Origin of the sequence: Pseudomonas sp. R4-35-07, assembly GCF_003852235.1 — a bacterium.
GTDB lineage: Bacteria > Pseudomonadota > Gammaproteobacteria > Pseudomonadales > Pseudomonadaceae > Aquipseudomonas.
In genome coordinates, this window is sequence record NZ_CP027732.1 from 5717202 (window position 1) to 5774576 (window position 57375).

The 57375-nt window shown below is 61.2% G+C and carries 49 protein-coding genes (2 of these 49 running past the window's edge); 26 read left to right on the top strand and 23 right to left on the bottom strand.

From position 1 onward, the window contains the following. The 7 genes from tssF to C4J89_RS26335 all read left to right on the top strand — a co-directional run. A protein-coding gene (gene tssF, locus C4J89_RS26305; RefSeq protein WP_124415927.1) for a type VI secretion system baseplate subunit TssF crosses the window boundary here: on the top strand, positions 1-556 show its 3' end. Its footprint begins 1304 nt before the window's first position; the window shows 556 of its 1860 coding nt (coding positions 1305-1860); its start codon lies beyond the left edge, outside the window; the stop codon is at positions 554-556. Then, the gene (gene tssG, locus C4J89_RS26310; RefSeq protein ID WP_124415928.1) at positions 520-1563 is read left to right on the top strand and encodes a type VI secretion system baseplate subunit TssG; all 1044 of its coding nucleotides are present in this window, start codon (positions 520-522) and stop codon (positions 1561-1563) included. Before tssF ends, tssG begins: the two co-directional genes overlap by 37 nt. Next, positions 1556-4210: a type VI secretion system ATPase TssH gene (gene tssH, locus C4J89_RS26315; RefSeq protein WP_124365005.1), complete on the top strand. Its 2655-nt coding sequence runs from the start codon at positions 1556-1558 to the stop codon at positions 4208-4210. Before tssG ends, tssH begins: the two co-directional genes overlap by 8 nt. 157 nt (positions 4211-4367) lie before the next feature. Continuing rightward, positions 4368-6311, top strand: a complete 1944-nt coding sequence (locus C4J89_RS26320; protein ID WP_124415929.1) for a type VI secretion system Vgr family protein — start codon at positions 4368-4370, stop codon at positions 6309-6311. A gap of 15 nt (positions 6312-6326) precedes the next feature. Further along, on the top strand, positions 6327-6761 hold the full coding sequence (locus C4J89_RS26325; protein WP_124415930.1) for a DcrB-related protein: 435 nt from the start codon (positions 6327-6329) through the stop codon (positions 6759-6761). Between the two features lie 12 nt (positions 6762-6773). Next, positions 6774-11138 carry an RHS repeat-associated core domain-containing protein gene (locus tag C4J89_RS26330; RefSeq protein ID WP_256681764.1) on the top strand — a complete coding sequence of 1455 codons (4365 nt, stop codon included), beginning with the start codon at positions 6774-6776 and terminating at the stop codon, positions 11136-11138. A 13-nt stretch (positions 11139-11151) separates the two neighbouring features. Further along, positions 11152-11814 carry a hypothetical protein gene (locus tag C4J89_RS26335; protein ID WP_124415931.1) on the top strand — a complete coding sequence of 221 codons (663 nt, stop codon included), beginning with the start codon at positions 11152-11154 and terminating at the stop codon, positions 11812-11814. A 95-nt stretch (positions 11815-11909) separates the two neighbouring features. On the opposite strand, the gene C4J89_RS26340 is transcribed toward C4J89_RS26335, so the two are convergent. From C4J89_RS26340 to C4J89_RS26350, 3 genes are all read right to left on the bottom strand, one after another. Beyond that, on the bottom strand, positions 11910-12185 hold the full coding sequence (locus tag C4J89_RS26340) for an HU family DNA-binding protein (RefSeq protein ID WP_003195589.1): 276 nt from the start codon (positions 12183-12185) through the stop codon (positions 11910-11912). 190 nt (positions 12186-12375) lie between these two features. Next, the gene (locus C4J89_RS26345; protein ID WP_124415932.1) at positions 12376-13524 is read right to left on the bottom strand and encodes an NAD(P)/FAD-dependent oxidoreductase; all 1149 of its coding nucleotides are present in this window, start codon (positions 13522-13524) and stop codon (positions 12376-12378) included. Positions 13525-13560: 36 nt separating this feature from the next. After that, positions 13561-13728, bottom strand: coding sequence for a rubredoxin (locus tag C4J89_RS26350; protein WP_095093029.1), 168 nt, complete (start codon positions 13726-13728; stop codon positions 13561-13563). A 195-nt stretch (positions 13729-13923) separates the two neighbouring features. Here C4J89_RS26350 and C4J89_RS26355 point away from each other — a divergent pair, with 195 nt between their 5' ends. Both C4J89_RS26355 and ubiA read left to right on the top strand, forming a co-directional pair. Next, positions 13924-14487, top strand: a complete 564-nt coding sequence (locus tag C4J89_RS26355; RefSeq protein WP_124415933.1) for a chorismate lyase — start codon at positions 13924-13926, stop codon at positions 14485-14487. Further along, positions 14487-15377 (top strand): 4-hydroxybenzoate octaprenyltransferase, encoded by an 891-nt coding sequence (ubiA, locus tag C4J89_RS26360; RefSeq protein WP_124415934.1) that lies wholly within the window; start codon positions 14487-14489, stop codon positions 15375-15377. Before C4J89_RS26355 ends, ubiA begins: the two co-directional genes overlap by 1 nt. 118 nt (positions 15378-15495) lie before the next feature. On the opposite strand, the gene C4J89_RS26365 is transcribed toward ubiA, so the two are convergent. After that, positions 15496-15873 carry a hypothetical protein gene (locus C4J89_RS26365; protein ID WP_124415935.1) on the bottom strand — a complete coding sequence of 126 codons (378 nt, stop codon included), beginning with the start codon at positions 15871-15873 and terminating at the stop codon, positions 15496-15498. A gap of 154 nt (positions 15874-16027) precedes the next feature. Between C4J89_RS26365 and phoB the strand changes: the two genes are divergently transcribed. The 3 genes from phoB to C4J89_RS26380 all read left to right on the top strand — a co-directional run bounded on the left by phoB (position 16028) and on the right by C4J89_RS26380 (position 19749). Continuing rightward, positions 16028-16717 carry a phosphate regulon transcriptional regulator PhoB gene (gene phoB / locus C4J89_RS26370; RefSeq protein ID WP_003195617.1) on the top strand — a complete coding sequence of 230 codons (690 nt, stop codon included), beginning with the start codon at positions 16028-16030 and terminating at the stop codon, positions 16715-16717. A gap of 102 nt (positions 16718-16819) precedes the next feature. Further along, on the top strand, positions 16820-18142 hold the full coding sequence (gene phoR, locus C4J89_RS26375) for a phosphate regulon sensor histidine kinase PhoR (protein WP_124365014.1): 1323 nt from the start codon (positions 16820-16822) through the stop codon (positions 18140-18142). A gap of 266 nt (positions 18143-18408) precedes the next feature. Further along, positions 18409-19749, top strand: coding sequence for a hemolysin family protein (locus C4J89_RS26380; RefSeq protein ID WP_124365015.1), 1341 nt, complete (start codon positions 18409-18411; stop codon positions 19747-19749). A gap of 133 nt (positions 19750-19882) precedes the next feature. Here C4J89_RS26380 and C4J89_RS26385 read toward each other — a convergent pair whose 3' ends face one another. The 6 genes from C4J89_RS26385 to C4J89_RS26410 form a co-directional block, all read right to left on the bottom strand. Then, positions 19883-20785 carry a response regulator gene (locus C4J89_RS26385; RefSeq protein WP_124365016.1) on the bottom strand — a complete coding sequence of 301 codons (903 nt, stop codon included), beginning with the start codon at positions 20783-20785 and terminating at the stop codon, positions 19883-19885. 166 nt (positions 20786-20951) lie between these two features. Next, positions 20952-21713: a phosphate signaling complex protein PhoU gene (phoU, locus tag C4J89_RS26390; protein WP_065953276.1), complete on the bottom strand. Its 762-nt coding sequence runs from the start codon at positions 21711-21713 to the stop codon at positions 20952-20954. Between the two features lie 113 nt (positions 21714-21826). Beyond that, the gene (pstB, locus tag C4J89_RS26395; RefSeq protein WP_048723523.1) at positions 21827-22660 is read right to left on the bottom strand and encodes a phosphate ABC transporter ATP-binding protein PstB; all 834 of its coding nucleotides are present in this window, start codon (positions 22658-22660) and stop codon (positions 21827-21829) included. A gap of 93 nt (positions 22661-22753) precedes the next feature. Further along, on the bottom strand, positions 22754-24424 hold the full coding sequence (pstA, locus tag C4J89_RS26400) for a phosphate ABC transporter permease PstA (RefSeq protein ID WP_124415936.1): 1671 nt from the start codon (positions 24422-24424) through the stop codon (positions 22754-22756). Between the two features lie 15 nt (positions 24425-24439). Then, positions 24440-26473, bottom strand: a complete 2034-nt coding sequence (locus tag C4J89_RS26405) for an ABC transporter permease subunit (protein WP_164487627.1) — start codon at positions 26471-26473, stop codon at positions 24440-24442. A 421-nt stretch (positions 26474-26894) separates the two neighbouring features. Further along, entirely contained in the window at positions 26895-27881 is a 987-nt protein-coding gene (locus C4J89_RS26410) for a phosphate ABC transporter substrate-binding protein PstS (RefSeq protein ID WP_124365019.1), read from the bottom strand. 372 nt (positions 27882-28253) lie between these two features. Here C4J89_RS26410 and C4J89_RS26415 point away from each other — a divergent pair, with 372 nt between their 5' ends. Together C4J89_RS26415 and C4J89_RS26420 are read left to right on the top strand one after the other, a co-directional pair. Beyond that, the gene (locus tag C4J89_RS26415) at positions 28254-29312 is read left to right on the top strand and encodes a helix-turn-helix domain-containing protein (protein WP_124415938.1); all 1059 of its coding nucleotides are present in this window, start codon (positions 28254-28256) and stop codon (positions 29310-29312) included. Further along, positions 29309-29800 (top strand): type II toxin-antitoxin system VapC family toxin, encoded by a 492-nt coding sequence (locus tag C4J89_RS26420; RefSeq protein ID WP_124415939.1) that lies wholly within the window; start codon positions 29309-29311, stop codon positions 29798-29800. Before C4J89_RS26415 ends, C4J89_RS26420 begins: the two co-directional genes overlap by 4 nt. Positions 29801-29850: 50 nt before the next feature. Here the strand turns inward: C4J89_RS26420 and C4J89_RS26425 are convergent, their stop codons facing one another. Next, positions 29851-31140 (bottom strand): MFS transporter, encoded by a 1290-nt coding sequence (locus C4J89_RS26425; protein WP_124415940.1) that lies wholly within the window; start codon positions 31138-31140, stop codon positions 29851-29853. A 405-nt stretch (positions 31141-31545) separates the two neighbouring features. Between C4J89_RS26425 and C4J89_RS26430 the strand changes: the two genes are divergently transcribed. Together C4J89_RS26430 and C4J89_RS26435 are read left to right on the top strand one after the other, a co-directional pair. Then, positions 31546-31950: an acyl-CoA thioesterase gene (locus tag C4J89_RS26430; protein WP_003176975.1), complete on the top strand. Its 405-nt coding sequence runs from the start codon at positions 31546-31548 to the stop codon at positions 31948-31950. A 58-nt stretch (positions 31951-32008) separates the two neighbouring features. Continuing rightward, positions 32009-32908, top strand: coding sequence for a D-hexose-6-phosphate mutarotase (locus C4J89_RS26435; RefSeq protein ID WP_124415941.1), 900 nt, complete (start codon positions 32009-32011; stop codon positions 32906-32908). A 118-nt stretch (positions 32909-33026) separates the two neighbouring features. Here the strand turns inward: C4J89_RS26435 and C4J89_RS26440 are convergent, their stop codons facing one another. The 5 genes from C4J89_RS26440 to C4J89_RS26460 all read right to left on the bottom strand — a co-directional run bounded on the left by C4J89_RS26440 (position 33027) and on the right by C4J89_RS26460 (position 36821). After that, a complete protein-coding gene (locus C4J89_RS26440; protein WP_124365022.1) occupies positions 33027-33563 on the bottom strand; it encodes a DUF3299 domain-containing protein in 537 nt (178 codons plus the stop codon). Between the two features lie 77 nt (positions 33564-33640). After that, positions 33641-33886 carry a GlsB/YeaQ/YmgE family stress response membrane protein gene (locus C4J89_RS26445; RefSeq protein ID WP_003231726.1) on the bottom strand — a complete coding sequence of 82 codons (246 nt, stop codon included), beginning with the start codon at positions 33884-33886 and terminating at the stop codon, positions 33641-33643. A gap of 105 nt (positions 33887-33991) precedes the next feature. Further along, positions 33992-35077 carry a 5-(carboxyamino)imidazole ribonucleotide synthase gene (locus tag C4J89_RS26450; protein WP_124365023.1) on the bottom strand — a complete coding sequence of 362 codons (1086 nt, stop codon included), beginning with the start codon at positions 35075-35077 and terminating at the stop codon, positions 33992-33994. A gap of 11 nt (positions 35078-35088) precedes the next feature. Next, positions 35089-35580 carry a 5-(carboxyamino)imidazole ribonucleotide mutase gene (purE, locus tag C4J89_RS26455; RefSeq protein WP_003195648.1) on the bottom strand — a complete coding sequence of 164 codons (492 nt, stop codon included), beginning with the start codon at positions 35578-35580 and terminating at the stop codon, positions 35089-35091. Between the two features lie 332 nt (positions 35581-35912). Continuing rightward, complete coding sequence (locus C4J89_RS26460) at positions 35913-36821, bottom strand: LysR substrate-binding domain-containing protein (protein WP_057726084.1); 909 nt, start codon at positions 36819-36821, stop codon at positions 35913-35915. A 181-nt stretch (positions 36822-37002) separates the two neighbouring features. On the opposite strand from C4J89_RS26460, the gene aspA reads away from it, so the two are divergent. The 3 genes from aspA (at position 37003) to C4J89_RS26475 (ending at position 41329) form a co-directional block, all read left to right on the top strand. Then, complete coding sequence (aspA, locus tag C4J89_RS26465; protein WP_124368861.1) at positions 37003-38427, top strand: aspartate ammonia-lyase; 1425 nt, start codon at positions 37003-37005, stop codon at positions 38425-38427. Positions 38428-38818: 391 nt separating this feature from the next. Beyond that, positions 38819-40270, top strand: a complete 1452-nt coding sequence (locus tag C4J89_RS26470) for a sodium:alanine symporter family protein (protein WP_124415942.1) — start codon at positions 38819-38821, stop codon at positions 40268-40270. Positions 40271-40339: 69 nt separating this feature from the next. Next, positions 40340-41329, top strand: coding sequence for an asparaginase (locus C4J89_RS26475; RefSeq protein ID WP_256658902.1), 990 nt, complete (start codon positions 40340-40342; stop codon positions 41327-41329). 128 nt (positions 41330-41457) lie between these two features. On the opposite strand, the gene C4J89_RS26480 is transcribed toward C4J89_RS26475, so the two are convergent. Next, a complete protein-coding gene (locus tag C4J89_RS26480) occupies positions 41458-43008 on the bottom strand; it encodes a PLP-dependent aminotransferase family protein (protein ID WP_124415943.1) in 1551 nt (516 codons plus the stop codon). Positions 43009-43098: 90 nt separating this feature from the next. Between C4J89_RS26480 and C4J89_RS26485 the strand changes: the two genes are divergently transcribed. Genes C4J89_RS26485 through C4J89_RS26495 form a run of 3 tightly spaced genes read left to right on the top strand, consistent with a single transcriptional unit; the run spans position 43099 to position 44862 of the window. Further along, positions 43099-43737: an FMN-binding negative transcriptional regulator gene (locus tag C4J89_RS26485; protein WP_124415944.1), complete on the top strand. Its 639-nt coding sequence runs from the start codon at positions 43099-43101 to the stop codon at positions 43735-43737. Further along, a complete protein-coding gene (locus C4J89_RS26490) occupies positions 43734-44180 on the top strand; it encodes a GNAT family N-acetyltransferase (protein ID WP_124365028.1) in 447 nt (148 codons plus the stop codon). Before C4J89_RS26485 ends, C4J89_RS26490 begins: the two co-directional genes overlap by 4 nt. A 10-nt stretch (positions 44181-44190) precedes the next feature. Continuing rightward, a complete protein-coding gene (locus C4J89_RS26495) occupies positions 44191-44862 on the top strand; it encodes a GNAT family N-acetyltransferase (protein ID WP_124415945.1) in 672 nt (223 codons plus the stop codon). 155 nt (positions 44863-45017) lie between these two features. Here C4J89_RS26495 and C4J89_RS26500 read toward each other — a convergent pair whose 3' ends face one another. Next, entirely contained in the window at positions 45018-45926 is a 909-nt protein-coding gene (locus C4J89_RS26500) for a homocysteine S-methyltransferase family protein (RefSeq protein ID WP_124415946.1), read from the bottom strand. Positions 45927-46038: 112 nt separating this feature from the next. On the opposite strand from C4J89_RS26500, the gene C4J89_RS26505 reads away from it, so the two are divergent. The 3 genes from C4J89_RS26505 (at position 46039) to C4J89_RS26515 (ending at position 49157) form a co-directional block, all read left to right on the top strand. Continuing rightward, on the top strand, positions 46039-46860 hold the full coding sequence (locus C4J89_RS26505; RefSeq protein WP_124415947.1) for an ABC transporter substrate-binding protein: 822 nt from the start codon (positions 46039-46041) through the stop codon (positions 46858-46860). After that, the gene (locus C4J89_RS26510) at positions 46857-47687 is read left to right on the top strand and encodes an amino acid ABC transporter permease (RefSeq protein WP_124415948.1); all 831 of its coding nucleotides are present in this window, start codon (positions 46857-46859) and stop codon (positions 47685-47687) included. Before C4J89_RS26505 ends, C4J89_RS26510 begins: the two co-directional genes overlap by 4 nt. 159 nt (positions 47688-47846) lie before the next feature. Next, positions 47847-49157 (top strand): autotransporter domain-containing protein, encoded by a 1311-nt coding sequence (locus C4J89_RS26515; RefSeq protein WP_124415949.1) that lies wholly within the window; start codon positions 47847-47849, stop codon positions 49155-49157. A gap of 80 nt (positions 49158-49237) precedes the next feature. On the opposite strand, the gene oadA is transcribed toward C4J89_RS26515, so the two are convergent. Continuing rightward, positions 49238-51046, bottom strand: a complete 1809-nt coding sequence (gene oadA, locus C4J89_RS26520; protein ID WP_124365034.1) for a sodium-extruding oxaloacetate decarboxylase subunit alpha — start codon at positions 51044-51046, stop codon at positions 49238-49240. Between the two features lie 11 nt (positions 51047-51057). Further along, positions 51058-52473, bottom strand: a complete 1416-nt coding sequence (locus C4J89_RS26525; protein WP_003195732.1) for an acetyl-CoA carboxylase biotin carboxylase subunit — start codon at positions 52471-52473, stop codon at positions 51058-51060. A 195-nt stretch (positions 52474-52668) separates the two neighbouring features. On the opposite strand from C4J89_RS26525, the gene C4J89_RS26530 reads away from it, so the two are divergent. Further along, positions 52669-53643: a LysR family transcriptional regulator gene (locus C4J89_RS26530; protein WP_124415950.1), complete on the top strand. Its 975-nt coding sequence runs from the start codon at positions 52669-52671 to the stop codon at positions 53641-53643. Here C4J89_RS26530 and C4J89_RS26535 read toward each other — a convergent pair. The 3 genes from C4J89_RS26535 to C4J89_RS26545 all read right to left on the bottom strand — a co-directional run. Further along, positions 53573-53770, bottom strand: coding sequence for a PA3496 family putative envelope integrity protein (locus C4J89_RS26535; RefSeq protein ID WP_124415951.1), 198 nt, complete (start codon positions 53768-53770; stop codon positions 53573-53575). The two genes, C4J89_RS26530 and C4J89_RS26535, sit on opposite strands and share 71 nt — an antisense overlap. Positions 53771-53979: 209 nt before the next feature. Next, positions 53980-54846, bottom strand: a complete 867-nt coding sequence (hexR, locus tag C4J89_RS26540; RefSeq protein WP_003177007.1) for a transcriptional regulator HexR — start codon at positions 54844-54846, stop codon at positions 53980-53982. A 162-nt stretch (positions 54847-55008) separates the two neighbouring features. Then, positions 55009-57375, bottom strand: partial view of an EAL domain-containing protein gene (locus C4J89_RS26545; RefSeq protein ID WP_124415952.1) — the 3' portion only. The gene runs 507 nt beyond the window's last position; the window shows 2367 of its 2874 coding nt (coding positions 508-2874); the start codon falls outside the window, past its right edge — the gene reads right to left on this strand; the stop codon is at positions 55009-55011.

Consider the following 57375-nt stretch of genomic DNA (forward strand, 5'->3'; position numbering starts at 1 on the left):
GACCGCACTGTGCACCAACCGCGACCTGCCGCTGTTCATGAGCGTGGGCAACGGCAAGACCGATTTCACCCTGGCCGACAGCGCCCCAGTGCTCTCGGTGCGGTGCGTCGCAGGTCCCAGCCGCCCGCGCCCCAGCCATGCCCACGATGCCAAGGCCTGGCGGCTGATCAGCCAGTTGTCGCTCAACTACCTTTCCTTAAGCGAACAGGGCCAGGGCGCCGGTGCCTTGCGTGAGCTGTTGCGCCTGTACGGCGACAGCAACGACGCCGCCCTGCAATTGCAGATCGAAGGCTTGCGCGACGTCAGCAGCAAGGCGGTGACCCGACGCCTGCCAATGCCGGGCCCGATTGTGTTTGGCCGCGGGTTAGAGATCACCCTGGAATTCGATGAAAACGCGTTTCGCGGCACCGGCGTGTTCCTGCTTGGTGCGGTGCTGGAACGCTTCCTGGCACGCTACGTGTCGATCAACAGTTTTACCGAGACGGTGATCCGTACCACCGAACGCGGCGAGATCATGCGATGGAAAGCCAAGCCCGGACGTCGTCCGACCCTGTGAGTACCCTGGACGCGATGCACCAGGAGCCCTGGGAATATGACTTCTTCCAGGCGCTGCGGCGTATCGAGTGCGAATCGCCGGACCTGCCGCGCCTGGGCCATTCTCTGCGCCTGGCGGATGACCCGCTGCGCCTGGGCCAACGGGCCGATTGCACCTTCGCCCCGGCCACACTGGCCTCGGTCGACCCCGGCGGTGACGGCAAGCCGGCGCGGCTGGAGCAGTTCTTCTTCGGCCTCGGCGGCCCCAACGGCCCGCTGCCGCTGCATATCACCGAGTACGTGCGCGAGCGCCAGCGCAACAATGCCGACAGCACCAGCAAACAGTTCCTGGATGTGTTCCACCATCGCCTGCTGACCCTGTTCTACCGGGCCTGGGCCGAGGCACGCCCGACGGTCAGCCATGACCGCCCGGATGATGACTACTGGTCCGCACGCCTCGCCGCCTTGAGTGGCCGAGGCATGCCGAGCTTGCTCAACCAGGGCTTGATCCCCGACACGGCGAAGCTGCATTACAGCGGCCACCTGTCGGCGCAGACCCGTTACCCGGATGGCTTGAAGGCCATCCTCAGCGAGTACTTCAGCTTGCCGGTGGAAATCGAAGAATACGTCGGCCAGTGGCTGGAATTGCCCGAACTCAGCCGCGTCGGCGTCAGCGCCAACCGGCTCGGCGTGGATTTTTGCCTGGGCAGCCATGTGTGGGACCGCCAGCACAAATTCCGCATTCGCCTCGGGCCGCTGAAACTCGACGATTACATGGGCATGCTGCCCGGCCACCAGCCGTTCAACGAGCTGGTGGCGTGGGTCGCCGAGTACCTGGGCCATGAACTGGACTGGGACTTGAACCTGGTTCTGCAACAACCCGAAGTCCCGGCGCTGCAACTCAACGGCCAGTTCCGCCTGGGCTTCAACACCTGGCTCGGCCAACCTGCGCATGACGCCAACGACCTAATCCTGGCACGGCATTACGCCGATCACGCCACCACCTCAAGGAATCCAGAGCATGGGTGAAATCAGTCGCGCCGCACTGTTCGGCAAACTCAACAGCGTGGCCTACAAGGCCATCGAAGCCGCCACCGTGTTCTGCAAACTGCGGGGCAACCCGTATGTGGAACTGGCCCACTGGTTTCACCAGTTGCTGCAACTGCAGGATTCGGACCTGCACCGCATCATCCGCCAGTTCAACGTGGAGCCGGCGCGCCTGGCCCGCGACCTCACCGAAGCCCTGGACCGCCTGCCGCGTGGCTCGACCTCGATCACTGACCTGTCGTCCCATGTGGAAGAAGCCGTGGAGCGCGGTTGGGTGTACGGCAGCCTGATGTTCGGCGAAAGCCAGGTGCGCACCGGTTACCTGGTGCTGGGCATCCTGAAAACCCCGAGCCTGCGCCATGCGTTGCTGGGCTTATCGGCCGAGTTCGACAAGATCAAGCCCGAGGCCTTGAGCGAGCGTTTTGATGAATACGTCGGCGACTCGCCTGAGAATGCCCTCGGCGCCAGCGATGGTTTCAATGCCGGTGTTCCCGGCGAAGCCAGCGGCGCCATGGCCCCCAGCGCGATGGGCAAGCAGGAAGCGCTCAAGCGGTTTACCGTCGACCTGACCGAACAGGCGCGCAGCGGCAAGCTCGACCCGATCGTGGGGCGCGATGAAGAGATTCGCCAACTGGTGGATATCCTCATGCGTCGGCGCCAGAACAACCCGATCCTCACCGGTGAAGCCGGGGTGGGCAAGACAGCCGTGGTCGAAGGTTTCGCCCTGCGCATCGTCGCCGGCGATGTACCGCCGGCGCTCAAGGACGTGGAACTGCGCAGCCTCGACGTGGGCTTGCTGCAAGCCGGCGCGAGCATGAAAGGCGAGTTCGAACAGCGCCTGCGCCAAGTCATCGAAGACGTGCAGGCCTCGGCCAAGCCAATCATCCTGTTTATCGACGAGGCTCACACCCTGGTCGGTGCCGGTGGCGCGGCCGGCACGGGCGATGCGGCCAACCTGCTCAAGCCTGCCTTGGCCCGTGGCACCTTGCGTACCGTGGCCGCCACGACCTGGGCCGAGTACAAGAAGCACATCGAAAAAGACCCGGCCCTGACCCGCCGCTTCCAGGTGGTGCAAGTTGCCGAGCCGTCGGAAGACAAAGCGCTGCTGATGATGCGCGGCGTGGCCTCGACCATGGAGAAACACCATCAGGTGCAGATTCTCGATGAAGCCCTGGAAGCCTCGGTGAAGCTGTCCCACCGCTACATCCCCGCGCGCCAGTTGCCAGACAAATCCGTGAGCCTGCTGGACACTGCCTGCGCCCGCGTCGCCATCAGCCTGCACGCGGTGCCTGCCGAAGTGGACGACAGCCGTCGCCGTATCGAAGCGCTGGAAACCGAACTGCAAATCATCGCCCGGGAACATGCGATCGGCATTGCGATTGGCGCGCGTCAAACCAACAGCGAAGCGCTGCTGACGGCCGAGCGTGAGCGCCTGGCCAGCCTGGAAAGCCGTTGGGCCGACGAGAAAGCCTTGGTGGATGAGCTGCTCGCCACCCGCGCAACGCTGCGTGAAAAAATCGGCGAAGTCGACAGCGGCAACGACGAATTGCGCGCCCAACTGGTGGACCTGCAACAGCGCCTCAGCGCCCTGCAAGGCGAAACCCCGTTGATCCTGCCCACCGTGGATTACCAGGCCGTGGCCTCGGTGGTCGCCGACTGGACCGGTATTCCGGTGGGCCGCATGGCGCGCAACGAACTGGAAACCGTACTCAACCTCGACCAGCACCTCAAGAAACGCATCATCGGCCAGGACCACGCCCTGCAGATGATCGCCAAGCGCATCCAGACCTCCCGCGCCGGCCTCGACAACCCGAGCAAGCCGATTGGCGTGTTCATGCTGGCAGGCACCTCGGGTGTGGGCAAGACCGAAACCGCCCTGGCCCTGGCCGAAGCCATGTACGGCGGCGAGCAGAATGTGATCACCATCAACATGAGCGAATTCCAGGAAGCCCACACGGTTTCCACCCTCAAAGGTGCGCCACCGGGCTATATCGGCTATGGCGAAGGCGGCGTGCTGACTGAAGCGGTGCGGCGCAAACCCTACAGCGTGGTGCTGCTGGACGAGGTGGAAAAAGCCCACCCGGATGTGCATGAAATCTTCTTCCAGGTGTTCGACAAGGGCGTGATGGAAGACGGCGAAGGCCGGGTGATCGACTTCAAGAACACCTTGATCCTGCTGACCACCAATGCCGGTACCGAGCTGATTTCCCGCGTCTGCAAAGACCCGGCGAACATCCCCGAGCCCGAGGAAATCGCCAAGGCCCTGCGCCAGCCGCTGCTGGAGATTTTCCCACCCGCGCTGCTCGGCCGCCTGGTAACCATTCCCTATTACCCGCTGAGCGACGAGATGCTCAAGGCGATCACTCGCCTGCAACTGAACCGCATCAAGAAGCGCGTGGAGAATACCCACAAGGTCGCCTTCGACTACGACGACGCGGTGGTCGACCTGATCGTCTCACGCTGCACCGAAACCGAAAGCGGCGGGCGCATGATCGACACCATCCTGACCAACAGCCTGCTGCCGGACATGAGCCGTGAATTCCTCACGCGCATGCTCGAAGGCAAGGCGCTGGCGGGGGTGCGCATCAGCAGCCGGGATAATGAATTGCACTACGACTTCAGCGATTGATCTGACGAAATACTGCTCAAAATGTGGGAGGGGGCTTGCCCCCGATGGCGGTGGGTCAGCCAGAAATTTCTAACCTGATACACCGCTATCGGGGGCAAGCCCCCTCCCACATTTGGATTCGGTTTTGTCAGTCATTACGCAATTTACGGGTTAACCGATGCTATTCAACCAAGCCTCACGCCTGGCCAAAATCACCAGCCCTCTCGGGCCGGATGTGCTGCTGCTCAATGAAATGGGTGGCGGTGAAGAGTTAGGAAGGCTGTTCAACTATGAGCTGCAACTGACGTCCCTGGACGCCAACATCGACCTCAACCAGTTGCTGGGCAAGCCAATGAGTGTCGGCCTGCAACTGGCCGACGGTGGCGAGCGGCACTTTCACGGCATCGTCGCGCGCTGCAGCCAGAACATCGATCAGGGCCAGTTCGCCAGTTACCAGGTGACGCTGCGCCCCTGGCTGTGGCTGCTCAGCCGCACCTCCGACTGCCGGATTTTTCAGAACCTGAGCATCCCGCAGATCATCAAGCAGGTGTTCCGCGACCTGGGTTTTTCCGACTTCGAAGATGCCCTGAGCCGGCCGTATCGCGAGTGGGAATACTGCGTGCAGTACCGCGAGACCAGCTTCGATTTTGTCAGCCGCCTGATGGAACAGGAAGGCATCTACTACTTCTTCCGCCACGAGCAGGACCGTCACGTGCTGGTGCTGGCCGACGCCTACGGCGCCCACACCACGGTGCCCGGCTACGCGTCGATCCCGTATTACCCCAAGGACGAGCAGCAGCGCGAACGCGACCATATGCATAACTGGCACCTGGCGCAGGAAGTGCAGCCGGGTTCGCTGGAGCTCAACGACTACGATTTCCAGCGCCCCAGCGCCAGCATCGACGTGCGCTCAGCCATGCCGCGCCCGCACACCGCCGGCGACTATCCGCTGTACGACTATCCCGGCACCTACGTGCAGAGCGCCGACGGCGAACACTACGCGCGCACCCGCATCGAAGCCCTGCAAACCCTGCATGAACAGATCGAGTTCGCCGGTAATGCCCGTGGCCTGGGTTCGGGCCACTTGTTCAGCCTCACCGGCTTCAGCCGCCAGGACCAGAACCGCGAATACCTGATCGTCGGCTGTCGCTACTACATCGTTCAGGAAAGCCTGGAAAGCGGCGGCGGCGCAGGCGGCGCGCAGTTCGAAAGCAGCCTCACCTGCATCGACGCCCAGCAGAGCTTTCGCCCGTTGGCCAGCACCCACCGCCCCGTCGTCAAAGGCCCGCAGACCGCGCTGGTGGTGGGCCCCAAGGGCGAGGAAATCTGGACCGACCAATACGGCCGCGTGAAGGTGCACTTCTACTGGGACCGCCACGACCAGTCCAACGAGAACAGCTCGTGCTGGATCCGCGTATCGCAATCCTGGGCCGGCAAGAACTGGGGCTCGATGCAGATCCCACGGATCGGCCAGGAAGTGATCGTCAGCTTCCTCGAAGGCGACCCGGACCGACCGATCATCACCGGGCGCGTGTACAACGCTGAGCAAACCGTACCTTACGACCTGCCGGAAAACGCCACCCAGAGCGGCATGAAAAGCCGCTCCAGCAAAGGCGGCACGCCGGCCAACTTCAATGAAATCCGCATGGAGGACAAGAAGGGGCTGGAGCAGCTGTACATCCATGCCGAGCGTAACCAGGACATTGTGGTGGAGGTGGATGAGAGCCATTCGGTGGGGCATGACCGGAATAAGAGTATTGGGCATGACGAGGTGGTGACCATCGGCAACGACCGTGTACGCGCAGTCAAGCACGACGACATGCTCATGGTGGGGTTCAGCAAGACAGACGCCATCAGTAAAAGCTACCTGATCGAAGTGGGCGAAAACCTGCGTTTGGTCTGTGGCAAAAGCGTGCTGGAGCTCAATGCCAGCGGGCAGATCAACCTCACTGGTGTTCAGATCAATGTGTACTCCGAAGGCAGCTCTGAAATTAATACAGGGGGCAAACTGCACCTGAATATTGGCGGTAAAGGCGGTACAACCCCCATGGGCCAAGGGGTCAAGGGCGACATCGACGCTGCCGTCAATTCCATGTTCCCCAAGCCGTCTTCCGGCCAATAACGAGAACTGTGTTTAATGACTTATCGACTCAATGAATTTCAATTCACCCTGCCCAGCGATGAGGTTCAGGATGCTTCCATCAATATTCTGAAGTTTGCCGCCCTGGGTACGTCATTGATCGTCAGCCGCAGCCTTCTCAGCGATGGCGAAACACTGCAGAGCAACTTCGAGGAACAACTGACCAAGCTGCAGAAACAAGTGCAAGACCTGCGCTACCAACCCGCCCAGGCCGTGCGAGTGGGCGCAGCGCAGGATATCGACGCCATCGAAGTGCATAACCAGTTCAGCAAAGGTGCCGAGCGCATACATCAGTATCAGTTGGCGCTAGTGATACCGGGTACCCGGCAAATGCTTGCTCTGAGCTATGTCAAAGCCCAGCCCCTGGGCGACGCTGAAAATGCGCACTGGGCGACTATCAAACAAACCCTGTTGCTGAATCCGCAGCCTTGAAGCCTCTCCTCCATGTCTGACGCACTCTGGGCGGCACGTCTCGGCGACGGCCTGCTGCACACCTCTGCGATGGCCGACATTCTGGGCGGTGTACTGGAAGTCGCAGCCAACATAGCGATTACTGCGGTCGCGACAGCCGCCGTGGTGGCGGCGACCGGTATTACCGTCGTCACCGGCGGGCTGGGCTGCTTTGTGCTGGGCGCAGTGGTGGGCATCATCGTCGGCATCGGCATGAGCAAGACGGGGGCGGACAAGGGACTGACAAAGGTCTGTGACTGGCTAGGCAATGCCCTGTTTCCGCCGGTCGTGATGGCGACTATTGCCACCGGCTCACATAACACCTTCACCAACGGCATACCCGCTGCGCGTGCCGCAGGCGCAATCGGCCCGGTCAGCCCGCAACCTGCCGAAGGCGGCACTCCCGAGGAAGCCAGCTACCTGGACATGGCCAAGGGCTTTTTCTCGCAGATGTGGCGCCCTACCGTGGCGGTGCCTGCGCCGGGTGCTGTTCCCAAACCGCTGGACATCGTGATTTGCACCAAGCATCCACCCATGCCACCTCAGTTCATTGCCGAAGGCTCCAGCAAGGTCACGATTAATGGCCAGCCGGCCGCCCGCAGCGGTGACCGAAGTACCTGCGACGCATCGATTGTCGAGTCGGGGATGATCTCCAGCAACGTGCGTATTGGCGGTAGCCCGGTGGTGGTCCGCGAGATCCGCAGTGGCAAGACGCCCGGTGTCGGGCTGGCGGTGACCGCACTGTTGATGCTGCGCGGTGGCGGCTCGAAGTTCTTCAGCAAGCTGCCGTGTATGGTGGTAGGCGGACTGGTTTCGTGGGGTACCAGCCAGGTGACCAATGCCATTACCTCGGCAGTGGTCGGTTCGCCCAATCCGGTGCATAGCTCAACCGGCGCTAAAATCCTCGATGGTGAAGACGACCTGGACTTCGCTCTTCCAGGCCTGCTGCCGATCGAATGGCAACGCTACTACAGCAGCCGGGATGAGCGCCGCAACGGTTTGTTCGGTGCCGGCTGGAGCGTGATCTACGAGGTGTTTGCCGCGATCCAGGCACACCCTGACGGCGGGGAGCGGCTGATCTATACCGACGAACAGGCACGACAAATCGACATGGGCGTCATCCCATTGGGAGGCGCCGTGTTCAGTGCCGGCGAAGGCTTGAGCGTGCGGCGCAACACCAATGGTCAACTGCTGATCGAAAGCGTCGACGGCCTCTATCGGCTGTTCGAGCCAACCCCGGGCGCGCCCTTTCACCTGCGCCTCAGTCAGTTGGGGGATCGTAATGACAACCGTATTTTTCTCGACTACGACAGCCAGGGTCGTCTGAGCCGACTGCGAGATACTTTCGACCAGGTGCGCATCGAACTGGGCTACAGCCAGCAATGGCCTGCCCGGGTGGAGCACATCGAGCGGCTATACCCCGATCACAGTCGAGAGCCTCTTGTCAGTTACCGCTACGACGCCCGCAGCGATCTGGCCGAAGTTCGCGATAACGCCACCAACGTGCAACGCCGTTTCGCCTACGACAGCGGCCAACGCATGATCGAGCACCAGCTGCCTACCGGGCTGCGCTGCTATTACCAATGGGACTGCGTGGACGGTAGCGAATGGCGCGTCGTGCGGCACTGGACTGACGAAGGTGACGAGTACCGGTTCGACTACGACCTGCCGAGCGGCGTCACACGCATAACTGACGGCTTGCAACGGGTCAGCACACGGCGCTGGAACCCGCAGTACCAGATAACCGAGTACACCGACAACCTGGGGAAAACCTGGCAATTTGAATGGAATGACGAGCGTCAGTTGCTCAGTGCGACTGACCCGCAAGGCGGCAAATGGCAGTTCGGCTACGACGATTCCGGCAACCTGTGCAGCACCCAGGATCCGTTGGGGCGCATCGAGTCAACGTTGTGGCTGGAGCATTGGTCGCTGCCGCTGGTGGAGACCGATGCGGCAGGCCACGCATGGCAATATCAGTACGACCAGCGGGGCAATTGCGTCAGTGAAATCGACCCGTTGGGGCATGTCACACGGTATCGCTACGATACGTTTGGACAGGTGGTGGAGATCATCGACGCCACGGGTAAAAGCAAAACCCTGCGCTGGAATGAAACCGGACAGTTAATCCAGCATATCGATTGTTCTGGGTACCCCACAGCATTCGAGTACGACCGCCAAGGTCATTTGCAGGTCGTCATTGACGCCTTGGGTGAGCGGCAGCGTTATCAACACGACAACCAAGGCAGGCTGTTGCAGAGCGAAATGCCAGACGGCCGCATCGAGCAGTACCTGCGCGATACCAGCGGCTTGTTGATCGGCTATATCGATGCCGCAGGTCAAACCACCCGCTACCAATACGGTCGTCGCGGGCACGTGCGCCAACGAATAGATGCCCACGGCCGGCAGATTGAGTTCCGCTACGACGCCTATGGGCACCTCCAGACCCTGACCAATGAAAACGGTGAGAGTTACCGCTTTACCTGGGACCCATGCGACCGCCTTGTAGAGCAACAAGACCTCGATGGCAGCGCTCGACGTTATGCCTATGACCTTCTTGATAACGTAGCCGCTGTCGAGTACGTGCCTACCGGACAGGCACCTGAGCCTTCAATCGTGCATCGTCTCGAACGGGACGCGGTTGGCCGCCTGCTGCTCAAACACACCCGTGATGGCTGCACCGAATACGCCTACGACCCGTTGGACCAACTCACCGGTATCACCTTTACCGGCAACGACGAAACCACCCAGACACTGGCTTTCGCCTACGACCCATGCGGCCAACTACTCACCGAACAAAGCGCCGCCGGGAGCCTGAACTACCACTACGATGAACTGGGCAACCTGATCCAGACGCAATTGCCCGACGGCCGTTGGCTCAATCGCCTGTACTACGGCAGCGGCCACTTGCATCAGATCAATCTCGACGGCCGCGTCATCAGCGACTTCGAGCGCGATCGCCTGCACCGTGAAGTCCTGCGTACCCAAGGCCAGATCACCACGCGCAGCGAATACGACCGCAGCGGCCGCCTGCGCTCGCGGATACGCCGCCCCAGTGGCCAGCCAACGCAACTGCCAGCCGCCCAGCAAAAACACTTCGACTACGACCCGGCCGATAACCTGATCGGCCGCCTGGAGCGCGACCGGGAAAAACACCGCGATCAACGCCAATTGCTGCACTACGACGCGACTGGACGCATTATCGCCAGCCAGGACAACGCCCAGGGCCAGCGAGAAACGTTTGCCTACGATGCTGCCGCGAACCTGCTGGACGGGCCGGCGACCAGTGCGGGACTGGTGGTGCACAACAAGCTGTTGACCTACCAGGACAAACGCTACCGATATGACGGTTTCGGTCGAATGATCGAAAAGCGCAGCGCTGTGCAGGGTGTGCAATATTTCGCCTACGACGCCGAGCATCGCTTGATCCAGGTGCGTAGCCAGAAAGACGGGCGCGAAACGGTCGTGAACATGACCTACGACCCACTCGGGCGGCGCATCGCTAAAACCGAACAGGACAGCAACGGCTACCCGTTGGGCGAAACCCGCTTTGATTGGGAAGGCCTGCGCCTGCTGCAGGAACATCGGCACAGCCAGACCAGCCTCTATATCTATGAAGACGACGGCTATGCACCGCTTGCTCGCGTGGACGGGACCGGCGAGCATCAGAGCGTGCGGTACTACCACAACGACCTGAATGGGTTGCCTGAACAACTGACCGAAGCTGACGGGAAAACCGTGTGGCAGGCGCGGTATCAGGTATGGGGGAACACGGTCGAAGAAGTGCGTGAAGCGTATTTTATCGAAGAGCAGAATGTGCGGTTTCAGGGGCAGTACCTGGATCGGGAGATCGGGCTGCACTACAACACGTTTCGGTTTTATGATCCGGATGTGGGACGGTTTACGACGCCGGATCCGATTGGGTTAGCGGGGGGTTATAACCTCTATCAGTACGCACCCAATACAGCCGGGTGGATCGACCCGCTTGGACTGCTAAAAGAAGGTGAGGTCGCAGGTTACGGTGCCAAGGCGCACAAGAACGATGGGCTTGAAGCACACGAGATTGTCCGTAATAAATTCTTGGAAGAAAAAGGTATTGCCAAAGGCCGTCGCTACAAGGGCAACCCGTCCATTGCGTTGTCACCTAAGCATCACGACATGGTACATGCCGAGGAAAATCGTTTGCGACGCGCGCGCGGCATGGGCCCTAACCAAATGCTCAAGCGCGGCAAGCTGGAAATTCGCCTCATGTCTCAAGCCATACACAACTCGCTGGTCAAAACCGGCATCATTACGCAACAACAGGCCAGAACGGCGAGGCGCTCCGCCACCTCATTCGCCAAACGAAAAGGTTGTTTCTAAAGGATCACGCGCTATGGGCATCAACCAAATCATTCTTTCAGAGCAGGATCATAGCCTTGGACAGGTAGGTGGAGGCGCGTGGCTGAAAGATCTCGCTCTCTGGCCTAAAGACCCGCAAACCGGGCAATTGATGCTGCCCGTGATGATGATGACTTCAACGTTCCTGAGCGTGCCATTCATTCCACCTGGAATGGCGCTGACGGTGTTTGTCAGCGTTGAGCGAAATGACGAAACCTACACACGCTCATCGGTACGCAAGTTGGTTGTTCATCAACAAAGCGAGATGCAGACACTTCAAACTGGCCATAGCCGTGTCCTGCTTCACACGCTCGCTTCCGCTGAGCTCACACCCGCTACATTGGCTGACCCGATTCCGCGAAGGTACATCGCACAGCAACCGTTGACTCCCGAACAAATGGAAGAAGAACTGGAAGACGTGGAATGTGGGGTGGGTATCAGCAAGGTTCTAGGGCGCCCGGCATGGCTGCAAGACCCTCTGTATGAAAACCCTCGCTACTATTTCCTGGCTCAGTTGACCGACGCCGATATCGCAAAATTAAGCGCTCGTCACGAAGGTATATTCGGTGGCGGCATAGGTTATGTATTTGCCGATAATCGAGCGAAAAAAATGAAAGAAGGCGAAATAGGGGGCTACTTCCTCGTTCAATTTAGCTGATCACACAAACACAAAGACCAAAAAAAGGGCACCCGATCCCGTCGGCGTGCCCTTTTTTTCATACCATCCCGCCTCCCTTGGGGCGGTCCCGCTTATTACGGATTGACGCTGTCTTTAAGCGATTTACCCGGCTTGAAAGCGACGGTGTTGCTGGCCTTGATCTTCACAGGCTCACCGGTTTGCGGGTTTTTGCCGGTGCGGGCGCCGCGGTGGCGTTGCAGGAAAGTGCCGAAGCCGACCAGGGTAACGCTGTCCTTGCGGTGCAGGGCGCCGGTGATTTCTTCGAGAACGGCGTTGAGTACGCGGTTGGCCTGTTCTTTGGTGAGATCGGCTTTTTCAGCGATGGCGGCTGCGAGATCTGGTTTACGCATATATGAAGCCTCTTTGACGGTTTTTTGTTGTTATGTCCGTGCTGCTCTCTGGTGGAGCAGCGCCAAGGCGCCGCAGGCTCTACTCTGCGGCAGACGGGAGTGAGGATGGCATGCCCTCGCACGCTCCGCCAGCCTCGCCGCGACCTTTCTACAGGTAAGAAGAGGCTGATTCCGACAGAACGACCGACATTTACGCCAGCAGCGGCGGAAGTTCCTTATTCAATGCCAGTTTTTCCATGACGGCGGTACCGGTCAGCGCATAGCCCAGCAGGCGACCGCTGGCGTCGCGGCACAGGGCCTTGATGTCGGCGCCCTCGCCTTCGACACTCCATACGCCTTCGCTGCCGCGTGGAGGCGGTGAGACCACCAGCGGGCAGACCGGGGTTTTTACGGTGATCGGCATCGGCCCGTAGCTGACGGCCGTGGCGTTGCCTGCCAGGGTCTGGGCCAAGGCGCGGGCGCAACTCATCAAGGGCATGACGTACAGCAGGTTCAAGCCATCGACTTCGGCGCAGTCGCCCAAGGCGTAAATATTAGCGTGAGAGGTCTTGAGGTGACGATCCACCATGATGCCCCGGTTGACTTGCAGGCCGGCCGCCGCCGCCAGATCTATGCGTGGGCGCAGGCCGATGGCGGACACCACCAGGTCGCACTGGATCACTTCACCGTCAGACAGATGGGCTTCGAGGCCGTCAGCATTGCGTAGCAGGCGGTTGAGCACCGGCCCCAGGTGGAAACGCGCGCCAAGCCCTTCCAGCCCGGCTTGCACCGCAGCCGCCGCCGCCGGATGCAGCAGGGTCGGCATGACTTGTTCGCACGGCGCGACCAGATCGACTTCATAGCCGCCAAGGATCAGGTCGTTGGCAAATTCACAGCCGATCAGGCCGGCGCCGAGCAGCAGCACGCGGCGTTTGCCGGCAGCGGCGGCGCGAAAGCGGGCGTAGTCTTCGAGATCGTTGATCGGGAAAACCAGCTCGGCGCCGTCACCCTCCACGGGTACGCGGACAGTCTCTGCGCCCCACGCCAGGATCAGGTCACGATAGGCCACCGATTCCTCGCCGATCCACAGACGCTTGTGGCCTGGGTCAATGCCGCTGATACGCGTGTGGGTGCGCACTTGCGCCTTGAGCTGCTCGGCCATGGCACCAGGTTCAGCCATGCTCAGGCCATCGGCTTCCTTGTTCTTGCCGAACCCGGTGGAAAGCATGGGCTTGGAGTAGGAGCGCCCGTCATCTGCGGTGATCAGCAGCAATGGGGTGTCGCCGTCGAGCTTGCGAAACTCCCGAGCTACGTTGTAACCGGCCAATCCTGTGCCAATGATCACGACAGGTGCGTTCATTCCTTTCTCCTTGTAGTACGTTTCGTAAACTTCGAATTAGCCGATTTCGATCATTTCGAAATCCATTTTGCCCACGCCGCAGTCCGGGCACAGCCAATCTTCCGGGACGTCCTGCCACGGGGTGCCAGGAGCGATTCCGTCATCCGGCCAGCCATCCGCTTCGTTGTAAATCAGGCCACAGACGATACATTGCCACTTCTTCATTACTTGCTTCCTCAGGGTCCAGGCATCTTGGCCGACGGTCGATAAACCTGCGCTGCCGCTCGGCTCAGGGCGTTTTGTACTGATCGCGGCCGGCAGATGCAAGCACGATCGGCGCAAACGGCCGGTTCAGCGCGGCAAAAGTTCAGGTCGTCATGGTAAGCTCGCCGCCTCTTTTGCTGCCAATATTGACTCGCCGTGCCGCACTCAATCACCCCTTCCGATGCTTGCCGATGGCTGCCCCAGAGCCTGCTGAGCCCAATGCCTGCGCCCCTGACCCTCGATTGGCTGTTCGATGAAGGCTCGCTGACGCGGCGGCTGACGGGGCTGTCCGCGAACGGCTTCAGCGTGACGCCGCTGCTCGAGGGCTGGCAAGCGTTGCGCGACGATGAATGCGCGGCGCTGGACCTGCCCCCGGCGACTATCGGCTGGGTACGCGAGGTGTATTTGCGCGGGCATGGCCAACCTTGGGTATTTGCCCGCAGTGTCGCGTCGCGCGACGCGTTGCAGGGCGACGGCTTGCATATGGATGAGTTGGGCAGCCGGTCGCTGGGCGAGTTGTTGTTCTGCGACCGCGCCTTTACCCGCCAGCCGATCGAGGTGTGCCATTACCCAGGTCAATGGCTACCCACGGCGGATCAGGCCGACGGGCTGTGGGCACGTCGCTCGCGCTTTGATCGTGGCTCGCTGAGCGTGCTGGTGGCGGAAGTTTTCCTGCCGAGTTTCTGGCAGGTGCTGCAGGACCATCCGGAGAACCGCTGATGTATCAACGCGCACTCAAATCCTTGAATCGCCTGAGCCCCAGGGCCTGGGATTTCATTCAGCTGACGCGCATGGACAAGCCTATCGGCATCTACCTGCTGCTGTGGCCGACGCTATGGGCGCTGTGGATCGCCGGCAAGGGCTCGCCGTCGCTGCTCAACATCATGATTTTCGTGCTGGGCGTGGTGCTGACCCGTGCCGGTGGCTGTGTGATCAATGACTGGGCCGATCGCAAGGTCGACGGCCATGTGAAACGCACCGAGCAACGTCCGCTGGTCAGCGGCAGGATCAGTTCGAAAGAGGCGTTGGTGTTTTTTGCGCTGTTGATGGGCGTCAGCTTCCTGCTGGTGCTGCTGACCAACGCCAGCACCATCCTGCTGTCCCTCGGCGGGCTGGCACTGGCGGCGAGCTATCCGTTCATGAAGCGCTACACCTATTACCCGCAGGTGGTGTTGGGCGCGGCGTTTTCATGGGGCATGCCGATGGCGTTCACGGCCGAGACCGGCCACCTGCCGGCCGAGGCGTGGCTGCTGTACATCGCCAACCTGTTGTGGACGGTGGGTTACGACACCTATTACGCGATGACCGACCGCGACGACGACGTGAAGATCGGGGTGAAATCCACCGCGATTCTGTTTGGTGATGCTGACCGTGTGATCATTCTCACCCTGCAGGGCCTGGCGCTGGTGTGCCTGTTGCTCGCGGGGGCTCGGTTCGAGCTGGGCGGCTGGTTTCACCTCGGGCTGCTGGCGGCGGCGGGCTGTTTTGCCTGGGAATTCTGGTACACCCGGGACAGGGATCGCATGAAGTGCTTCAAGGCCTTCTTGCACAACCATTGGGCGGGGTTGGCGATTTTCGTGGGGATTGTGGCTGACTACGGGTTGCGATGAGAGGATTGCGGTGACTGTTCTGACGCTATCGGGGGCAAGCCCCTCCCACATTTGAAAGCGTTCACAAATCAATTGTGGGAGGGGGCTTGCCCCCGATGATCTTAGAGGCGCAACAGCCTCAAGGCTTGATGATGTGCCAAACCCCACCCTTGCCATCACCGGTCTTGTCTCCGGCCTTCTTGTCATCCTTGTAGGTGTAGACCGGCTTGCCTTTGTAGGCCCATTGGCTGGTCTGGTCGTCGCGGGTGATGACTGTCCAGTCGCCAGCCTTGGTATCGGTAGACTCCGCCTTCAGTGGCGGCCAGTTGGTCGCGCACTGGTCCTTGCACACTGATTTGCCATCGGCATCCTTGTCGAAGGTGTAGAGGGTCAAGCCTTTGTGATCGACCAACATCCCATTTTTCGTCATCGCAGGTTCTGCGGCGAATGCCACGCCCGGCAGCGTCAATGCGGCCGCTACCAGCAGGGCTTTCCAGGAAATCGTGCTGTAAGTCATCGGAACCTTCCTTTTGTGGTTGTCAGGATTCGGACCCAAAGGGTAGTCCAGAGTGCCGTGAATTGCCCAAGCGTCTAAATTACTGTCACACGACTGCAATAATTCCGTTATCTAATGCGGCGCAAGACAGTTAAATGACAAGAGGATTTTGAGCATGGTTGGCAGGAGCATTCTGATTGTTGACGACGAAGCGCCCATTCGCGAGATGATCGCCGTTGCGTTGGAAATGGCCGGCTATGACTGCCTGGAGGCGGAGAACTCCCAGCAGGCCCATGCCATTATCGTCGACCGCAAGCCGGACCTGATCCTGCTCGACTGGATGCTCCCCGGCACCTCCGGCATCGAACTGGCCCGGCGCCTCAAGCGTGACGAGCTGACCGGGGATATCCCGATCATCATGCTCACCGCCAAGGGCGAAGAGGACAACAAGATCCAGGGCCTGGAAGTCGGTGCCGATGACTACATCACCAAGCCTTTTTCCCCTCGAGAGCTGGTCGCGCGCCTCAAAGCCGTATTGCGCCGGGCCGGTCCGACCGATGGCGAAGCGCCGATCGAAGTCGACGGCCTGATCCTGGACCCGATCAGCCACCGAGTGACCATCGACGGCAAGCCGGCCGAAATGGGCCCGACCGAATACCGCCTGCTGCAGTTTTTCATGACCCATCAGGAACGCGCCTACACCCGCGGCCAACTGCTGGACCAGGTGTGGGGCGGCAATGTGTACGTGGAGGAGCGCACGGTCGACGTGCATATCCGCCGCCTGCGCAAAGCCTTGGGCGATGCCTATGAGAATCTGGTACAAACCGTGCGCGGCACGGGCTACCGGTTTTCAACCAAAGGTTGAAACCTGGCTGCAAGTGATCAGCTACAAGCGGCAAGACAAAACCGCCTCGCTCTGACTTGAAGCTTGCAGCTTGAAACTTAAAGCTGCTCCCAAGGACGCTCCATGAACCAAAACTGGCATGGCACCCTGATTCGCCACATGCTCCTGCTGATCACCGGCTGCCTGCTGGTCGGGCTGATCAGTGGTTATTACGGCTGGAGCCTGGCCATCGGCATCGCCCTGTACCTGGGCTGGACCCTCAAACAATTGCTGCGCCTGCATGAATGGCTGCGCCAGCACAAACCCGACGAAGCACCGCCCGATGGCTACGGCCTGTGGGGCGAGGTGTTCGACAGCATCTACCACCTGCAACGCCGCGACCAACGGGTGCGCGGGCGCCTGCAAGCGGTGATCGACCGGGTACAGGAGTCCACTGCCGCGCTCAAGGACGCGGTGATCATGCTCGACAGCGACGGCAACCTGGAATGGTGGAACCGCGCCGCCGAGACCCTGCTGGGCCTCAAGACGCCCCAGGACAGCGGCCAGCCGGTGACCAACCTGGTGCGCCATCCGCGCTTCAAGGAATACTTCGAGCAGGACAACTACGAAGAAGCCCTGGAAATCCCCTCGCCCACCAACGACCGCGTGCGTATCCAGCTGTACCTGACGCGCTACGGCAACAACGAGCACTTGATGCTGGTGCGCGACGTGACCCGCATCCATCAGTTGGAACAGATGCGCAAAGACTTCGTCGCCAACGTTTCCCACGAACTGCGCACACCGTTGACGGTGATCTGCGGCTATTTGGAGACGCTGCTCGACAATGTCGAGGCGATCAACCCGCGCTGGAGTCGCGCCCTGCAGCAAATGCAGCAGCAAGGCTCACGCATGCAAACCCTGCTCAACGACCTGTTGCTGCTGGCCAAGCTTGAAGCCACTGATTATCCGTCGGACAACCACCCCGTGGCCGTGCAGAGCCTGCTGTACACCATCAAGAATGACGCCAAGGCCCTGTCCGGCGAGCGCGGCCAGCACATTACCCTGGAAGCCGACCCGCTGGTGTTGCTCAAGGGCAGCGAAGGCGAGCTGCGCAGTGCGTTCTCCAATCTGGTGTTCAACGCGGTGAAATACACCCAGGACAACGGCAACATCCGCATCCGCTGGTGGGCTGACGCACACGGCGCGCACCTGAGCGTGCAGGATTCCGGCATCGGCATCGACGCCAAGCACCTGCCGCGCTTGACCGAACGCTTCTACCGCGTCGATTCCAGCCGCAACTCCAACACCGGCGGCACCGGGCTGGGCCTGGCGATCGTCAAGCACGTGCTGCTGCGCCATCGCGCCCGCCTGGAAATCAGCAGCGTGCTGGGACACGGCAGCACGTTTACCTGCCACTTTCCCCCCGCGCAGGTGACCCGCTCGCAGGTGATCGGCACCGACGAATAACCCGCAGACGCTACAAGACTAATGTGGGAGGGGGCTTGCCCCCGATAGCGGTGTATCAGTTTCAGATGTGCTGACTGACACCCTGCTATCGGGGGCAAGCCCCCTCCCACATTTGGACTTGCAGTGTCTTGAAGGGCGCATTCCAGGCCCCGCCCGGCAGTGAGTACTAGGCAAGCGCCCCGTCAGCCGCTACATTGGCCGACTTGCGCCTGCTTTTCAGGCCTGCTCCCCCCTTATTGAACATACGGAACCTGCAAAACCCCATCATGGACCCTTCCCCTGGTATCACCCTCGCTACACTTTTCGCCGATTTCGGCATGATTCTATTTGCACTGGTCTTGGTACTGCTCAACGGTTTCTTCGTTGCGGCGGAATTTGCCATGGTCAAACTGCGCTCGACGCGAGTCGAGGCCATCGCCCACACCAACGGCTGGCGCGGGCAGATCCTGCGCACCGTGCACAGCCAGCTCGACGCTTACCTGTCGGCCTGCCAGCTGGGCATCACCCTCGCCTCCCTGGGCCTGGGGTGGGTCGGTGAGCCGGCCTTCGCCCATATCCTCGAGCCGTTGCTGGGCGCCGCAGGCGTTGAGTCGCCGGAAGTGATCAAGGGCGTGTCGTTCTTTGCCGCCTTCTTCGTGATTTCCTACCTGCACATCGTGGTCGGTGAGCTGGCCCCCAAATCCTGGGCCATCCGCAAGCCCGAATTGCTGTCGCTGTGGACCGCCGTGCCGCTCTACCTGTTCTACTGGGCGATGTACCCGGCGATCTACCTGCTCAACGCCAGCGCCAATGCTATCTTGCGCATCGCAGGTCAAGGCGAGCCCGGCCCGCATCACGAACACCATTACAGCCGCGAAGAACTCAAGCTGATCCTGCACTCCAGCCGTGGCCAGGACCCCAGCGACCAAGGCATGCGCGTACTCGCCTCCGCCGTGGAAATGGGCGAACTGGAAGTGGTGGACTGGGCCAACTCCCGGGAAGACCTGGTTACCCTGGACTTCAACGCGCCCCTCAAGGAAATCCTCGCGCTGTTCCGCCGCCATAAATTCAGCCGTTACCCGGTGTATGACGCGGTGCGCAATGAGTTTGTGGGCCTGTTGCACATCAAGGACCTGCTGCTGGAACTGGCGGCCCTGGACCATATCCCCGAGTCGTTCAACCTGGCCGAACTGACCCGCCCGCTGGAGCGCGTATCGCGCCACATGCCGTTGTCGCAGTTGCTGGAGCAGTTCCGCAAAGGCGGCGCGCACTTCGCCCTGGTGGAAGAAGCCGATGGCAAGATCATTGGCTACCTGACCATGGAAGACGTGCTGGAAGTGCTGGTGGGCGATATTCAGGACGAACACCGCAAGGCCGAGCGCGGCATCCTCGCCTACCAGCCGGGCAAGCTGCTGGTGCGTGGCGACACCCCACTGTTCAAGGTAGAGCGCCTGCTCGGCGTCGACCTGGACCACATCGAAGCCGAAACCCTGGCGGGCCTGATCTACGACACCTTGAAGCGGGTGCCGGAAGAAGAGGAAGTGCTGGAGGTTGAAGGCTTGCGGATCATCATCAAGAAGATGAAAGGGCCGAAGATCGTGCTGGCCAAGGTGCTAATGCTGGACTGACTGCAGGAACGCAAACCAAATGTGGGAGGGGGCTTGCTCCCGATAGCAGTGTGTCAGCCACCCGATACAGTGACTGATACTCCGCAATCGGGAGCAAGCCCCCTCCCACATTGGTAAGTAGCCATCCTTCGGATCAAGCACCCGGCACGAAATGCTTCTGCGCCGTGCCCCGCGCGATCAGGCGGGAGATGTAGTCCAGCTTCTGCGCATCCTGGTCGATAAACCGGAAGGTCAGTTGCAGCCAGTCGCTGTCGGGCTTGGGCTCGTAGGCAACGATCGCGTGCAGGTAGCCATTGAGGCGCGCCACTTCAGCGTTTTCGCCTTGCTCAAGGTCGAGCACGGCGCTTTCCAGCACCTGGGGCAGGACCTCACCGCGACGCACCACCAACAACGCCTCCTTGATGCTCAGCGCCTTGATCACGCATTGCTGGGTGCCGCTGGACAGGCGCAACTGGCCTTGACCACGTCCGCCGGCAGGCGAAGGGGCCGGGGCGGCGGTGACAGGCGCGCTGTTGAGCAGGCCTCTGCTCGGGGCGGCGGCAACTGGTGCCGGCTTGACGGCATCAGGCTTGCCACCGGTCAGCGCGCTCAGGGAGTCGTTGCCGAAGGCCGAGTTCATCTTGGTCGGCGCGCTGGCGATCAACGCGTCGAGGCGGCCGATCTTGTGCAGCGCCTGCTTGACCTTGTTCAGCAATTGTTCGTTGGTGAACGGCTTGCTGACGTAACCGGAAACACCGGCCTGGATCGCCTGCACTACGTTTTCCTTGTCGCCACGGCTGGTCACCATCACGAACGGCATGGCCTTCAGATGGGCTTGCTCGCGGCACCAGGTCAACAGCTCAAGCCCGGACATCTCTGGCATTTCCCAGTCGCACAGCACCAGGTCGAAAGACTCGCGCATCAGAATGGATTGCGCCTTCTTGCCGTTCACCGCATCTTCGATCTGGATCCCGGGGAAGTAATTGCGCAGGCACTTCTTCACCAGGTCGCGAATAAACGAGGCGTCATCCACCACCAACACACTGACTTTGCTCATCGACCCTTCATCCTATAAAACCTTGCTGGCAGTACGCCTGACTGATGGCAGTTTGCCAAAACTCTGCAGTCACGTTAGGACTTATTTGGCCCTATCCGCAATAAATTCCGCTCGCCGCAAACGAAAACGCCCGGCCAATGGCCGGGCGTTAATTTCTCGGGCAACCTTACTTATCGTCAGATTCGCCCGGAACATTAGGGATAAGATCAGCATTGCCTTCAACTTCGGCTTTCATGCGCTTGAGGCCCATGTGCCGAACGTCGGTGCCGCGCACCAGGTAAATCACCAATTCCGAGATATTGCGCGCATGGTCGCCGATGCGCTCCAGGGAGCGCAGCACCCAGATGATGCTCAAGACACGCGAGATAGAGCGCGGGTCTTCCATCATGTAGGTCGCCAGTTCACGCAGGGCGGTCTTGTATTCGCGATCGATGACCTTGTCGTACTGAGCCACCGACAGCGCCAGGTCCGCATCGAAGCGCGCAAACGCATCGAGGGCATCGCGCACCATGTTGCGCACCTGGTCGCCGATATGGCGCACTTCCACGTAACCGCGCGGCGCTTCGCCTTCTTCGCACAGTTGGATGGCGCGGCGGGCGATCTTGGTGGCTTCGTCGCCGATACGCTCGAGGTCGATCACCGACTTGGAGATGCTGATGATCAAGCGCAGGTCCGAGGCCGCCGGTTGGCGCCGCGCCAGGATGCGCAGGCATTCTTCGTCGATGTTGCGTTCCATCTGGTTGATCTGGTCATCGATCTCACGCACTTGCTGGGCCAGGCCCGAGTCGGCCTCGATCAGCGCGGTGACCGCATCGTTGACTTGCTTCTCCACCAGGCCGCCCATCGCCAGGAGGTGGCTGCGCACTTCCTCAAGCTCGGCGTTGAACTGCGCGGAGATGTGGTGGGTAAGGCCTTCTTTGCTAATCATGGGTTTGCTCCGCAAACGCTGTAAGCGACAAGCTACAAGCTGCAAGTTGATAGGTGTCGTGGCACTGAACTGCTTTTACTTGCCGCTTGAAGCTTGCGGCTAGCACCCCAGCCCTAGCCATAGCGACCGGTGATGTAGTCTTCGGTCTGCTTCTTCGCCGGATTGGTGAACAGGGTATCGGTATCGCCAAACTCCACCAGCTTGCCCATGTACATGAACGCGGTGTAGTCGGACACCCGCGCCGCCTGCTGCATGTTGTGGGTCACGATGACGATGGTGAACTTGGATTTGAGCTCGTAGATCAGCTCTTCGACTTTGAGCGTCGAGATCGGGTCGAGCGCCGAGCACGGTTCGTCGAGCAACAGCACTTCAGGCTCCACGGCGATGGTGCGCGCGATCACCAGGCGCTGCTGCTGGCCGCCGGACAGGCCCAGGGCCGACTCGTGCAGACGGTCCTTGACCTCATCCCACAGCGCGGCCCCCTTGAGCGCCCATTCCACGGCTTCATCGAGGATGCGCTTCTTGTTGATGCCCTGGATGCGCAGGCCATAGACCACGTTTTCATAGATGGTCTTGGGAAACGGGTTGGGCTTCTGGAACACCATGCCCACGCGGCGGCGCAACTCGGCCACATCTTCGCCCTTGCGGTAGATGTTGGTGCCGTAGAGGTTGATCGCGCCTTCCACACGGCAACCGTCCACCAGGTCGTTCATGCGGTTGAAGGTGCGCAGCAGCGTGGACTTGCCGCAGCCCGACGGGCCGATGAAGGCGGTCACGCGCTGCTTGGGGATGTTCATGCTGACGTCGAACAGCGCCTGCTTTTCACCATAGTAGAGGCTCAGGCCGGGCACTTCGATGGCCACGGTTTCCTGGGCCAGGCTCAGGCTCTGCTTGTCGCGACCCAGGGCAGACATGTTGATGCCGTGGGAATGGGTTTCATGTTGCATGGTCTCACTCCGTTCGTAGCTGCAAGCTTTTAGCTGCAAGCTGCAAGATTTGAGCAAAAGCGGCTTGTAGCTTGCCGCTTGTGGCTAATAGCTTTAGCTGTCCAACGCCTTGTACTTCTCGCGCAGGTGGTTACGTATCCACACCGCCGACAGGTTGAGCGTGGCGATCACCAGCACCAGCAGCAACGCGGTGGCGTACACCAGCGGCCGCGCTGCCTCGACGTTGGGGCTCTGGAAGCCGACGTCATAGATATGGAAGCCCAGGTGCATGATCTTCTGGTCAAGGTGCAGGTATGGGTAGTTACCGTCCAACGGCAGCGACGGGGCCAGCTTCACCACGCCGACCAGCATCAGCGGCGCCACTTCACCGGCGGCACGGGCCACGGCGAGGATCATGCCGGTCATCATCGCCGGGCTGGCCATTGGCAGCACGATCTTCCACAGCGTTTCCGCCTTGGTCGCGCCGAGTGCCAGGGACCCTTCACGCACGGTGCGAGGTATGCGCGCCAGGCCTTCTTCAGTCGCCACGATCACCACCGGCACCGCCAGCAGCGCCAGGGTCAGCGAGGCCCAAAGCAGGCCCGGCGTACCGAAGGTCGGCGCCGGCAAGGCTTCGGCGAAGAACAGCCGGTCCACCGAGTCACCCAGTACATACACGAAGAAGCCCAGGCCGAACACGCCGTAGACGATGGCCGGCACGCCCGCCAGGTTGTTGACCGCGATGCGGATGATCCGCGTCAGGGCGTTCTGCTTGGCGTATTCACGCAGGTACACCGCTGCCAGCACGCCGAACGGCGTCACGATCATCGCCATGATCAAGGTCATCATCACAGTGCCGAAGATCGCCGGGAAGATTCCGCCTTCAGTGTTGGCTTCCCGTGGGTCGTCGCTCAAGAACTCCCAGACCTTGCTGAAGTAGAAGCCGATCTTGGTCATCGTGCCCATGGCGTTCGGCTGGTAGGCATGCACCACTTTGCCGATGCCGATTTCGATTTCCTTGCCGTTGCCGTCACGGGCCGTCAGCGCGTCGCGGTTGAACTGCGCGTGCAGGTCGGCCAGGCGCGCTTCGATGTCCTGATAGCGGGCATTCAATTCGGCGCGGTCGGCGTCCATGTCGGCTTGGGCGGCGGCGTCGAGCTTGCCTTCCAGTTCCAACTTGCGGCCGTGCAGGCGGACGCGCTCCAGCCCGGCGTTGATCGCGCCGATATCGGTTTTTTCCAGGCTCTTGAGCTGGGCGGCGAGCTTGTTGACCCGATCTACGCGAGCTTGCAGCTCCGGCCACGCGGCCTCGCCTTCGGCGACGACCTTGCCGTCCTGCTTGACGTTGACCAGGGTGCCGTAGAAGTTACCCCACTCACGTCGCTCGATGGTCATCAACTGCACCGGTTTGGTCTGGTCCTTCAACCATTCGCCGACGATCCAGGTGAAATCATTGCCGTTCAAGTCGCGGTTGCCGACCTTGATCAGCTCGCGAGTCATGAACTCCGGGCCCTCGTCGGGCACCGGCAGGCCAGCGCTTTTCAGGCGCTCGCGGGGCACTTCTTCCTTCTGCACCATTTCGCCGATGACGATATGATTTTCCTGGCCCGGCACGTTGTAGGTGGCCTGGATCAGGTCAGCCGGCCAGAAGTGGCCCAAACCGCGCACCGCAATCACCGCCAGCAAACCCAGGGTCATGATGACCGCGATGGACACCGCGCCACCGCTGATCCAGACGCCCGGGGCGCCGCTCTTGAACCATCCATTCAGGGAGTTCTGTTTCACAGACTTCTACCTTTCTTAAAGCGACGAGTATTTCTTGCGCAGACGCTGACGAATCAGCTCGGCGAGGGTGTTCATGATGAAAGTGAACAGCAGCAGCACCAGCGCCGAGAGGAACAGCACGCGGTAGTGACTGCCGCCCACTTCCGACTCGGGCATTTCCACCGCGACGTTGGCCGCCAGCGTGCGCAGGCCTTCGAACAGGTTCATCTCCATCACCGGCGTGTTACCGGTGGCCATCAGCACGATCATGGTCTCGCCGACCGCGCGGCCCATGCCGATCATCAGCGCAGAGAAGATGCCCGGGCTGGCGGTGAGGATGACCACGCGGGTCATGGTCTGCCATGGCGTGGCGCCCAGGGCCAGGGAGCCCAGGGTCAGGCCGCGCGGCACACTGAACACGGCGTCTTCAGCGATGGAGTAGATGTTCGGGATTACCGCAAAGCCCATGGCCAGGCCGACCACCAGGGCGTTGCGCTGGTCGTAGGTAATGCCCAGGTCATGGGAGATCCACATGCGCATGTCACCGCCGAAGAACCAGGTTTCCAAGTACGGGCTCATGTACAGCGAGAGCCAGCCCACTAACAGGATCACCGGGATCAGGATCGCGCTTTCCCAGCCATCGGGAACGCGCAGGCGGATCGATTCAGGCAAGCGGCTGAACACAAAGCCGGCCACCAGGATGCCGATCGGCAACAGCATCAGCAGGCTGAAAATCCCCGGCAGGTGCCCTTCCACATAGGGCGCCAGGAACAGGCCGGCGAAGAAGCCGAGGATCACCGTCGGCATCGCTTCCATCAACTCGATCACCGGCTTGACCTTGCGGCGCAGGGTCGGGGCCATGAAGTAAGCCGTGTAGATCGCGGCGGCAACGGCCAGCGGCGCGGCGAGCAACATCGCGTAGAACGCGGCCTTCAGCGTACCGAAGGTCAGCGGCGCCAGGCTCATCTTGGGTTCGAAGTCGGTGTTGGCGGCGGTCGATTGCCAGACGTATTTAGGCTCGTCGTAGTTCTCGTACCAGACCTTGCTCCACAGCGCGCTCCAGGACACTTCCGGGTGCGGATTGTCGAGCAGCAGCGGTTGCAGCTTGCCACCGGCCTCGACGATCACGCGGTTGGCCCGTGGTGACAGGCCGAACACGCCCTGGCCGTCGACCACCGGGTCGACCAACAAGGTGCGGTGCGCGGTGCTGTGGAACACGCCGAACTGGCCGGAAGCGTCGAGGGCGGTGAAGCCTTTGCGACGTTCCTCAGCCGTGATTTCCATGATGGGCGCAGTGCCCATCTGGAAGGTACGGATTTGCTTGAGGCGCTGCTCGCCATCCGGGTCGCGGGCCATGAACCACTGGGCCAGGCCACCTTTGGAGTTACCGACGATCAACGAGATGCCGCCCACCAGCTGGGTACTGGCGGTGACTTCGGCATTGCCGTCTTCAAGCAGTTTGTAGCGACCGTTGAGGCTCTTGTCGCGCAGGCTGAACACATCGGCCAGGACGCGACCGTTGATCACATACAACCATTGCTGGCGCGGGTCGATGAAGATCGCCTTCACCGGCTCGGTCATTTGCGGCAGTTCGACCCGCTTCTGCTCGCTGGTGACTTCGCCGGTCATCATGTTTTCTTCACGGCTCAGGGTCAGCACGTTCAAGTGCGAACCGGCCGAGCCGGCCACCACCAGGGAGGTATCGGTGGCATTGAGCGCGACGTGCTCCAACGGGCGGCCGGCTTCATCCAACACGATCGGCGTTTCACCGTAGGGATATTCGATCGCAGGGCTGATGGTTTTCTTGCCGTCCGGGTAGGACACCTTGTAGGTGTGGCGGAACACCATGGACTGGCCGTTGGACAGACCCAGGATCACCAACGGGCTGCCCGGCTGGTCTTCACCGATGGACACCACCTGGGTACCGGCCGGCAGTGGCAGGTCGACGCGCTTTAATTCAGCGCCAGTGTCGACTTCAAAGAACAGCGCCTGGCCCTTGTCGGAAACCCGCATGGCGACCTGGTTCTGTTCTTCAAGCGAGATCAGCAAGGGCTTGCCGGCGTCCTGCATCCAGGCGGGCGTCAGCGCGTCTTCCTTGGTCAGCGAGGCGCCCTGGAACAGCGGCGCAACGACATAGGCGAGGAAGAAGAAAATCAGGGTAATGGCAGCCAGCACAGCGAGACCGCCGACCAGTACATACCAACGGGTGAAACGATCCTTGAGCGCGCGAATGCGGCGCTTGCGTTGCAGCTCAGGCGTATTGAAATCAATGCGCTTGGGGGAGAAGTCGTCGTCATGGTGGAATTGGCCAGATCATTCATGCGCACACCCTAGCGATCCTGTATGACAGAAAGATGACAATGCAGTGACGCAAGAAATCCGCCGCGTAGCAAAGCTGGCAGCGGACACAAAAATTAGGGCTGCAGGGGCCGTGTGGTGAGCCGGTTTGCTCGCTCCCACAGGGCCCGCTGCTACACCAGGTAAAGCAGGCTTAGTTGCCTTCTTTCAGACCCAGGTCAGCCAGGGCCTTGGCGGCCACTTTGGCTGGCAGTGGGATGTAGCCATCCTTGACCACCACTTCCTGGCCCTGCTTGGACAGCACCAGTTTCACGAACTCAGCTTCCAGCGGGGCCAGCGGCTTGTTCGGGGCTTTGTTGACGTACACGTAGAGGAAACGCGACAGCGGATACTTGCCGTTGAGGGCGTTTTCTTCAGTGTCTTCGATGAAGTCAGTGCTGCCTTTCTTGGCCAACGCCACGGTCTTCACACTGGCGGTCTTGTAGCCAATGCCCGAGTAACCGACGCCGTTCAGCGAGGAGCTGATCGACTGCACGACCGAAGCCGAGCCCGGTTGTTCGTTCACGTTAGGCTTGTAGTCGCCTTTGCACAGGGCTTCTTCCTTGAAGTAGCCGTAAGTGCCGGACACCGAGTTACGCCCGAACAGTTGCACCGGCTTGTTGGCCAGGTCGCCGGTCACGCCCAGGTCACCCCAGGTTTTCACGTCGGCTTTGGCGCCGCACAGACGCGTCGAGGAGAAGATCGCGTCGACCTGTTCCATGGTCAGGTGCTGGATCGGGTTGTCCTTGTGCACGAAGACTGCCAGGGCGTCCACGGCAACCGGGATAGCGGTTGGCTTGTAGCCGTACTTCTGCTCGAAGGCCGCCAGCTCCGTATCCTTCATCTTGCGGCTCATCGGGCCCAGGTTGGAGGTGCCTTCAGTCAGCGCAGGTGGCGCAGTGGCGGAGCCGGCAGCTTGAATCTGAATGTTGACGTTCGGGTATTCCTTTTTGTAACCCTCGGCCCACAGGGTCATCAGGTTGGCCAGGGTATCGGAACCGACGCTGGACAAGTTGCCCGACACACCAGTGGTCTTTACGTAAGCCGGGATGGCCGGGTCAACACCAGCAGCCACCGCGTTGGCAGTTGCAACGCCAGCAGCGACGAACGTCATTGCCGCCATCAAACGCTTCAGTTTCATGCCTTACTCCTAGCAGATAGGGATAGTTGGATCGGGGCCAAGTATCGGTAGGCCGTGTGAACACTCTATGTCTGGAATGTGACAATTAGATGAAAGGCCAGTATTGGAAGAGGACGGGCATTTGAGAGGCAAACGCTCGGAAATACTGGGTTGCATGAGCAGATGAGCGTCATGGGCCTATGGTTTAGAAACACTCTGTAATTGTTAACCAGAGAGTTCCCACAACTATTTAGGGTTGTCGCTCGGAACCGGCCTTACTAACCTCCCTCGCGCCAACGCAAACTCACCCGCCGGGATTCGGACATCCAACGTAGACCTTGGGTTGACAAAAAAATGCAAAAGCATAGCCTTGTCAACCTAAGGAGATCTCACATGATTAATGATCGAATTCGCCGCGCAAGGTTGTTGCGTGGTATGTCGCTGGAAGCGCTCGCGCTCAGTCTTGGCGATATAACCAAGCAAGGTCTGAGCAAATATGAAAAAGGGTCGAGTACCCCCAACTCCCAGCGCCTTTTGCAATTGGCAAAGGCGCTGGAGGTGAGCCCGGAGTATTTTTTCCGTACCCAGGCATTGCCACTCGCTCCGCTGGAATTTCGTAAGCTGGCGAAGATGCCGCGATACCGGCAGATCCAGGTCGAGGAGCAGATTCGAGAGCATCTGGAACGTTATATCGCCCTTGAAGAGTGCTTCGACCCGGTGGACATCCAAACTGCCAAAACGCCTGCGCAGATGTTGTCGGTATCGTCTATTGGCGAAGCTGAACGAGCGGCAGATGAGCTCCGCCGATATTGGGACATCGGTGAAGATCCTATCGCCCATCTGACCGAGCAGTTGGAAGAGCACGGCATCAAGGTGGTGATGCTGAACGGCCCTGATGATTTTGATGGTGCCTGCGCCGCTACTCATGACGGCCAACACGTGTTGATTGCATTGAATGCGCAACGACCCGGTGAGCGCATTCGCTTCACTGCAGCCCATGAATTGGGACATTGGGTGATGCGCCTGCCAGATGATATGTCCGAGCGCGATAAGGAAAACTGCTGCCACCGCTTTGCAGGGGCTTTTCTTTATCCCGCTAAAAGTGTCACCGGAGACTTTGGCAGCCATCAGCGATCACGTGTTCACCCCCGTGAGCTTTTGATCGTCAAACGGCAATACGGGCTATCCATGCATGCGGCGCTCCGTCGTTTGAAAGACCTCAACCTGTTGGGTGAAGGTGGCTATAAGTCCCTGACTATTCAATTCAGCAGCAATGGCTGGCGAAAGGCGGAGCCTGAACCGCTACCTTGCAAACCCCCTCAGCGTTTCGAATCACTGGTATTTTGGGGGTTGGCAGAGGGTCTTATTACCAAGTCACGAGCGGCTGAGTTACTGCGTCGTCCAGTGAAGGCTCTGGATCCCAATTTTCTGGGCTCACTGGAGAGTGCATGAGCCTGATCTATATCAGCGACACCAACATCTGGATTGACTTCAGAAACGCGGGATTGCTGGATCATATGTTCAGACTGCCATTCACTCTTTGTTGCACTGATTTCGTCATGCACGAACTGGAGGACTTTCCCCGTGACGAGCTGCTCGCGCGGGGCCTGCTTGTCGAATCATTCGATGAGGACGGCGTAAGAAAGCTCGTAGAACTCAAAGTCGAACACAACAACAGCTCATTGGCGGACGTTTCCTGTTACCTGCTGGCACAAGTAACCGGCAGGCCGTTACTGACGGGTGATGGGAAGCTCCGCCGCCAGGCAATTCGAGACGGCCTGCAAGTGCACGGTGCACTTTGGTTGCTCGATCTTATGGTCGAATACCAAGTAATCAACAGCCGCGACGCAGCAATGGCTCTGGATAACATGCTCACGGGAGGAGCTCGTTTACCAGCATCAGAATGCCAGACAAGGCTCTCCACATGGCGCCCCCTGTAAAAAATCCAACTGGAAGGTACCTCCGTGTACATAAAAGGCTTCCTACTCGCTCAACGCCCACGCTTCCACAGATACCCACCCACCACCATCCCCATCACACACAGCACCGCCACATAGTACGCCGGCCCCATCGGGCTCTCCTTCATCAGCAGCGACACCGCCAGCGGCGTCAGCCCGCCGAACACGGCGTAGGCCACGTTGTAGGAAAACGACAAGCCGCTGAAGCGCACCACCGGCGGGAAAGCTTTCACCATCACGTAAGGCACCACGCCGATAGTGCCTACAAACAGGCCGGTCAAGGCGTACAGCGGGAACAGCCAGTCCGGATGGGCCATCAGGCTGTGATAAAGCGTCCAGGACGTGGCCAGCAGTAAGGCGCAACCGGTGATCAGCACCCGGCCGGCGCCGAAGCGGTCGGCCAGCGCGCCGGCGGCGATGCAACCCAGGCTCAGGGTGACAATAGCCAGGCTGTTGGCCTGCAACGCCACCGTGGGGCTGAAGTGGTAGACGGTCTGCAGCACGGTCGGGGTCATCAGGATGACCACCACGACGCCCGCCGACAGCAGCCAGGTCAGCAGCATCGACAACACGATAGCGCCACGATGGTCGCGCAGTACCGCGCGCAACGGCAGCTCGGCGGCCAGGGTCTTGCGTTGCTGCATTTCGGCGAAGATCGGCGTTTCATGCAACCAGCGTCGCAGGTACACCGACAGCAAGCCGAACACGCCGCCGAGCAGGAACGGAATACGCCAGGCAAACTCTGAAACCTGCTCCGGGCTGTAGATCGAGTTGATCGCCGTGGCCACCAGCGAACCCAGCAAGATACCGGCGGTGAGGCCGCTGGTCAGGGTGCCGCAGGCGTAGCCGATATGGCGTGGCGGCACGTGTTCGGAGACGAATACCCAGGCGCCGGGAACCTCACCGCCAATGGCCGCGCCCTGGATGATGCGCATCAGCAGGAGCAGGAGCGGCGCCCACAAGCCGATCTGCGCGTAGGTCGGCAGCAGGCCCATGATCAAGGTCGGCACGGCCATCATGAAGATGCTCAGGGTGAACATTTTCTTGCGGCCCAGCAGGTCGCCGAAGTGCGCCATGATGATGCCGCCCAGGGGGCGGGCCAGGTAGCCGGCGGCGAAGATGCCGAATGTCTGCATCATGCGCAGCCATTCGGGCATGTCGACGGGGAAGAACAGTTTTCCGACCACCGTGGCGAAAAACACGAAAATGATGAAGTCGTAGAACTCCAGCGCCCCGCCCAAGGCAGACAGCGACAGGGTTTTGTAGTCGTTGCGGGTCAGCGGGCGCGAAGGTTGCGCGCTGCTTGCGGGCACGGAGGACATGGCAAGGCTTCTCTTATAGTAGTCATCGTAAAGGACTGCGCGCCTGTGACTTGCGGCGGGTTTGGCAAGATAGCAAATCGCTTGAAAAAGCACAGCGCCATGAGAACAGTTGCGCGCAAAAGCCCCGATACAGCGTCTATTTACCGACCAAATGAGCCTCAGGTGGTCGTCGTCGCGCCGGCGTCTCGATATACTCGCCCGTGCAAGCGCAGGAACCCCAGCCTTGAGGGGCTGCTGTGCCAAAACGTTGTTGGGCGCCATCCAGCCGATTTGGCAGAGTTTCCCTTTAGTTCGCCTTACGAGAAACGCATCGAGCGGTGTATGTTGGTGCTGAAACGTTTTTCCAGAAGACGGCTATCCACTTGAAATACCCATGAAGCGTCACGGGTCAGAGGCACCCTCGGCATGATCGAACTCGAACAAGAAGATCCTATCCCGCAAGGCGATCTCGCCCTGCAAATCACCGCGCTTCCGCGTGAAACCAATGGTTTTGGCGATATTTTCGGTGGCTGGCTGGTCGCGCAGATGGACCTGGCCGGCACTGCCATGGCCAGCAAGGTCGCGGGCGGGCGCGTGGCGACCGTGGCGATTGATCGCATGGCCTTCCTGGTACCGGTCGCGGTGGGCGCGCAGTTGTCCTTTTATACCCAGGCCCTGGAAATCGGCCGCAGCTCGATCCAGATGATGGTCGAAGTGTGGAGCGACGACCCGCTGTCCAGCGAATGGCGCAAGGTCACCGAGGCGGTATTCGTGTTCGTCGCCATCGATGGCAGTGGCCGCACGCGCTCGGTTCCATCGCGCGCGCGTTAAACCTCACCGGGTTTTGACGGTCAATTGCCCCATTGCCTGCCACTGAGAGTGCTTTGTTATGCCGACGCCCCACGTTGAAACCGTGAAAATCGACGAGCTGGACTGCTGGCGCATCCGCCACAACGGCGCTGAATTGATGGTGGCCCAACAGGGCGCGCATCTCTTCAGCTACCAGCGCGACGGCGAGCAGCCGCTGATCTGGCCGAATCCTGAAGCGGTGTTCAAAAAAGGCAAAGGCATCCGCACCGGCGTACCGGTTTGCTGGCCGTGGTTTGGCCTATTCGACCGCAACCCGCAGAGTGTTAAGGCAATGCGCCACAGCGATCAGCCGGCCGGTGCCCACGGTTTTGTGCGTACGGCGCTGTGGGAGTTAGCCGCGACCGAGCTGCAAGGCCAAGCGCTGCGGGTAGACCTTGTGCTGCCGGTACCCGCCGGCGGCTTTCCTGGCTGGCCCCATCCGGTCGATTTGAAGCTGAGCCTGGTGCTGGACGACCAGTTGCATATCCACCTGACCAGCCATAACCGTGGCACTGACACGGTGACGCTCAGCCAGGCGCTGCACACCTACTTCGCCGTCAGCGATGTGCGCAACGTGCAGGTCGAAGGCCTGGACGGGTCGACATACATCGACACCGCCGATGGCTGGGCCGAGAAACAGCAATCCGGCCTGCTGCACTTCACCGCAGAGACCGATCGCATCTATCTGGATACGCCGGCTGAACTGAGTATTGTCGATAAAGACTGGGGACGCCGCGTGCAACTCACCAGCCAGGGCTCGAAATCGACGGTGATCTGGAACCCCTGGACCGAACGCGCCAAGGCCTTCGATGACATGGCCGACGATGGCTGGCAGGGGATGCTGTGCATCGAGACGGCGAATGTGCTGGAAGATGTGGTGGCCTTGAAGCCAGGCGAAAGCCACACCCTCGGCGTGAGCATCACCGCTATCGCCCTGTAGATGAAGATCAAAATGTGGGAGGGGGCTTGCTCCCGATAGCGGTGGTTCAGTCAATTCATAGGTGACTGATACACCGCTATCGGGGGCAAGCCCCCTCCCACATTGGTTCTGTGCAAACCTAGAGATCCGACTCCTTCACCACCCTCACCTTCCCCGCATCCAGCGCATACGCCGCATCCGCCAGATCGTTGTTCACCTTCTCTACCTTCAACGTGCCCGTGACCCACAGCGGCGTATAGATATCCTCCAGCTTCAAACCCTTCGGATACCGCACCAGCACCAGTTGGTTAGGCGGCGGTGGCGGCACGTGGATGCAGGCGCCTGGGTAGGGCACCAGGAAAAACAGCGTGCTGCGACCCTTGGCGTCGGTTTCCAACGGCACCGGGTAGCCGCCGATACGGATGTTCTTGCCGTTCATGGCCGCCACGGTCTTGGTGGAATACATCACCGCCGGCAAGCCTTTGCTCTGCTTCAAGCCGCCTTTATCGGTAAAGGTGCCTTGGGCTTCGGGGGAGTTGTGATCGATCTCGGGCATGGCCTCGAGGGCTTTCTGATCCGACAGTGGCATCAGGTCCAGCCAGTCGGTTTCCGGCAGTTCGCCAGCGTGTACCAGGCCTGGGCCCAGCAAGAGGAGAGTCAACAAAAGATGGCGCATGCAGAGGCTCGGCAAGTTCAGGTGGCGAGCATTCTAGCCCTCTGCGCCTGCGCAGCGCAGAGGACTTTGTCGGCTGGTTATTTCCTTTTGATCAGGCCGTAGATCACCAGCAGCACGATAGCGCCGACCAAGGCACCGAGGAAGCCTGCGCCTTGACCCGCCTGGTAGATGCCCAGTGCCTGACCACCGTAAGTCGCGGCCAGGGAGCCGGCGATACCCAGCAGGATGGTCATGATCCAGCCCATGCTGTCGTCGCCAGGCTTGAGGAAACGCGCCAGCAGGCCGACGATCAAGCCGATAAAAATGGTTCCGATAATACCCATGGCATTTCCCTCTGATTGGTATGAGACATGCCAAAGCCTAGTCAGACTTCGGCATCCTGCAATCAGAGAGACGCCGAGCCTTAATGGTTCCCGTGGCGGCGCGGCTTATTGTTCGGCGATCAAGGCTTCGACCTTGAGAATCTGCGCCTGAAGGGTCGCGCGGTCCTTGCAACGCAGGTTGGCGTGACCCACCTTGCGCCCGGCCTTGAAGGCCTTGCCGTAGTGATGCACATGGCAATCGTCGATCGCCATTACCCGCTCAACCGGCGGTACCACGCCGATGAAGTTGAGCATGGCGCTCTCGCCCACCTTGGCCGTGGAGCCCAACGGCAAGCCCGCCACCGCCCGCAAGTGGTTTTCGAACTGGCTGCACTCGGCGCCTTCGGTGGTCCAGTGCCCGGAGTTGTGCACGCGCGGGGCGATTTCGTTAGCCTTGAGGCCGCCATCGACTTCAAAGAACTCGAACGCCATCACGCCGACGTAATCCAGCTGCTTGAGCACGCGGCTGGAGTAGTCTTCGGCCAGCGCCTGCAGCGGGTGGTCAGTGCTGGCCACGGAGAGCTTGAGGATGCCGTTGACGTGGGTGTTGTGCACCAACGGGTAGAAACGGGTTTCGCCATCACGGGCGCGCACGGCGATCAACGAGACTTCGCCGGTAAACGGCACAAAGCCTTCCAGCAGGCAGGCGACGCTGCCCAGCTCGGCGAAGGTGCCAACTACATCGGCAGCGGTGCGCAGCACTTTCTGGCCCTTGCCGTCATAGCCCAGGGTGCGGGTTTTCAGCACGGCCGGCAGGCCGATACTGGCGACGGCGGCGTCCAGGTCCGCCTGGGACTGGATATCAGCGAAGGCCGGCGTCGGAATGCCCAGGTCCTTGAACATGCTCTTTTCGAACCAGCGGTCGCGCGCGATGCGCAGGGCTTCGGCGCTCGGGTACACCGGTACGAACTGCGACAGGAAGGCCACGGTTTCGGCCGGGACGCTTTCAAACTCGAAGGTCACCAGGTCGACTTCGTCGGCCAACTGGCGCAGGTGGTCCGGGTCGCTGTAGTCCGCGCGCAGGTGTTCACCCAAGGCGGCCGCGCAAGCGTCCGGCGCCGGGTCCAGGAAAGCGAAATTCATCCCCAGCGGGGTTCCCGCCAGAGCGAGCATGCGACCCAGTTGGCCGCCACCGATTACACCGATTTTCATCGTCAACAACCTCAGGCGATACGTGGGTCTGGATTGTCCAGCACGCTGTCTGTCTGCTCAGCACGGAATTTTTTCAGCACCGCATGAAACTGCGGATGCTTGGCGCCCAGGATGCTGGCGGACAGCAACGCGGCGTTGATCGCGCCGGCCTTGCCGATCGCCAGGGTCGCTACCGGGATGCCGGCGGGCATCTGCACGATGGACAACAGCGAATCCACGCCCGAGAGCATCGACGACTGCACCGGCACACCCAGCACGGGCAGGTGAGTCTTGGCTGCACACATGCCTGGCAAGTGCGCCGCACCGCCGGCACCGGCGATGATCACCTCGATGCCACGGGATTCTGCTTCATCGGCATACTGGAACAGCAGGTCCGGGGTGCGGTGGGCGGAGACCACCTTCACTTCATACGGAATGCCGAGTTTTTCCAGCATATCGGCGGTGTGGCTAAGGGTGGACCAATCGGACTTGGAGCCCATGATCACGCCAACCAATGCACTCATCGTCGTGCCTCTTCTCTCTGGGCGCCCGCAGGCGCGTCAAAAAACAACAAGCCACGCGGGAAATCCGGCGTGGCTTGGTGTACGAATTAAGGCCGGTTGGACCGGCCGAAGGCCGCGCAGTATACCGTAATAATCCAGATAAACAGCCCCTTGGACGACCATCTGCCCAGCGGTGCAAAGTGGCGGTTTTATTGACTTAAGAGTCAGCCAAATCACCACAAAACCCTGTGGGAGGGGGCTTGCTCCCGATAGCGGTGTATCAGTGACATATCCAGTGCCTGACACACCGTAATCGGGGGCAAGCCCCCTCCCACATTTGACCTGTGTTCGGCTCAGGTATTCTGTGCCGCGCCACCTTCCAGCTTGCGCCACAACAACCGCACATTCGCCTTGCGCACCAGCGCACAGCGGTACAGCCGAATCTCCAGCGGCACGTGCCACTGCGATCCGCCACACACCACCAATTCGCCCCGGGCCAGCTCCGCCCGCACGCTCAATTGCGGCACCCAGGCGATACCCAATCCTTCCAACGCCATGCTTTTGAGGCTGTCGGCCATGGCCGTCTCGTAGATCGTCGTGAAACGCAGGGCGCGCTGGCGCAGCAGTAAGTTCACCGAACGGCCCAGGAACGCGCCGGCGCTGTAGGCCAGCAAAGGCACGCTGCCCTCGCCTTCGAGGTCGAACAACGGTTTTCCGTCCGCATCGGCGGCGCACACCGGGAGCATTTCGGTATTGCCCAAGTGCAGCGAGGGAAAGATCTCCGCGTCCATCTGCATCGCCGCATCCGGGTCATAGAACGCCAGCATCAGGTCGCAACCGCCTTCGCGCAGCGCATGCACGGCATCGCCGACGTTGGTCGCCACCAGCCGCGTGGCGATGTTCAGGCCTTCATTGCGCAACTGCGCGATCCAGCGTGGGAAAAAGCCCAGCGCCAGGGAGTGCGCGGCTGCCACTTGCATGACTTCGCCCTGCCCGCCTTCCAGGTGATGTAAATGGCGCAGCACTTCACCGAGCTGCTCGACCACCGTGCGTGCGGTGACCAGGAACAACTGGCCCGCCGCCGTCAGCTCCACCGGCGTGCGCGATCGGTTGACCAGGGTCAAGCCCAACGCGGCCTCCAGGCTGCGAATGCGTCGGCTGAACGCCGGCTGGGTGACAAAGCGCCGCTCCGCCGCCTGGGAAAAACTGCGCGTCGCCGCCAAGGCGCTGAAGTCTTCCAGCCATTTGCTTTCAAGGTTCATCACTGCCTCCACGGGAATGCACCATTTTGGCACACACGCCCGTCATGGTAACCGGGTCACATCCACATTATGCCGTTTGTGCATAGGCCAGTGTTTAACAGCATTGGCCCAAAAACTTCTACAAGCCTAGCATTCGCAGCGTTCCGGCCAGTTCCGGGTCCATATCGAGATGATTTCCGTCATGTCCTCCGCTGCATCATTCCGCACAGAAAAAGACCTGCTTGGCGTACTCGAAGTACCCGCTCAAGCGTATTACGGCATCCAGACCCTGCGAGCGGTGAATAACTTCCGCCTCTCGGGCGTTCCGATTTCGCATTACCCGAAATTGGTGGTCGGCCTGGCAATGGTCAAGCAAGCAGCCGCTGACGCCAACCGCGAACTGGGCCAACTCAGCGAAGCCAAGCACGCGGCTATCAGTGAAGCCTGTGCCCGCCTGATCCGCGGCGATTTCCACGAAGAGTTCGTGGTGGACATGATTCAAGGCGGCGCCGGCACTTCAACCAACATGAATGCCAACGAAGTCATCGCCAACATCGCGCTGGAGGCCATGGGCCACCAGAAGGGCGAGTATCAATACCTGCACCCCAATAACGACGTGAACATGGCGCAGTCGACCAACGACGCCTACCCGACCGCGATCCGCCTGGGTCTGCTGCTGGGCCATGACGCGCTGCTGGCCAGCCTCGACAGCCTGATCCAGGCGTTCGCCGCCAAAGGCGTCGAGTTCGGGCATGTGTTGAAAATGGGCCGTACCCAATTGCAAGACGCCGTGCCGATGACCCTCGGCCAGGAATTCCGCGCCTTCGCCACTACCCTCGGTGAAGACCTGGCCCGCCTGAAAACCCTGGCGCCGGAGCTGTTGACCGAAGTGAACCTGGGCGGCACCGCCATCGGTACCGGCATCAATGCCGACCCGCGCTACCAGGCCCTGGCCGTGCAACGCCTGGCCCTGATCAGCGGCCAGCCGCTGGTACCGGCTGCCGACTTGATCGAAGCCACCTCCGACATGGGCGCCTTCGTGCTGTTCTCGGGCATGCTCAAGCGTACCGCCGTGAAGCTGTCGAAGATCTGCAACGACCTGCGCCTGCTGTCCAGCGGCCCACGTACCGGGATCAACGAGATCAACCTGCCGGCACGCCAGCCAGGCAGCTCGATCATGCCCGGCAAGGTCAACCCGGTGATCCCGGAAGCGGTGAACCAGGTGGCCTTCCAGGTCATCGGCAACGACCTGGCGCTGACCATGGCAGCCGAAGGCGGCCAACTGCAGTTGAACGTGATGGAGCCGCTGATCGCGTTCAAGATCTTCGACTCGATCCGCCTGCTGCAACGCGCCATGGACATGCTGCGCGAGCATTGCATCGTCGGCATCACCGCTAACGAAGCGCGCTGCCGCGAGCTGGTGGAGCACTCCATCGGCCTGGTCACCGCGCTGAACCCTTACATCGGCTATGAAAACGCCACCCGCATCGCGCGCATCGCCCTGGAAAGCGGCCGCGGCGTGCTGGAACTGGTGCGCGAAGAAGGCTTGCTCGACGACGCCATGCTCGACGACATCCTGCGCCCCGAAAACATGATCGCTCCACGCTTGGTCCCGTTGAAGGCCTAAGTGTTTGTTGCACCGCTCACCAGGTTGAGGGACTAGACACCTCTCACCTTTTGAGGGCCTGAAGGCTCGTTCTTCAGGCCCTTTTTTTTGCTCTGAGGTTGTGAAATGACGCCCATAAAAAACCAATATCGCACCGCAAACCCACCTCTTCTGTAACGGCTTGGCTGAAACCTTTAATCGGCCCAGGCAGACGGATCACATTCGCCTAGGTATAGTGCCGCCCCTCTCGCGTCTGCGGCCGTCGGTAACGAGGCCCGGGTACAACGCGAAACCGCATGAATAACAACACCCGCAAAAGGATTGGGGTCGAACTGTCGTGCACTGCCTGGTGCCATACGATGCGTCGGACCGTCCTGCGTTTGCCATTAGAAAAATCAGCGAGGAACACTCCATGCTCGAAGTCATCAACGACTTCCTCTCAGGGAAAGTACTGATCGTGCTCATTGTCGGGCTCGGCGGTTATTTCACGATTCGCTCGCGTTTCGTGCAGTTGCGTCACTTTTTCCACATGTTCTCGGTGTTTCGCGACAGCCTCAAGAGCAGCTCCGGCCAACTCAGTTCATTCCAGGCGCTGATGCTCAGCCTGGCGGGCCGCGTCGGTGCCGGTAATATCGCCGGCGTCGGCATTGCCGTGACCCTGGGCGGCCCCGGTGCCGTGTTCTGGATGTGGGTCACCGCGCTGGTGGGCATGTCTTCGAGCTTCATCGAGTGCTCCCTGGGCCAGTTGTACAAGCGCACCGACGCCGAAGGCACCTACCGTGGCGGGCCGGCTTATTACATCCAGCACGGCCTGCACAAACGCTGGCTGGGAATGGTGATGGCGTTCCTGTTGCTGGTGACCTTCGGTTTCGCCTTCAACGGCCTGCAAGCCCATGCCGTGACCCACTCGCTGAATAACGCCTTCGGCCTCGACACCACCTACACCGGCCTCGCGCTGGCGGTGTTGCTGGGCCTGGTATTCATCGGCGGGATCAAGCGTATCGCCTCGATCGCCGACCTGCTGGTACCGGTCAAGACCCTGGTCTACATCGCCGTGACCCTGTACGTGATCGTGCTGCAATTCGACCATGTGCCGGCCATGCTCGCGACGATCGTCAAGAGCGCGTTCGGCCTCGACCAGGCCTTCGGTGGCCTGGTGGGCAGCGCGATCATCATGGGCGTCAAACGCGGCGTGTTTGCCAACGAAGCCGGCCTGGGCAGCGCGCCTAACGTGGCAGCCGTAGCGTCGGTGGAACACCCGATCGCCCAGGGTGTGGTGCAAGCGTTCAGCGTGTTCCTCGACACCTTTGTGATCTGCACCTGCACCGCTTTGCTGATCCTGCTGTCCGGCTTCTACACCCCAGGCTTCGAAGGCGACGGCATTGCCCTGACCCAGAACTCCCTGGCGGCAGTGGTGGGTGACTGGGGCCGCATGTTCATCTCGGTGGCCCTGGCGTTGTTCGTGTTCACCTCGATCATGTACAACTACTACCTGGGCGAGAGCAACCTGCGCTTCCTGGTCGGCAACAACCGCAAGGTGCTGATGGGCTACCGCGCACTGGTGCTGGTGCTGATTTTCTGGGGTTCCATCGAGAACCTGGGCACCGTGTTCGCCTTCGCCGACATCACCATGACCATGCTGGCGTTCGTCAACCTGTTCGCCCTGGCGTTCCTGTTCAAGATCGCCATGCGCATCCTGAACGACTACGACAACCAGCGCGCCGCAGGCATCAAGACCCCGGTGTTCGACTCCAGCCAGTTCCCTGATCTGGACCTGGACCGCAAGGCCTGGCCGGCCAATCCGGTGAAGCCGGACCCTGCCGTGCAGGCCGCTGCTGAACTGAACGCCCAGGCACAACGCTAAGCAGATGACACGCCGCGAGGCCTTGGGCATGCTCTGGGCCTCGCGGCGTTTTTCGTTCAGGAGAATCAAATGACCCAACCCGCCCAGCACGTCATGGTGCTCTATACCGGCGGCACCATTGGCATGCAGGCCAGTGCCAACGGCCTGGCACCCGCTTCGGGGTTTGAAGCGCGGATGAGCGACTACCTCGCCAGCCAACCGCAACTCACCGTGCCTACGTGGCGCTTTCGCGAAATGGCGCCGCTGATCGACAGCGCCAACATGACCCCGGCTTACTGGCAACGCCTGCGTGTGGCGGTGGTCGAGGCGATCGACGCCGGCTGCGATGCGGTGCTGATCCTGCACGGCACTGACACCCTGGCCTACAGCGCCGCCGCGATGAGCTTCCAGCTGCTGGGTTTGCCGGCACCGGTGCTGTTTACCGGTTCGATGCTGCCGGCCGGTGTGCCGGACAGCGACGCCTGGGAAAACCTGGGCGGCGCCCTTGCAGCACTCGGTGAAGGCCTGGCGCCGGGGGTGCAGCTGTACTTCCATGGTGAGCTGCTGGCGCCGACCCGTTGCGCGAAGATCCGCAGCTTCGGCCGCAAGCCGTTCGCCACCCTGCAACGCCAGGGCGGTGTCGCCCGTGCCGAATCGGTGCCGGGCAAGCTGGATTATCGCCAGGACAAGGCGGCGGCCTGCATCGGCGTGCTGCCGTTGGTGCCGGGCATCACGCCTGCGCAGCTTGATGGTTTGCTCGGCAGTGGCATCCAGGCCCTGGTGCTCGAGTGCTTCGGCAGCGGCACCGGGCCGAGCGACAATCCCGCGTTTCTCGCCAGCCTCGAGCGGGCACGGGACGCCGGCATCGTGGTGGTGGCAATCACCCAATGCCATGAAGGCGGCGTGGAACTGGACGTGTACGAAGCGGGCAGCCGCCTGCGAAGCGCGGGCGTTGTTTCGGGCGCGGGCATGACCCGGGAAACCGCGTTGGGCAAGCTCAACGCGCTGGTCGGCGCCGGTCTGGCGGCGGATGTCATTCGCCAATTGGTGGCCGTCAACCTGTGTGGCGAACTGGACTGACGCCGACGCATAGGTAAGCACCCCTACACGCTCTGGCCGGGCGGCGCATGCACGTCTCGTCTTACGGCTTGCTCGGTTATGCGCTGCTCATCATTGCCAGATCAAATTGGGAAGGTGAGCGGCCGCGTTCAGCCAGCCCAGGCCTGGCGTAAACGCGCCAGGGCCTGGGCGATCGCGGCAGGCGGCACAGCGGCGAAGCCCAGCACCAGCCCTGCCTGCGCGTCCGTCGGGCCGGTGGAATCAGGCAACCAGTAGCGGCTCAGGGCATTGACCTCGACATCGGCCGCTTCAGCCCTGGCAACCAAGGCCTGCTCGCGCTCGATGCTGTCGACCTTGACCATGAAGTGTAGCCCCGCCGTCATCGCCGGTAAGTCGCCAAGGCCGGCCACGCTCTGGGGCCAACCGGCCAGCACCGCATCACGGCGACTCGACGCCGCGCGGCGCATGCGCCGGATATGCCGCTGGAAATGCCCGGCCGCCATGAACTCGGCCATCACCACCTGGGTGCTGATTTCCGAATGCCGCACATCCACCGCGCGGCGCTGGGCGAAGGCCTGCACCAGGCCTGCGGGCAGCACCAGGTAACCCAGGCGCAGGGCCGGAAACGCCACCTTGCCGAACGTGCCCACGTACAGCACGCGCCCGCTGCGATCCAACGCAGCCAAGGGCGCCAACGGTGCGCCGCTGTAGCGGTACTCGCCGTCGTAATCGTCCTCGACGATCCAGCCATCGCTGCGCTCGGCCCACGCCAGCAGCTCCAGGCGCCGGGCCAGGCCCATCACCACCCCGGTCGGGTACTGGTGGGACGGCGTGACATACGCCAGGCGGCAACCTTCCAGCCTCGACAGCGCCGCACAATCGATGCCCTCGGCATTCACCGCCACGCCATGCAAGTGTGCCCCCGCAATCGCGAAGGCATGCCCGGCGGCGCGATAGCCTGGATTTTCAACAGCGACGCCATCGCCCGGCTCCACCAGCAGCTGTGCACAAAGGCTGATGGCCTGCTGCGCGCCACTGGTGATCACAATTTGCTCAGCGCCACACTGCAAACCCCGCGAGCTGCGCAGGTAGGCGGCGATCAACCCGCGCAGGCGCCAGTCGCCGGCCGGGTCGCCGTAACAGAGGTGTTGCAGGTCGGGTCGGCGCCAGAATGCCGCGTTCAGCTTGGCCCACACTTCAAACGGGAACAGATCGAACGCCGGCACGCCCACCCGAAACGCGCGTGGCGGGCCGCTGGGGGGACGGGGCAAATGGTGCCGGTCGAGGCGTTCCAGCGCCGAACTGTGGATAACTTTTTGGCTGGAAATGTCGGCTGAACGGCGAGAATTTGTGGATAACGCTGGGGATAAGCCTGTTGATAAGCCTGTGGATGGTTTTGTGGATAATTTTGCGACGCGGGCCGGGGTGTGCGGCAACTGCGCAACGTAAGTGCCATCACCTACCCGAGCCTCGATAAACCCCTCGGCATACAGCTGGTCATAGGCGCGCACTACGCTGTTGCGGGATATCGCCAGGGCAGCAGCCAAATCGCGGCTGGCGGGCAGCCGTGTGCCGCTGACCAGGCGCCCGTCCAGTACACGCTGACGCAACGCCTGGTACAACTGACGTGTCAGCCCCTGGCGCCGATCCAGCTCAATGCCGGCGGGGTTGAAAGACAGCGGCGGCTCTATCGGCAACATGGCAATTGGACCTATGAAATTTACCCGAGATGGCTCTTACATCGAACCATTAGCCTGCCTAGGATGAACGCATTCGCCAAGGAAAAAATCATGTATACACCCAACGCCTTCGCCCTTGATGACTTGCCCGAACTGCACCAACTGATCCAGCACACTCGCCTGGCGCAGGTGGTGACCTTTGGGGAGCATGGCTTGCAAGCCAGCCACCTGCCGCTGCTGCTCAACCCCGACGAAGGCCCCAGCGGCACGCTCTACGGGCACCTGGCCAAGGCCAATCGGCAATGGCAGGACTTGCAGAACGGCAGCGACGCCCTGGTGATCTTCGCCGGCGCCGAGGCCTATATCAGCCCGGCGTTCTACCCGGCCAAGGCCGAGCACGGCAAAGTGGTACCGACCTGGAATTACCTGGCGGTGCACGCCTACGGCAAGGCCGATGTGTTCACCGACGCCGAGCGCCTGCTGGGCCTGGTCAGCGCGCTCACCGATCGCCATGAAAGCGCTCGCGACCAGCCCTGGAAAGTCAGCGACGCGCCGGCCGGCTACATTGACAGCATGCTCAAGGCCATCGTCGGCTTCGCGCTGCCCATCGATCGCCTGATCGGCAAACGCAAACTCAGCCAAAACCGCAGCGCGGCTGACATCGCCGGCGTACGCGATGGCCTGGCCACAAGTGTCGATGTACGCGACCAGACCCTCGCCCGCTTTATGCCCCAAGGAGTTCCAGAATGAGCCCGCTCGAGATTCGCCAGGTCAGCGCCGCCGACCACACCGCCTGGTTGCCGCTGTGGCAGGCGTATTTGACGTTCTACAACACGCAATTGCCGGACGCAGTCAGCCAAAGTACCTGGCAACGCCTGGTCGACGCCGACGAGCCGACCCATTCGGCGCTGGCCTGGCAGGACGGCAAGGCGGTGGGCATGGTCAACTTCATCTACCATCGCTCCAACTGGAGCATCGAGAACTCCTGCTACCTGCAGGACCTGCTCGTGGACTCGGCCCAACGCGGCACCGGCGTCGGTCGCAAACTGATCGAGTTCGTCTATGCCACGGCCAAGGCAGATGGCTGCGGCAAAGTGCATTGGCTGACCCACGAGACCAACGCCACGGCGATCCAGCTCTATGAGCGCATCGCTGAACGCCCAGGTTTAATTCAATTTCGCAAAGCCCTTTAAGGAGCGCAGCATGCCCACCTCCCTCGCTGACTGGAAAGGCGTTCCGGCGCCCACGGCTCAACTGCTCGAAGGACGTTTTGTCCGCCTGGTCAAACTCGACCCCGCGCGCCACGCCGATCAACTGTGGCAAGCCCTCGAAGGCCCCGGCGCCGACCCCAAGTTGTGGGACTATCTGCCTTACGGCCCGTTTGCCGAGCGCGCCGCGTTCGATGTGTGGTTGAACAACCACGCGGCCAGCACCGACCCGTATTTCTTCAGTGTGGTCGACCGCGCCAACGATGAGGTGCAGGGCATCCTGAGTTTGATGTCTATCGTCCCGGCCCAGGGCCGTATCGAAATCGGCCATGTCACCTTCGGCGCCCCGATGCAGCGCTCGCCGAAAAGCACCGAGGCGGTGTATCTGCTGGCCAAGTATGCGTTCGAGCAGGGCTACCGTCGCCTGGAATGGAAATGCAACAACGGCAACGCCCGCTCCCGATACGCAGCCGAGCGCCTGGGTTTCAGTTTCGAAGGGGTATTCCGCCAGCACATGGTGGTCAAGGGCCAGAACCGCGATACGGCATGGTTTTCTATACTGGATTCGGAATGGCCGGCGATTGACGCGGGGTTCGAACAGTGGCTGTCGGAGGCTAACCAGTCCAGCGCCGGGCAACTGAAAACACTGGCCGAGTGCAGAAATTGAAACGCTGATAGGGTGAGACTTGCGCAACGCCACTGTAGAAGCGAGCTTGCTCGCGAAAAACGCCCAGGCAACACGTTCATCCTGGATAAACGTGAAGGCCCCCGAGTTCTTCGCGAGCAAGGGCTAGCCGCCCGCCTCGCTCCTACAAAAAAGCCTTAACTGTTGGGGGTAAAGTGCTTGGCCAGCACCGCAATATGCTCCGGCCCGATCCCACAGCAACCGCCAAGATGGCTGGCCCCGCGCGCCTGCCAATCGGCCGCCCAGTGCAGATAGCCGGGTGGGTCGAGGTCATCGCGCAGCGGGTCGAGGCCATCGTTGGCCGTGGCCTCCTTGGGTTGCGGCGGGAACGCGTTGGCATAGGCGCCAAGCTGGATCGCCACGCCAAGGCGCTCGAAGCTCTGGCGGGCAGCGTCAATCGCCGCGCCGATCACTTCCGGCTGGCTGCAGTTGAACAGCAGCACCTCCACGCCCAACTGCGCTGCCGCTTCGGCGGCGTCCGCCACCGGTTCGCCTGAGCGCAGGCGTGGCACGTCGTCCGTGTCTTCGTCCTTCAAGGTAAATGACAGCCAGAGCGGTTTACCGTCTTTCGGCAGCCCGGCCTGGATCGCCCGCGCCTCGACGATGGAACTCTGGGTTTCCGCCAGCCACAGGTCGACATGGGGCGCCAGGCCGTTGACCAGAGGCGTCAGCAGCTCGTTCACCCGCCCAGGCTCGAACAAATCCGGCCGATAAGAACCGAACAGCGGCGGCAATGAACCCGCCACCCGCACCGCCTGGCCTGAAGCCTGCACCGCACGGCGGGCCAGTTCACCAGCGAGGGCCGCCAGCGCCTGACCTTCGGCGGCGAACCGCGCCTCACCAATATGAAAGGGCACAACGGCGTAGCTGTTGCTGGTGATCACGTTGGCGCCGCTCTGGATATACGCCGCGTGCACCGCCTCAACCGCCTGAGGCGCTTCGCTCAACGCCAGCGCCGACCACTCCGGCTGCCTGAACGGCGCGCCACGGCGCTGCAGCTCACGGCCCATACCGCCATCGAGAATTACTGTAGGTTGTGCGCCCATATAGCTTTTACTCATATGCTTATGAAAATAACTCACTATGAGAGTCGTTCTTATAACTATTTAATACGCACCAACCGGTTCATAACAACTCTTTTTTCTTCAGGTGTCCGCTTTGAAACTTAAACCGCTATTGGCCCTGGGCCTGACAATGCTCGCTGCCGCCACTCAGGCCTTCGGCGGTACGACCCTGGATCGGATTGAGCAAAAGAAAGAACTGGTCGGCCTGCTGATGGAAAGCTACCCGCCGTTTTCGTTTCTCAACGAGCAGAACCAGCTCGACGGCTTTGACGTCGACGTGGCCAAAGCCGTGGCGCAGAAGCTGGGCGTGAAGCTTCGCCTGGAAACCCCGTCCTGGGACGTGATCGCCGCTGGCCGCTGGAGCGGGCGCTACGACATCTGCATCTGCTCCATGACCCCGAGCAAGGCGCGCGCCGAAGTGTTCGATTTCCCGGTGGAGTACTACGCCTCGCCTGCGGTGATCGTGGTCAATGCCAAAGATGACCGCATCCACGGCGCCAAGGACCTGAGCGGCAAGAAAGTCGGCCTGACCAGCGCATCGAGCTACGAGAGCTATCTGAACAAGAACCTGGTGATCGAAGGCGCCGAAGACACGCAACTGCAGTATCCGTTCGAGGACGTGCAGATCGCGCCGTACGACACCGATAACGTGGCCTTCCAAGACCTCGGCTTGGGCGCTGGCGTGCGCCTGGACGCGATCCTCACCAACCTGGTGACCGCCCAACCACGCTTGACCGCCGACAAGCGCTTCAAGCTGGCCGGCGAGCCGCTCTACTCGGAGCCCAACTCGGTCGCCATCGAAAAAGGCGACCCGCAGTGGGACAGCAAAGTGCGTGAGGTCTTCGCCCAGCTCAAGCAGGACGGCACCTTGAGCAAGCTGTCGCAAAAATGGATCGGCGCCGACATCAGCCAATGACCGCATTCCCGACCCCGCCCCAACCCCCGGTAACCACGTCGCGGCTGCGGCGGCTGTTCGGCTTTCGCACGCGGCTGTACCTGACCTGGGCCGCGCTGTTTTGCCTGTTTGCCAGTTTCTTCCTGAGCTTTGACCTGAAGTTCTCGATCATCCTCGACAAGCTGCCCAACCTGGTTGGCGTGCACTTGGCGCCCAACGGCTTCCTGCAAGGCGCGGCGCTGACGCTGTTTCTGTGCCTGTGTTCGATCGTGGCGTCGTCGGTGCTGGGTTTCGTCACTGCGCTGGGACGCGTGTCGAAAAGCGCCCTGGCCTTCGGCATTGCCACGTTCTATGCCTCGTTTTTTCGCGGTACGCCGCTGCTGATCCAGATCCTGCTGATCTACCTCGGCCTGCCGCAACTGGGCCTGGTTCCGGGCGCGATCGTCGCCGGGATCATCGCGCTGTCGCTGAACTACGGCGCCTACCTGAGCGAAATCTTCCGCGCCGGCATCCTCGGCGTGCCCCACGGCCAACGGGAAGCGGCACTGGCCCTGGGCATGCGCGACAGCGCGATCTTCTGGCACGTTACGCTGCCCCAGGCCATGCGCACCATCGTCCCGCCGGCCACCAACCAGTTCATCTCGATGCTCAAGGATTCGTCGCTGATCTCAGTGATGGGCGTGTGGGAAGTGATGTTCCTCGCACAATCCTATGGGCGCTCAAGCTATCGCTATATCGAGATGCTCACCACGGCGGCGATCATCTACTGGGTGATGTCCCTGGGGCTGGAGCTGATCCAGGCGCGCATGGAGCGGCACTATGGCAAAGGGTACGTAAGGCGAGGATGACGGGCAGCAAGGCAACTACCGTGATCCGCCCTATCGCTCATTGTTTTTAATCGCACCAGACGAGAGACATCTCCCGCAAACGATCGGCTCACAGGCCGACATTTATCCCCCCGGCACCCCGCTAAATTCCCAGCCTCATACATTAAGAGGTGGGTTTACATGCCGCTCATACACAAACAACTCGCACTGGCCATCACCCTGGCGTTCGCAGCGATCAGCACTCAACAGGCGCAGGCACGCGGCGACATCGAGCCAGACAGTGAATGGCTTGAGCCGGCTCCGGTGAACGGTGGAAAACAATATTTCGAACCGGCCCTCCCGGCGCCTGAAGACTTCTACTTCGCCAACACGGCTACCAGCCGCAACGGCTTGAGCGTCGCCCATGTGCTGGACTCCGCAGTGGAGACACTGCTGGCGTCGGACGAACTGCACGAATGGGAAAAAGACCATCTTGAGCAATACGGCCAGTACCTCAGCACTTTGGAGCCAGGCAGGCTAGGTGCCGTGCTTGAGCAATTGGCAGGCAGCCAGAACGCCAACTTGGGCACCGCCACCCAAAACAGCATGAAACAATTGAACGACAGCCTGTTGTCGGCAATACGTCTGCTGGACAACAACGCCAGCGAGACGGGACGCGTGTGGTTCCAAGGCTTGGGCAATAGCGGCAGGCTCGATGCCCAACACGGCAGTGCCGGTCTGAAGCAACGCAGCCAAGGCCTGCTGCTGGGTGCTGACTGGTCAATCGATCACGCATGGCGGCTGGGCGTGGTGGCCGGCAAGTCCGGCAGCGAACTGAACGCCACGCGTTTCAAGGGTGATCTGGACAGCTGGCACCTGGGCGCTTACGCCGTGCGTCAAGACGGACCACTGGCGTTGCGCCTGGGCGCGCTTTACAACAGCCATACCGGAAAAAACAAACGTACGGTCGATTTCGACCTCATTGACCATCGCCAGAACCTCACCGGCAAGTACAACGCCCAGAGCCAAAACGTATTCGCAGAGGCGGGCTATCAACTGGATATCGGCGGCTTGCACGCCGAGCCCTTTGCCAGCGCAGGTTTTCAACGTTATCAGCGCGACCGCTTCCAGGAAAAAGGCGGCTATAGCGCTTTGGACGTGGGTGCACAAACCCAGCAAAACTTCAGTAGCACCTTCGGTCTGCGCCTGAGCCACGACGTTGCAATAGGCAACCAGATGACCCTCAAACCGCACCTGAGCACCCAATGGAAACACCTGTATGGCGACGTCAACAGTCGCGTTCGCCAGTCATTTTCCTGGAATAAACGAGAGGACTTCAACAGCGAGTTCACCATCGGCGGCACTGCTCTGGACCGCAACAGCCTGGCGCTGCGTACCGGTATGGACATGGCACTGTCGGCTGAACACACCGTGGGCCTGGCCTACACCGCCGAATTCGGCAGCACGAGTCGCAACCAGGGATTGATGGGGCAGTGGGCGATGGCGTTCTAAGGCGCCAATGCCTGATCAGCAGGCAAAAAAAGGGGGCACATGCCCCCCGAGGTTTAAGCGGTAGTGTCGAAGGCTAGGTATCAGCCTTCGATTTCAATCAGGATTTCGCCAGGGTTCACGCGGTCGCCCTTGGCCACATGCACGGCGGTGACTTTACCGGCGATGGAGGCCTGCACTTCGGTTTCCATCTTCATCGCCTCGGTGATCAGCACCGCCTGGCCGGCCTTGACCACGTCGCCTTCCTTGACCAGCACGTCGACGATATTGCCTGGCATCGCGGTGCTGACATGGCCTGGCTCGGTGGCATGCTTGCGCTTGCTGCCGCCGCTGCTGACGAACTCGTTGAGCGGTTCGAACACCACTTCTTCGGGCATGCCGTCGATGGACAGGTAGAAGTGGCGCTTGCCTTCGGCCTTCACGCCGACACCGGTGATGTCCACACGGTAGCTTTCACCGTGCACATCGATGACAAACTCGGTCGGCACGCCTTCGCCACCGGCACGGGCCACGCCGCCGGCTTCAGGGATCGGCAGCAGCACTTCCGGCGCCAGCGTGCCGGCGTCGCGCTCTTCGAGGAACTTGCGGCCGATGTCCGGGAACATGGCGTAGGTCAGCACGTCTTCTTCGGACTTGGCCAACGCGCCGATTTCACCGCGCAGCTTGGTCATTTCCGGCTTGAGCAAATCGGCCGGACGTACGTCGATGACCTCTTCGCTGCCGATGGCCTGACGGCGCAGCTTTTCGTTCACAGTGCCCGGCGCCTTGCCGTAGCCGCCTTGCAGGTAGAGCTTCACTTCGTTGGTGATGGTCTTGTAGCGCTCGCCGGCCAGCACGTTGAAGAACGCCTGGGTGCCGACGATCTGCGAGGTTGGGGTGACCAGCGGCGGGAAGCCAAGGTCTTCACGCACGCGGGGGATTTCGGCGAGCACCTCGCTCATGCGGTTCAGCGCGCCCTGCTCTTTCAACTGGTTGGCCAGGTTGGAAATCATCCCACCGGGCACCTGGTTGACTTGCACGCGGGTGTCGACAGCGGTGAACTCGCTTTCGAACTGGTGGTATTTCTTGCGCACGGCATAGAAGTACAGGCCGATTTCCTGCAGCAGTTCCAGGTCCAGGCCGGTGTCGAATTCGCTGCCCTTGAGGGCGGCGACCATCGACTCGGTGCCCGGGTGGCTGGTGCCCCAGGCGAAGCTGGAGATGGCGGTGTCGATGTGGTCGGCGCCGTTTTCGATGGCCTTGAGTTGGCACATCGCAGCCAGGCCCGCAGTGTCGTGGGAGTGGATAAAGATCGGCAGGTTCTGCTCGGCTTTCAGCGCCTTGACCAGTTCGCCGGTGGCGTAGGGCGTCAGCAGGCCGGCCATGTCCTTGATCGCGATGGAGTCGCAGCCCATGGATTCGAGCTGCTTGGCCTGGGCCACGAACGCCTCGACGGTGTGCACCGGGCTGGTGGTGTAGGCGATGGTGCCCTGGGCGTGCTTGCCGGCGGCTTTGACCGCTTCGATGGCCACGCGCAGGTTACGCACGTCGTTCATCGCATCGAAGATGCGGAACACATCGATGCCATTAACGGCGGCTTTGGCAACGAACGCGCGGACCACGTCATCGCTGTAGTGGCGGTAGCCCAGCAGGTTCTGGCCGCGCAACAACATTTGCAGGCGCGTGTTGGGCAATGCGGCGCGCAGTTGGCGCAGGCGCTCCCACGGGTCTTCTTTGAGGAAGCGCACGCAGGCGTCGAAGGTCGCACCGCCCCAGACTTCCAGGGACCAGTAGCCGACTTTGTCGAGCTTGTCGCAGATCGGCAGCATGTCGTCAGTGCGCATGCGGGTCGCCAGCAACGATTGGTGGGCGTCGCGCAGGATGGTGTCGGTTACGAAGATTTTCTTAGACATTGGAATGTTCCTCACAGGCCTGCGTGGGCGGCGATGGCGGCGGCGATGGCCAGGGCCAGCTCTTCGGGTTTGCGCTTGATCGAGTAGTTGGTCAGCTCAGGGTGGCTTTCCACAAAGCTTGTATTGAACTGACCGCTGCGGAATTCCGGGTTGCGCAGGATTTCCTGGTAGTAGGCGGCGGTGGTCTTCACGCCTTGCAGGCGCATGTCATCCAGGGCACGCAGGCCGCGGTCCATGGCTTCTTCCCAGGTCAACGCCCACACCACCAGTTTCAGGCACATGGAGTCATAGAACGGCGGGATGGTGTAGCCGGTGTAGATCGCCGTGTCGGTACGCACGCCGGGGCCGCCGGGGGCGTAGTAACGGGTGATCTTGCCGAAGCTTGGCAGGAAGTTGTTTTTCGGGTCTTCGGCGTTGATACGAAACTGCAACGCGAAGCCACGGTGCTGGATGTCTTCCTGCTTGACCGACAGCGGCAGGCCCGAGGCGATGCGGATCTGCTCGCGGACGATGTCGATCCCGGTGATTTCTTCGGTGATGGTGTGTTCCACCTGCACCCGGGTGTTCATCTCCATGAAGTACACCTCGCCCTCGGCGAGCAGGAACTCCACGGTGCCGGCGTTCTCGTAGCCCACGGCCTTGGCCGCACGCACCGACAGATCGCCGATATAGGCGCGCTGTTCAGGGGTGAGCTGGGGGCTGGGAGCGATTTCGATGAGTTTCTGGTTGCGGCGCTGGATCGAGCAGTCGCGCTCGAACAGGTGCACGACGTTGCCAAAGCTGTCACCGAGGATCTGCGCTTCGATGTGCTTGGGATTGACGATGCATTTTTCCAGGAACACTTCCGCCGAACCGAAGGCCTTGGTGGCTTCGGAAATCACCCGGGGGAAGGCTTGTTCAAGTTCTTCGCGGCTGTTGCAACGACGGATACCGCGCCCGCCACCACCGGACGTGGCCTTGAGCATCACCGGGTAACCGATACGGTCGCCTTCGGTGAGGGCTTCATGGATATCGGCGACGTTGCCTTCGGTGCCCGGCGTGACCGGCACGCCGGCCTTGATCATGCTGCGGCGCGCTTCGGTCTTGTCGCCCATGCGGCGAATCACTTCCGCCGAAGGGCCGATGAACTTGATGCCGCGTTCGGCGCAGATGTCCGCCAATTCGGCGTTTTCCGACAGGAAGCCGTAGCCGGGATGCAGCGCATCGCAACCGGTCTCTACGGCCAGGTTCACCAGTTTGCGCGGGTTCAGGTAGCCGGCCAAGGGCTCGGCACCGATGCTGTGGGCTTCGTCGGCACGCTTGACGTGTAACGCGTGGCGGTCGGCGTCCGAATAAACCGCAACCGAGCGAATGCCCATCTCGGCGCAGGCACGCACGATTCGTACGGCAATTTCACCACGGTTGGCGATCAGGATCTTTTTTATCACTTGGAAATTCCCTTGAGCCGATTGCTGCGTTCTTCGACCCGTTGTAGGCGGGCCGACGCGTGACCAAATGTTTCATGACAGTCGCGAGACACACACTATGCGCACTTGAGGATTAACAAAAATCAATAATTGTTGGGCTGTGTATAAGCAAAGACTTATAGTTGGCCGGACGGCCGGGACGTGAGGAGTTACTTAATGCGTAAGTCATTGATGCGTATGACATTGCGTCAATTGCAGATTTTCAATGAAGTGTGTGATCTGCGTTCCTACAGCCGTGCAGCCGAGGAAATGTCCCTCACCCAACCCGCCGTCAGCCTGCAAATTCGCCAGCTGGAAGAGCTGCTTGGCCAGCCGCTGTTCGATTATGTCGGCAAAAAGCTCTACATGACCGAGGCCGCTGAAGCTTTGCAGCGGGCCAGCCGCGATATTTTCGGGCGCCTGGAAAATCTAGATATGCAGCTGTCGGACATGCAGGGCTCGTTGCAGGGCCAGCTCAAATTGGCGATCGAATCCAGCGCGAAATACTTCGTGCCGCACCTGTTTGCCGCTTTCAAGCGCCAGCACCCGGAGGTGCAGCTGCACCTGACGGTGGTCAATCGCGCCCAGGTGATTCGCCGGCTCTCGGACAACCGTGACGACCTGGTGATCATGTCCATGGTGCCTCAGGACATGGGCCTGGAATTCCTGCCGTTCCTGAATAACCCGATTGTCGCCGTGGCGCTGCCGGATCATCCGTTGAGCTTGCAGGGACCGCTGCGCCTGCAGGATCTGGAACCCTACACCCTGCTCATCCGCGAACCGGGTTCCGGCACGCGGCTGGCCTGCGAAGAGTACTTCAAGGAAAAACGCGTGCACTTCACGCAGACGGTGGAAGTGGCCTCGGCCGAGGCGCAACGCGAGTGCGTGGCTGCAGGGCTGGGCGTGGCCCTGCTGACGCGCCACGCCCTGAACCTGGAGTTGGCCACCGGCGGGCTCAAGGAGCTGCCGGTGGAAGAACTGCCGCTGTACCGCAGTTGGTGCCTGGTGCAGGCCAAAGCCAAGCGGCTGTCACCGGTGGCCCACGCGTTCCTGGGCTTTATCCGCAGCGAACGGGTGCAGATCAGCGCACTGGCTGAGCGTTTCGCTGGGCAGCCAAGGGTGCCTGCCAATGGAGTTCCGGGTAGTCACTGATGCTCTGGAGCAGCTGGCGCTGGTCGCAGCGGTCTTCGATTGCGCGACGGAACGCCATGCGGCGCTGGTCTTCCTGCTGACGACGGGTCTTGACGGTGCTGTTGCTGTCTTCGTAGGGCCGGGCCATTTCAAGTCTCCCAATGCAAGTACGGGGAGTACAGGATGGGCGCGGAGGATGACGGGGCTATGACAGCCTGATGAAGATTCTGAGGATGCGGCGATTCGAAATGTGGGAGGGGGCTTGCCCCCGATGGCGCAGTGTCAGTCACCAGATTTATTGACTGGCCTATAGCTATCGGGGGCAAGCCCCCTCCCACATTGGAGCTGTGTGCAGGCTTAGTCGTCGAGGGCTTTGACGGATTTTGGCGACAACCGCAGGCTGCGCAAACTGCGCTTCACGCTCTTGAGGTGGTTGACCAGGCTCGGCCCTCGGGCCATGGCCACGCCCATTGCCAACACGTCGATCACCACCAGGTGGGCAATGCGCGAGGTCAGCGGTGTGTAGATCTCGGTATCTTCGTGTACATCGATCGCCAGGTTCACTGTGGACAATTCCGCCAACGGCGTCTGGCTCGGGCACAGGGTGATCAGCGAAGCGCCGCTTTCACGCACCAGATTGGCGGTGATGAGCAGGTCTTTGGAGCGACCGGACTGGGAAATACAGATGGCCACGTCGGTGGGTTTCAAGGTCACCGCCGACATCGCCTGCATGTGCGGATCGCTGTAGGCCGCCGCCGTGAGCAGCAGACGGAAAAATTTGTGCTGGGCGTCAGCCGCTACCGCGCCGGAAGCACCAAAGCCATAGAACTCCACCCGCTGGGCCTGGGACATGGCGGTCACGGCCTTTTGCAGCTCCACCGGGTCGAGCTTCTCGCGCACTTCCATCAAGGTGTGCAAGGTGGTGTCGAAGATTTTCAGGCTGTAATCGGCGACCGAGTCGTCTTCATGGATCGCAAACTGGCCAAAGCTCGCGCCTGCAGCCAGGCTTTGCGCCAGCTTGAGTTTCAAGTCCTGGAACCCGGAGCAACCAATGGCGCGGCAGAAGCGCACGATGGTCGGCTCACTGATACCCACGCTGTGGGCCAGGTCGGCCATGGAACTGTGCATCACAGCCGCAGGGTCAAGCAGCACGTGATCGGCAACCTTGAGTTCCGATTTGCGTAACAGGTGGCGCGACTGGGCGATATGTTGCAACAGGTTCAAAGGGCAGGACTCTTGTTATTGGCAGACGCCAGGGATGTAGCAAGCTTGTAGTTATACTACAAGAATTGCCGTTTTGCCCGCCTGATGCAGCACTAAATCGCCCCGCTCCCCTCTGAAACTAAGGGCAGAGGCTTTGTAGCCACAGGGACGCCACTCGAGCCGTTAAGAAAAATCTGGATTTTTTCGTAACAAATCTGCCAGCCCCTCAGCGTCCATCGGCCGGCTGATCAGATAACCCTGCACCTCGTCGCACTGCTCGCTTCGCAGGAAATCCAGTTGCTGCTGGTCCTCCACGCCTTCGGCCACCACTTTGAGCGACAACCCATGGGCCATGGCAATGATCGCCCGGGTAATGGCCGCATCCTCGCGGCCCTGGCCAAGACCCCGGATAAAGGTCTGGTCGATCTTCACGTAGTCCACCGGAATGCGCTTGAGGTAGCTGAGGGATGAATAGCCGGTGCCGAAATCGTCGATGGCCAGCTTCACGCCCAGGTCACGCAGCTGCCGGAAGGTGGTGATGATGTGCTCGACACTGTCGAGCAGCTGACTTTCGGTCAATTCCAACTCGAGGTATTGCGGGTCCAGCCCGGTCTCCTCCAACACCTGGCGCACCAGACTGACCAGCTTGCCCTGGCGCAACTGATGCACCGACAGGTTCACCGACACCCGAATCGGCGCCAGCCCCTGGCGTTGCCACTCACACGCCTGCCAGCACGCCTGGCGCAACACCAGCTCACCCAACGGCACGATCAGGCCGGTTTCTTCGGCCAGGCCGATGAAGTCTCCCGGCGGTACCAGGCCCCACTGCGGATGTTCCCAGCGCACCAGGGCCTCGACCGCATTAAGCTTGCCGGTGGCCAGGCACAGTTTGGGTTGGTAGAACACCGTGAGCTGGCCCTCGTCGATGGCCTTGCGCAGATGGTTTTCCAGTTGCAAGCGCTCCAGGGTGCTGGCTTGCAGGCTGTCGGTGTAGAACTGGAAATTGTTCCCGCCCAGGTGCTTGGCATGCTGCATCGCCATATTCGATTGGCTGACCAGCGCAGAAATTTCCCGCGCATTATCCGGCAGCAGGCTGACGCCCATGGAGGCGCTGACCACCAGCTCATGCCCCTCCACCGTCACCGGCACGCGCAGCTTGGCCAGCAGCCGAGTCGCCACCCGCGCCAGGCTCGACAGGTTGCCATAGGCGTCGAACAGCACAGCGAATTCATCACCGGACAGGCGTGCAATGGTGTCGGCTTCCGGCAGTGCGTTGATCAAGCGCCGCGCCATTTTCTGCAACAGTTGGTCGGCCACTTCATGGCCAAGGCTGTCATTGAGCAGCTTGAAACGGTCGAGGTTGATGTGCAGCAGCGCCAGGCTGCGCCCACCCTGACGTACGCGTTGATGCGCTTCGCGCAGCCGTTCGCGAAACAGCGAACGGTTGGCCAGGCCGGTCAACTCGTCGTAATGGGTGAGGTAGCGCATGCGCTCCTCGGACTCGCGCCGCGCGGACAGATCGGCGAAGAAGCCCACTATATGACTGACATTGCCGCGAACATCGCGCACCACGCTCAGCTGCAGCCACTGCGGGTACAGCTCGCCGTTCTTGCGTGTTTCCACCAACTCGCCCTGCCAGGTGCCGTGGCTGAGCAGCGCCTGGCGGATCACCGGGAAGTGACGTCGGGCATCGCGACTGCTGGGCAGCTCCACGACATTGCGACCGAGCATGTCGTCGATGTCAAAACCGGTGACACGGCTGAACGCCTGGTTGACGGCGAGCAGCACATAGTTCGGGTCGAGAATCACGATGCCTTCGCTGGCGGCCTCGAACACCGTCGAGGCGAGCCGTTGCTGTTCTTCCACGGCCTTGCTGGCACTGATGTCACGGCGCGTGCCGAGCATGCGGATCACCCGGCCACTGGGCGAACGCTCTACCGCGCGCCCACGGTCCTCGATCCACACCCAGTGCCCGTCGCCGTGGCGGATCCGGTATTCCACCTGATAGTCCTCGCTGCGGCCCTTGAGATGCTCCACCAATGCGTGCTTGAGCAGCGGCAGGTCGTCTGGGTGCAGGCGCGGCTTGAGATGGCTGAGCATCGCGGTGACAAACTCGGGTTCCAGGCCGAACAGTTCCTTGAGCTGGGTGTGGTGCACCTCATCGGTTTGCAGGTTCCAGTCCCACAGGCCCAGTTCACTGGCCTGCAGCGCCATGGCCAGGCGCGCCTCGCTTTGATTCAGGGCGAGGCTGGCGGCGTCCAGTTCCTGGCTGCGCAGCGCCACACGGTCTTGCAGGCCAACCTGGGCTTCACGCAGTTCCTGTTCGACCTCGCGGCGCTGTTCGACTTCGCGCAGCAGTTCCTGGTTCAACTGCTCGCTGCGCTGCTGCGCCTGCTGCAAATGCTCGATCAGGGCCTGGTTCTGGAAGCGTCGCAGCAGCCCGCGCTGGATCAGGCGGTTGACCTGCCACGCCACCACACTTAATGACGCCAACAGGATCAGACCGAGCACGCCCCAACCCTGTTGCCGCGAGGTGCCGTTCCAGAATAG

What these genes read in the sequence shown, in the direction of transcription:
- tssG (WP_124415928.1), top strand. Translation starts at nt 520, where the DNA reads ATGGAAAGCCAAGCCCGGACGTCGTCCGACCCTGTGAGTACCCTGGAC.
- tssH (WP_124365005.1), top strand. Translation starts at nt 1,556, where the DNA reads ATGGGTGAAATCAGTCGCGCCGCACTGTTCGGCAAACTCAACAGCGTG.
- C4J89_RS26320 (WP_124415929.1), top strand. Translation starts at nt 4,368, where the DNA reads ATGCTATTCAACCAAGCCTCACGCCTGGCCAAAATCACCAGCCCTCTC.
- C4J89_RS26325 (WP_124415930.1), top strand. Translation starts at nt 6,327, where the DNA reads ATGACTTATCGACTCAATGAATTTCAATTCACCCTGCCCAGCGATGAG.
- C4J89_RS26330 (WP_256681764.1), top strand. Translation starts at nt 6,774, where the DNA reads ATGTCTGACGCACTCTGGGCGGCACGTCTCGGCGACGGCCTGCTGCAC.
- C4J89_RS26335 (WP_124415931.1), top strand. Translation starts at nt 11,152, where the DNA reads ATGGGCATCAACCAAATCATTCTTTCAGAGCAGGATCATAGCCTTGGA.
- C4J89_RS26340 (WP_003195589.1), bottom strand. Translation starts at nt 12,185, where the DNA reads ATGCGTAAACCAGATCTCGCAGCCGCCATCGCTGAAAAAGCCGATCTC.
- C4J89_RS26345 (WP_124415932.1), bottom strand. Translation starts at nt 13,524, where the DNA reads ATGAACGCACCTGTCGTGATCATTGGCACAGGATTGGCCGGTTACAAC.
- C4J89_RS26350 (WP_095093029.1), bottom strand. Translation starts at nt 13,728, where the DNA reads ATGAAGAAGTGGCAATGTATCGTCTGTGGCCTGATTTACAACGAAGCG.
- ubiA (WP_124415934.1), top strand. Translation starts at nt 14,487, where the DNA reads ATGTATCAACGCGCACTCAAATCCTTGAATCGCCTGAGCCCCAGGGCC.
- C4J89_RS26365 (WP_124415935.1), bottom strand. Translation starts at nt 15,873, where the DNA reads ATGACTTACAGCACGATTTCCTGGAAAGCCCTGCTGGTAGCGGCCGCA.
- phoB (WP_003195617.1), top strand. Translation starts at nt 16,028, where the DNA reads ATGGTTGGCAGGAGCATTCTGATTGTTGACGACGAAGCGCCCATTCGC.
- phoR (WP_124365014.1), top strand. Translation starts at nt 16,820, where the DNA reads ATGAACCAAAACTGGCATGGCACCCTGATTCGCCACATGCTCCTGCTG.
- C4J89_RS26380 (WP_124365015.1), top strand. Translation starts at nt 18,409, where the DNA reads ATGGACCCTTCCCCTGGTATCACCCTCGCTACACTTTTCGCCGATTTC.
- C4J89_RS26385 (WP_124365016.1), bottom strand. Translation starts at nt 20,785, where the DNA reads ATGAGCAAAGTCAGTGTGTTGGTGGTGGATGACGCCTCGTTTATTCGC.
- phoU (WP_065953276.1), bottom strand. Translation starts at nt 21,713, where the DNA reads ATGATTAGCAAAGAAGGCCTTACCCACCACATCTCCGCGCAGTTCAAC.
- pstB (WP_048723523.1), bottom strand. Translation starts at nt 22,660, where the DNA reads ATGCAACATGAAACCCATTCCCACGGCATCAACATGTCTGCCCTGGGT.
- C4J89_RS26405 (WP_164487627.1), bottom strand. Translation starts at nt 26,473, where the DNA reads ATGCAGGACGCCGGCAAGCCCTTGCTGATCTCGCTTGAAGAACAGAAC.
- C4J89_RS26410 (WP_124365019.1), bottom strand. Translation starts at nt 27,881, where the DNA reads ATGAAACTGAAGCGTTTGATGGCGGCAATGACGTTCGTCGCTGCTGGC.
- C4J89_RS26415 (WP_124415938.1), top strand. Translation starts at nt 28,254, where the DNA reads ATGATTAATGATCGAATTCGCCGCGCAAGGTTGTTGCGTGGTATGTCG.
- C4J89_RS26420 (WP_124415939.1), top strand. Translation starts at nt 29,309, where the DNA reads ATGAGCCTGATCTATATCAGCGACACCAACATCTGGATTGACTTCAGA.
- C4J89_RS26425 (WP_124415940.1), bottom strand. Translation starts at nt 31,140, where the DNA reads ATGTCCTCCGTGCCCGCAAGCAGCGCGCAACCTTCGCGCCCGCTGACC.
- C4J89_RS26430 (WP_003176975.1), top strand. Translation starts at nt 31,546, where the DNA reads ATGATCGAACTCGAACAAGAAGATCCTATCCCGCAAGGCGATCTCGCC.
- C4J89_RS26435 (WP_124415941.1), top strand. Translation starts at nt 32,009, where the DNA reads ATGCCGACGCCCCACGTTGAAACCGTGAAAATCGACGAGCTGGACTGC.
- C4J89_RS26440 (WP_124365022.1), bottom strand. Translation starts at nt 33,563, where the DNA reads ATGCGCCATCTTTTGTTGACTCTCCTCTTGCTGGGCCCAGGCCTGGTA.
- C4J89_RS26445 (WP_003231726.1), bottom strand. Translation starts at nt 33,886, where the DNA reads ATGGGTATTATCGGAACCATTTTTATCGGCTTGATCGTCGGCCTGCTG.
- C4J89_RS26450 (WP_124365023.1), bottom strand. Translation starts at nt 35,077, where the DNA reads ATGAAAATCGGTGTAATCGGTGGCGGCCAACTGGGTCGCATGCTCGCT.
- purE (WP_003195648.1), bottom strand. Translation starts at nt 35,580, where the DNA reads ATGAGTGCATTGGTTGGCGTGATCATGGGCTCCAAGTCCGATTGGTCC.
- C4J89_RS26460 (WP_057726084.1), bottom strand. Translation starts at nt 36,821, where the DNA reads ATGAACCTTGAAAGCAAATGGCTGGAAGACTTCAGCGCCTTGGCGGCG.
- aspA (WP_124368861.1), top strand. Translation starts at nt 37,003, where the DNA reads ATGTCCTCCGCTGCATCATTCCGCACAGAAAAAGACCTGCTTGGCGTA.
- C4J89_RS26470 (WP_124415942.1), top strand. Translation starts at nt 38,819, where the DNA reads ATGCTCGAAGTCATCAACGACTTCCTCTCAGGGAAAGTACTGATCGTG.
- C4J89_RS26475 (WP_256658902.1), top strand. Translation starts at nt 40,340, where the DNA reads ATGACCCAACCCGCCCAGCACGTCATGGTGCTCTATACCGGCGGCACC.
- C4J89_RS26480 (WP_124415943.1), bottom strand. Translation starts at nt 43,008, where the DNA reads ATGTTGCCGATAGAGCCGCCGCTGTCTTTCAACCCCGCCGGCATTGAG.
- C4J89_RS26485 (WP_124415944.1), top strand. Translation starts at nt 43,099, where the DNA reads ATGTATACACCCAACGCCTTCGCCCTTGATGACTTGCCCGAACTGCAC.
- C4J89_RS26490 (WP_124365028.1), top strand. Translation starts at nt 43,734, where the DNA reads ATGAGCCCGCTCGAGATTCGCCAGGTCAGCGCCGCCGACCACACCGCC.
- C4J89_RS26495 (WP_124415945.1), top strand. Translation starts at nt 44,191, where the DNA reads ATGCCCACCTCCCTCGCTGACTGGAAAGGCGTTCCGGCGCCCACGGCT.
- C4J89_RS26500 (WP_124415946.1), bottom strand. Translation starts at nt 45,926, where the DNA reads ATGGGCGCACAACCTACAGTAATTCTCGATGGCGGTATGGGCCGTGAG.
- C4J89_RS26510 (WP_124415948.1), top strand. Translation starts at nt 46,857, where the DNA reads ATGACCGCATTCCCGACCCCGCCCCAACCCCCGGTAACCACGTCGCGG.
- C4J89_RS26515 (WP_124415949.1), top strand. Translation starts at nt 47,847, where the DNA reads ATGCCGCTCATACACAAACAACTCGCACTGGCCATCACCCTGGCGTTC.
- oadA (WP_124365034.1), bottom strand. Translation starts at nt 51,046, where the DNA reads ATGTCTAAGAAAATCTTCGTAACCGACACCATCCTGCGCGACGCCCAC.
- C4J89_RS26530 (WP_124415950.1), top strand. Translation starts at nt 52,669, where the DNA reads ATGCGTAAGTCATTGATGCGTATGACATTGCGTCAATTGCAGATTTTC.
- C4J89_RS26535 (WP_124415951.1), bottom strand. Translation starts at nt 53,770, where the DNA reads ATGGCCCGGCCCTACGAAGACAGCAACAGCACCGTCAAGACCCGTCGT.